At 74.5% G+C, this 56,698-nt stretch carries 53 protein-coding genes and 1 pseudogene (2 of these 54 only partly in view); 38 read left to right on the top strand and 16 right to left on the bottom strand.

What is annotated here, in order from left to right; translation table 11 throughout:
• A protein-coding gene (gene gltB, locus KPL60_RS12405; protein ID WP_374228667.1) for a glutamate synthase large subunit crosses the window boundary here: on the bottom strand, positions 1-1,906 show its 5' end (the start). Its footprint begins 2,579 nt before the window's first position; only the first 1,906 of its 4,485 coding nucleotides appear in the window; its start codon is at positions 1,904-1,906; its stop codon lies beyond the left edge, outside the window.
• A 587-nt stretch (positions 1,907-2,493) separates the two neighbouring features.
• Here gltB and KPL60_RS35100 point away from each other — a divergent pair.
• Positions 2,494-3,297, top strand: a pseudogene (locus tag KPL60_RS35100) ((2Fe-2S)-binding protein); the annotation flags it as partial.
• Positions 3,298-3,347: 50 nt separating this feature from the next.
• Here the strand turns inward: KPL60_RS35100 and KPL60_RS35095 are convergent.
• From KPL60_RS35095 to KPL60_RS12385, 3 genes are read right to left on the bottom strand one after another with little or no spacing between them, the layout of a single operon-like run.
• Positions 3,348-3,710, bottom strand: coding sequence for an Asp23/Gls24 family envelope stress response protein (locus KPL60_RS35095; RefSeq protein ID WP_226366074.1), 363 nt, complete (start codon positions 3,708-3,710; stop codon positions 3,348-3,350).
• The gene (locus KPL60_RS12390) at positions 3,707-4,279 is read right to left on the bottom strand and encodes an Asp23/Gls24 family envelope stress response protein (protein WP_226365900.1); all 573 of its coding nucleotides are present in this window, start codon (positions 4,277-4,279) and stop codon (positions 3,707-3,709) included. The genes KPL60_RS35095 and KPL60_RS12390 overlap by 4 nt, the downstream gene beginning before the upstream one ends.
• Positions 4,270-4,908, bottom strand: coding sequence for an RNA polymerase sigma factor (locus KPL60_RS12385; protein ID WP_226365899.1), 639 nt, complete (start codon positions 4,906-4,908; stop codon positions 4,270-4,272). The genes KPL60_RS12390 and KPL60_RS12385 overlap by 10 nt, the downstream gene beginning before the upstream one ends.
• Positions 4,909-5,025: 117 nt before the next feature.
• Here KPL60_RS12385 and KPL60_RS12380 point away from each other — a divergent pair, with 117 nt between their 5' ends.
• From KPL60_RS12380 to KPL60_RS12340, 9 genes are all read left to right on the top strand, one after another.
• The gene (locus KPL60_RS12380; protein ID WP_062401261.1) at positions 5,026-5,199 is read left to right on the top strand and encodes a CsbD family protein; all 174 of its coding nucleotides are present in this window, start codon (positions 5,026-5,028) and stop codon (positions 5,197-5,199) included.
• Positions 5,200-5,272: 73 nt separating this feature from the next.
• A complete protein-coding gene (locus KPL60_RS12375; RefSeq protein WP_226355870.1) occupies positions 5,273-5,590 on the top strand; it encodes a hypothetical protein in 318 nt (105 codons plus the stop codon).
• A 211-nt stretch (positions 5,591-5,801) separates the two neighbouring features.
• Complete coding sequence (gene tig / locus KPL60_RS12370) at positions 5,802-7,247, top strand: trigger factor (protein ID WP_226355871.1); 1,446 nt, start codon at positions 5,802-5,804, stop codon at positions 7,245-7,247.
• A 296-nt stretch (positions 7,248-7,543) separates the two neighbouring features.
• Positions 7,544-8,140: an ATP-dependent Clp protease proteolytic subunit gene (locus KPL60_RS12365; RefSeq protein ID WP_062404398.1), complete on the top strand. Its 597-nt coding sequence runs from the start codon at positions 7,544-7,546 to the stop codon at positions 8,138-8,140.
• Positions 8,141-8,169: 29 nt separating this feature from the next.
• On the top strand, positions 8,170-8,832 hold the full coding sequence (locus KPL60_RS12360; RefSeq protein WP_226356687.1) for an ATP-dependent Clp protease proteolytic subunit: 663 nt from the start codon (positions 8,170-8,172) through the stop codon (positions 8,830-8,832).
• A 170-nt stretch (positions 8,833-9,002) separates the two neighbouring features.
• Positions 9,003-10,292, top strand: a complete 1,290-nt coding sequence (gene clpX, locus KPL60_RS12355; RefSeq protein WP_020625701.1) for an ATP-dependent Clp protease ATP-binding subunit ClpX — start codon at positions 9,003-9,005, stop codon at positions 10,290-10,292.
• A 135-nt stretch (positions 10,293-10,427) separates the two neighbouring features.
• Positions 10,428-11,810: an OFA family MFS transporter gene (locus KPL60_RS12350; RefSeq protein ID WP_226365898.1), complete on the top strand. Its 1,383-nt coding sequence runs from the start codon at positions 10,428-10,430 to the stop codon at positions 11,808-11,810.
• Positions 11,807-11,953 (top strand): hypothetical protein, encoded by a 147-nt coding sequence (locus KPL60_RS12345; protein ID WP_162557699.1) that lies wholly within the window; start codon positions 11,807-11,809, stop codon positions 11,951-11,953. The genes KPL60_RS12350 and KPL60_RS12345 overlap by 4 nt, the downstream gene beginning before the upstream one ends.
• Before the next feature lie 66 nt (positions 11,954-12,019).
• Positions 12,020-13,564 carry an alkaline phosphatase gene (locus KPL60_RS12340; protein WP_226365897.1) on the top strand — a complete coding sequence of 515 codons (1,545 nt, stop codon included), beginning with the start codon at positions 12,020-12,022 and terminating at the stop codon, positions 13,562-13,564.
• A 483-nt stretch (positions 13,565-14,047) separates the two neighbouring features.
• On the opposite strand, the gene KPL60_RS12335 is transcribed toward KPL60_RS12340, so the two are convergent.
• Positions 14,048-14,470, bottom strand: coding sequence for a PPOX class F420-dependent oxidoreductase (locus KPL60_RS12335; RefSeq protein WP_226365896.1), 423 nt, complete (start codon positions 14,468-14,470; stop codon positions 14,048-14,050).
• 81 nt (positions 14,471-14,551) lie between these two features.
• On the opposite strand from KPL60_RS12335, the gene KPL60_RS12330 reads away from it, so the two are divergent.
• The 11 genes from KPL60_RS12330 to KPL60_RS12280 all read left to right on the top strand — a co-directional run bounded on the left by KPL60_RS12330 (position 14,552) and on the right by KPL60_RS12280 (position 26,578).
• Positions 14,552-15,067 (top strand): hypothetical protein, encoded by a 516-nt coding sequence (locus KPL60_RS12330; RefSeq protein ID WP_226365895.1) that lies wholly within the window; start codon positions 14,552-14,554, stop codon positions 15,065-15,067.
• Between the two features lie 179 nt (positions 15,068-15,246).
• On the top strand, positions 15,247-17,883 hold the full coding sequence (locus KPL60_RS12325; protein ID WP_226365894.1) for a valine--tRNA ligase: 2,637 nt from the start codon (positions 15,247-15,249) through the stop codon (positions 17,881-17,883).
• A 7-nt stretch (positions 17,884-17,890) separates the two neighbouring features.
• Positions 17,891-19,528, top strand: a complete 1,638-nt coding sequence (locus tag KPL60_RS12320; protein ID WP_374203839.1) for a folylpolyglutamate synthase/dihydrofolate synthase family protein — start codon at positions 17,891-17,893, stop codon at positions 19,526-19,528.
• The gene (locus KPL60_RS12315; protein ID WP_307799092.1) at positions 19,525-19,935 is read left to right on the top strand and encodes a DUF4233 domain-containing protein; all 411 of its coding nucleotides are present in this window, start codon (positions 19,525-19,527) and stop codon (positions 19,933-19,935) included. The genes KPL60_RS12320 and KPL60_RS12315 overlap by 4 nt, the downstream gene beginning before the upstream one ends.
• Before the next feature lie 41 nt (positions 19,936-19,976).
• Positions 19,977-20,177, top strand: a complete 201-nt coding sequence (locus tag KPL60_RS12310) for a ribbon-helix-helix protein, CopG family (RefSeq protein ID WP_226366073.1) — start codon at positions 19,977-19,979, stop codon at positions 20,175-20,177.
• Positions 20,174-20,566, top strand: coding sequence for a type II toxin-antitoxin system death-on-curing family toxin (locus tag KPL60_RS12305; RefSeq protein WP_226355878.1), 393 nt, complete (start codon positions 20,174-20,176; stop codon positions 20,564-20,566). Before KPL60_RS12310 ends, KPL60_RS12305 begins: the two co-directional genes overlap by 4 nt.
• Before the next feature lie 45 nt (positions 20,567-20,611).
• Positions 20,612-21,022, top strand: a complete 411-nt coding sequence (ndk, locus tag KPL60_RS12300) for a nucleoside-diphosphate kinase (RefSeq protein ID WP_062404405.1) — start codon at positions 20,612-20,614, stop codon at positions 21,020-21,022.
• Complete coding sequence (locus tag KPL60_RS33720) at positions 21,019-21,543, top strand: GNAT family N-acetyltransferase (RefSeq protein ID WP_226365893.1); 525 nt, start codon at positions 21,019-21,021, stop codon at positions 21,541-21,543. Before ndk ends, KPL60_RS33720 begins: the two co-directional genes overlap by 4 nt.
• A 77-nt stretch (positions 21,544-21,620) precedes the next feature.
• Complete coding sequence (locus KPL60_RS12290; RefSeq protein WP_226365892.1) at positions 21,621-22,397, top strand: hypothetical protein; 777 nt, start codon at positions 21,621-21,623, stop codon at positions 22,395-22,397.
• A gap of 90 nt (positions 22,398-22,487) precedes the next feature.
• Positions 22,488-23,366, top strand: a complete 879-nt coding sequence (dapA, locus tag KPL60_RS12285; RefSeq protein ID WP_062401273.1) for a 4-hydroxy-tetrahydrodipicolinate synthase — start codon at positions 22,488-22,490, stop codon at positions 23,364-23,366.
• Positions 23,363-26,578 carry a carboxyl transferase domain-containing protein gene (locus KPL60_RS12280; protein WP_255655858.1) on the top strand — a complete coding sequence of 1,072 codons (3,216 nt, stop codon included), beginning with the start codon at positions 23,363-23,365 and terminating at the stop codon, positions 26,576-26,578. Before dapA ends, KPL60_RS12280 begins: the two co-directional genes overlap by 4 nt.
• A gap of 12 nt (positions 26,579-26,590) precedes the next feature.
• Here KPL60_RS12280 and KPL60_RS12275 read toward each other — a convergent pair whose 3' ends face one another.
• Positions 26,591-27,397, bottom strand: coding sequence for a MerR family transcriptional regulator (locus KPL60_RS12275; RefSeq protein WP_226365890.1), 807 nt, complete (start codon positions 27,395-27,397; stop codon positions 26,591-26,593).
• A gap of 87 nt (positions 27,398-27,484) precedes the next feature.
• Here KPL60_RS12275 and KPL60_RS12270 point away from each other — a divergent pair, with 87 nt between their 5' ends.
• From KPL60_RS12270 to KPL60_RS12260, 3 genes are read left to right on the top strand one after another with little or no spacing between them, the layout of a single operon-like run.
• On the top strand, positions 27,485-28,543 hold the full coding sequence (locus KPL60_RS12270) for a ferredoxin reductase (RefSeq protein WP_226365889.1): 1,059 nt from the start codon (positions 27,485-27,487) through the stop codon (positions 28,541-28,543).
• 29 nt (positions 28,544-28,572) lie between these two features.
• Entirely contained in the window at positions 28,573-29,754 is a 1,182-nt protein-coding gene (locus KPL60_RS12265) for an acyl-CoA desaturase (protein WP_224403115.1), read from the top strand.
• Between the two features lie 48 nt (positions 29,755-29,802).
• On the top strand, positions 29,803-30,234 hold the full coding sequence (locus KPL60_RS12260; RefSeq protein WP_226365888.1) for a hypothetical protein: 432 nt from the start codon (positions 29,803-29,805) through the stop codon (positions 30,232-30,234).
• A 13-nt stretch (positions 30,235-30,247) separates the two neighbouring features.
• On the opposite strand, the gene KPL60_RS12255 is transcribed toward KPL60_RS12260, so the two are convergent.
• Positions 30,248-30,628: a nuclear transport factor 2 family protein gene (locus KPL60_RS12255; RefSeq protein ID WP_073578067.1), complete on the bottom strand. Its 381-nt coding sequence runs from the start codon at positions 30,626-30,628 to the stop codon at positions 30,248-30,250.
• Positions 30,629-30,769: 141 nt separating this feature from the next.
• Between KPL60_RS12255 and KPL60_RS12250 the strand changes: the two genes are divergently transcribed.
• Entirely contained in the window at positions 30,770-31,576 is an 807-nt protein-coding gene (locus tag KPL60_RS12250; RefSeq protein WP_308016734.1) for a helix-turn-helix domain-containing protein, read from the top strand.
• Between the two features lie 7 nt (positions 31,577-31,583).
• Here KPL60_RS12250 and KPL60_RS12245 read toward each other — a convergent pair whose 3' ends face one another.
• Together KPL60_RS12245 and KPL60_RS12240 are read right to left on the bottom strand one after the other, a co-directional pair.
• Positions 31,584-32,759 (bottom strand): acyl-CoA dehydrogenase family protein, encoded by a 1,176-nt coding sequence (locus KPL60_RS12245; RefSeq protein WP_226365887.1) that lies wholly within the window; start codon positions 32,757-32,759, stop codon positions 31,584-31,586.
• A gap of 90 nt (positions 32,760-32,849) precedes the next feature.
• Complete coding sequence (locus KPL60_RS12240; protein ID WP_226365886.1) at positions 32,850-33,725, bottom strand: alpha/beta fold hydrolase; 876 nt, start codon at positions 33,723-33,725, stop codon at positions 32,850-32,852.
• 66 nt (positions 33,726-33,791) lie between these two features.
• Between KPL60_RS12240 and KPL60_RS12235 the strand changes: the two genes are divergently transcribed.
• The 9 genes from KPL60_RS12235 to KPL60_RS12195 all read left to right on the top strand — a co-directional run bounded on the left by KPL60_RS12235 (position 33,792) and on the right by KPL60_RS12195 (position 45,493).
• Positions 33,792-35,765: a TIGR03960 family B12-binding radical SAM protein gene (locus KPL60_RS12235; RefSeq protein WP_226365885.1), complete on the top strand. Its 1,974-nt coding sequence runs from the start codon at positions 33,792-33,794 to the stop codon at positions 35,763-35,765.
• Positions 35,758-36,306, top strand: a complete 549-nt coding sequence (locus tag KPL60_RS12230) for a GNAT family N-acetyltransferase (protein ID WP_226365884.1) — start codon at positions 35,758-35,760, stop codon at positions 36,304-36,306. Before KPL60_RS12235 ends, KPL60_RS12230 begins: the two co-directional genes overlap by 8 nt.
• 45 nt (positions 36,307-36,351) lie before the next feature.
• On the top strand, positions 36,352-37,170 hold the full coding sequence (locus KPL60_RS12225; protein WP_226365883.1) for a TIGR03936 family radical SAM-associated protein: 819 nt from the start codon (positions 36,352-36,354) through the stop codon (positions 37,168-37,170).
• Between the two features lie 168 nt (positions 37,171-37,338).
• Positions 37,339-40,731: a translation initiation factor IF-2 N-terminal domain-containing protein gene (locus KPL60_RS12220; RefSeq protein WP_226365882.1), complete on the top strand. Its 3,393-nt coding sequence runs from the start codon at positions 37,339-37,341 to the stop codon at positions 40,729-40,731.
• 181 nt (positions 40,732-40,912) lie between these two features.
• Positions 40,913-41,218, top strand: coding sequence for a 50S ribosomal protein L21 (rplU, locus tag KPL60_RS12215; protein WP_020624746.1), 306 nt, complete (start codon positions 40,913-40,915; stop codon positions 41,216-41,218).
• A 12-nt stretch (positions 41,219-41,230) separates the two neighbouring features.
• On the top strand, positions 41,231-41,488 hold the full coding sequence (gene rpmA / locus KPL60_RS12210; RefSeq protein WP_020624745.1) for a 50S ribosomal protein L27: 258 nt from the start codon (positions 41,231-41,233) through the stop codon (positions 41,486-41,488).
• 121 nt (positions 41,489-41,609) lie between these two features.
• Positions 41,610-43,109: a GTPase ObgE gene (gene obgE, locus KPL60_RS12205; protein ID WP_226365881.1), complete on the top strand. Its 1,500-nt coding sequence runs from the start codon at positions 41,610-41,612 to the stop codon at positions 43,107-43,109.
• A 7-nt stretch (positions 43,110-43,116) separates the two neighbouring features.
• Complete coding sequence (proB, locus tag KPL60_RS12200) at positions 43,117-44,229, top strand: glutamate 5-kinase (protein ID WP_226355895.1); 1,113 nt, start codon at positions 43,117-43,119, stop codon at positions 44,227-44,229.
• A 25-nt stretch (positions 44,230-44,254) separates the two neighbouring features.
• Positions 44,255-45,493 carry a methyltransferase domain-containing protein gene (locus KPL60_RS12195; protein ID WP_226355896.1) on the top strand — a complete coding sequence of 413 codons (1,239 nt, stop codon included), beginning with the start codon at positions 44,255-44,257 and terminating at the stop codon, positions 45,491-45,493.
• 178 nt (positions 45,494-45,671) lie between these two features.
• Here the strand turns inward: KPL60_RS12195 and KPL60_RS12190 are convergent, their stop codons facing one another.
• The 6 genes from KPL60_RS12190 to KPL60_RS12165 all read right to left on the bottom strand — a co-directional run bounded on the left by KPL60_RS12190 (position 45,672) and on the right by KPL60_RS12165 (position 52,742).
• Positions 45,672-46,055, bottom strand: a complete 384-nt coding sequence (locus tag KPL60_RS12190) for a hypothetical protein (protein ID WP_226365880.1) — start codon at positions 46,053-46,055, stop codon at positions 45,672-45,674.
• A gap of 3 nt (positions 46,056-46,058) precedes the next feature.
• Positions 46,059-46,595: a DUF4333 domain-containing protein gene (locus KPL60_RS12185; protein ID WP_226365879.1), complete on the bottom strand. Its 537-nt coding sequence runs from the start codon at positions 46,593-46,595 to the stop codon at positions 46,059-46,061.
• Between the two features lie 134 nt (positions 46,596-46,729).
• Positions 46,730-49,561 (bottom strand): BTAD domain-containing putative transcriptional regulator, encoded by a 2,832-nt coding sequence (locus KPL60_RS12180; RefSeq protein WP_226365878.1) that lies wholly within the window; start codon positions 49,559-49,561, stop codon positions 46,730-46,732.
• A 138-nt stretch (positions 49,562-49,699) separates the two neighbouring features.
• On the bottom strand, positions 49,700-50,104 hold the full coding sequence (locus KPL60_RS12175) for a nitroreductase/quinone reductase family protein (RefSeq protein ID WP_226356691.1): 405 nt from the start codon (positions 50,102-50,104) through the stop codon (positions 49,700-49,702).
• A gap of 63 nt (positions 50,105-50,167) precedes the next feature.
• A complete protein-coding gene (locus KPL60_RS12170; RefSeq protein WP_226365877.1) occupies positions 50,168-51,175 on the bottom strand; it encodes an ABC transporter substrate-binding protein in 1,008 nt (335 codons plus the stop codon).
• A gap of 61 nt (positions 51,176-51,236) precedes the next feature.
• Positions 51,237-52,742 (bottom strand): AMP-binding protein, encoded by a 1,506-nt coding sequence (locus KPL60_RS12165; RefSeq protein ID WP_226365876.1) that lies wholly within the window; start codon positions 52,740-52,742, stop codon positions 51,237-51,239.
• Positions 52,743-52,852: 110 nt separating this feature from the next.
• Between KPL60_RS12165 and KPL60_RS12160 the strand changes: the two genes are divergently transcribed.
• Complete coding sequence (locus KPL60_RS12160) at positions 52,853-54,253, top strand: IS1380 family transposase (protein WP_226365313.1); 1,401 nt, start codon at positions 52,853-52,855, stop codon at positions 54,251-54,253.
• Between the two features lie 112 nt (positions 54,254-54,365).
• Here KPL60_RS12160 and KPL60_RS12155 read toward each other — a convergent pair whose 3' ends face one another.
• Positions 54,366-54,530 (bottom strand): hypothetical protein, encoded by a 165-nt coding sequence (locus KPL60_RS12155; protein ID WP_226365875.1) that lies wholly within the window; start codon positions 54,528-54,530, stop codon positions 54,366-54,368.
• Between the two features lie 179 nt (positions 54,531-54,709).
• Between KPL60_RS12155 and KPL60_RS12150 the strand changes: the two genes are divergently transcribed.
• From KPL60_RS12150 to KPL60_RS12140, 3 genes are all read left to right on the top strand, one after another.
• Positions 54,710-55,396 carry a response regulator transcription factor gene (locus tag KPL60_RS12150; protein WP_226355901.1) on the top strand — a complete coding sequence of 229 codons (687 nt, stop codon included), beginning with the start codon at positions 54,710-54,712 and terminating at the stop codon, positions 55,394-55,396.
• Positions 55,397-55,593: 197 nt separating this feature from the next.
• Positions 55,594-56,496 carry an SDR family NAD(P)-dependent oxidoreductase gene (locus KPL60_RS12145; RefSeq protein ID WP_226355902.1) on the top strand — a complete coding sequence of 301 codons (903 nt, stop codon included), beginning with the start codon at positions 55,594-55,596 and terminating at the stop codon, positions 56,494-56,496.
• Positions 56,493-56,698 carry the 5' end (the start) of a MaoC family dehydratase gene (locus KPL60_RS12140; RefSeq protein WP_226355903.1) on the top strand. It continues 259 nt past the right edge of the window, so only the first 206 of its 465 coding nucleotides appear in the window; it begins with the start codon at positions 56,493-56,495; its stop codon lies beyond the right edge, outside the window. Before KPL60_RS12145 ends, KPL60_RS12140 begins: the two co-directional genes overlap by 4 nt.

Genomic DNA, 56,698 nt, shown 5'->3' with positions numbered 1-56,698 from the left:
GGGAACGCTCCCGCACCAGGTGGTGGTGCACGGCGCCGGTGAGCAGCAGCGACGGGATCGGCGCGTGCTCGGCGTCCACCCCGCGCTGGGACAGCACGATCAGGCGGGCCCCGCCCTCGATCGCGCGGGACACCTCCTGCTTGATCTCGGCCAGCCGCGACAGCATGCCCTTGCCGCCGCCGCGGGCGAAGAACGTGCCCCGCACGACGTGCGAGCTGAAGCCCGGGAACTCGCCGTCGTCGTTGATGTGGACGATCTTCGCGAGGTCGTCGTTGGTCAGCACCGGGAACGGCACGACGATCGTGCGGCAGTGCGCGGGCGTCGCGTCGAGCAGGTTCTGCTCCGGCCCGAGCTGGCTGAACAGCGAGGTGACGAGCTCCTCGCGGATCGCGTCCAGCGGCGGGTTGGTGACCTGGGCGAACAGCTGGATGAAGTAGTCGTAGAGCTGACGCGGGCGCTCGGAGATGGCCGCGATCGGCGCGTCGTTGCCCATCGAGCCGATCGGCTCGGCCCCGGTGACCGCCATCGGGCGGAGCAGCAGGTTGAGCTCCTCCTCGGTGTAGCCGAGGGCCTGCTGGCGCAGGTTGAGCGTCTCGTGGGTCGGGGTCTCGCGGGTACGCGTGGGCAGGTCGTCGAGCCGGATCAGACCGGCGTGCAGCCAGTCGGTGTACGGCTGCTCGGCGGCCAGCGCGCCCTTGACCTCGTCGTCGTCGACGATCTTGCCGCGCTCGGTGTCGATGAGGAACATGCGGCCCGGCTCGAGGCGGCCCTTGCGGACGACCTTGTCGGGCGCGACGTCCAGCACGCCGACCTCGGAGGCGAGCACGACCAGGCCGTCCTCGGTGACCCAGTAGCGGGCCGGGCGCAGGCCGTTGCGGTCGAGGACCGCACCGATCTGGGTGCCGTCGGTGAACGCGACCAGGGCCGGTCCGTCCCACGGCTCCATCAGCGTGGAGTGGTACTCGTAGAACGCCCGCCGGGCGGGGTCCATCTCGGTGTTGTGCTCCCAGGCCTCCGGGATCATCATCAGCACCGCGTGCGGCAGGCTGCGCCCGGACAGGTGCAGCAGCTCCAGGACCTCGTCGAAGGTGGCCGAGTCCGACGCGTCCGGGGTGACGATCGGTGTCAGCCGCGACAGGTCGCCGGGCAGGTTCGCGGACTCCAGCAGCGACTCGCGGGCCGCCATCCAGTTCCGGTTGCCGCGCAGGGTGTTGATCTCACCGTTGTGCGCCACGTAGCGGAACGGGTGCGCCAGCGGCCACGCCGGGAACGTGTTCGTGGAGAACCGCGAGTGCACGATCGCCAGCGCGGAGGTCACGCGCTCGTCGTTCAGGTCCGGGTAGAACGCGGCGACCTGCGGCTCGGCGAGCATGCCCTTGTAGATGACGGTGCGCGGCGACAGCGACGGGAAGTAGGTCTCGGTGTCGTGCTCGACCCGCTTCCGGAAGCAGAACGCGCGGCGCTCCAGCTCGATGCCGGCGGGCGCGTTCTCCGGGGCGTCCCCGGTCAGCTCGACACCGCCGACGAACAGCTGGCGGAAGCCGGGCATCGCGTCCCGGGCGATCGAGCCCAGGTCCGCGGCGTCGGGGTCGGTCGGGAGCTCGCGCCACCCGAGGACCGTGAGGTCCTCCTCGGCGGCGAGCGCGTCGATCCGCTCGATCGCCGCGGCGGCCTCGGCCTCGTCACGCGGCAGCATCGCGATGCCGGTGGCGTAGGCGCCCTCCGCGGGCAGGTCGAAGTCGGTGACCTCGCGGTAGAACGCGTCCGGGACCTGGATCAGGATCCCGGCACCGTCACCGGTGTTGTACTCGGCGCCACGCGCACCGCGGTGCTCCAGTCGCAGCAGGGCCTCGATGGCCTTCTGCACGATGGCGTGGCTGCGCTTGCCGGTGACGTCGGCCAACATGGCCACACCGCAGGCGTCGTGCTCGTGATCGGCGGCGTACAGCCCACCGGGCGAGGGGCGACGCGTCTGGTCACTGATCGCGGCCAACTGCTCCTCCTGTCGTCTCGGTGCACCTGGAGCCACCCGCATCGGACGACCCGGACCGGGCAGCTCGCTGCGGTCCGAAAAGGTTTTCAGAATACAGCGCGCAGCCCGAGTGGGACGTGCGACGAGGGCCGTTCAGGTGCACCGTGCCGCCGGGTGGGTGACCGGCGGACGGAATCTTCCTCCGGGCACGCCTAGCGGCCGGGCGCTGACTTCCAGTACCCGGCCATTCCTGCGGCACGGTTCGACCGCACACCCCGGCGAGTGCGGTCTGGCGAGTGCACAGAGTCGCACGTCGCAACCGCGGTGCGCTACTGAGAGCGGCCCACCGGTCCCGTGATGTGGATCGCTGACCATGCGAGCAGGTCAACGTTGCCGTCCCGTGTCCGGACGGTGAGCGAGGCGTGACCATCCGTCGGGAGCGGCCTTCTACTGCATGGGATCGCCGCGGGCGTCCGAACCGTTACGCACCGCAGCCCGGGGCCCGGGGGAGACTGGGGGCGATGAACGCGTCCCCGTCCCACCCCGCCGCCGCCGAGCCGTCGTCGCCATCACCCGGTCGGGTGACGGACGAGCGGGTCGCCGCCGTGCTGACCGACGTCGCCACGATCGGTCCCTGGTTCGCGGTGGCGACGCCCGCCGCGTCCGGCACCGTCCGGTGGGACGGGCTCTACGCCGCGCCCGTCCCCGGCGGCCCGGACCCGCTCGGCCGGCGGATCGACGAGGTCACCACCGCGCTCGGCGGGGACCGGCGGATCGGGGCCTCGGTGGCGGTGATGGGACTCGCGGCGCGGATCGTGTCGATGCCCTTCGCGGCCGTGGCCCTGCACGGTGTGCTCCCGTCGCTGGGGGAGCTGCGCCGCGACCCCGGCGCCGCCGACCCGTGGGCGCCGGGCCTGCCCGCCGGGCCCACCGGCGTCGAGACCCCGGACGTCGCCGACGACCCGGCGGGCGCCGCGGACCTGCTCGCCCGCGAGCTCGCCGCCACCCACCTCGAGCCGCTGTACGCCGCCGTCGCCGCCCGGGCCGCGGTGTCGCCGCGGGTGCTGCGCGGCAACGTGGTGTCCTCGATCGGCGGGGCGGCACGGGTCATGGAGGCCATGCGACGCCCGGACCGGCGCCGCTACCTGGCCCTGCTCGACGCGCTCGCCGACCACCCGGTGCTGCGCGGGCCGCTGCCGTCGGGGGCCACCGGGCGCCTGCTCCGCCTCGACGACACCGACCTGGACACCGAGTGGGCGTTCCGGCGCCGCTCCTGCTGCCTCTACGTCCGCGCCCCCGGCGGCGGGACCTGCGGCGACTGCGTGCTCGTCGGCCGGGCCCGACCCCGGCGGGCCCGCACGCGGGCGGGGGAGGGTCAGACCGGCAGCGCGATGTCGGCGACGGTCACCCGCACCCGGGCGTCGAGACCGCACACCGTCGCGACCTCCTCGGCCACCTCCCGGCGCACCCGCTCGGCCAGCTCGGCGCAGTTCGTGCCGAACCGCACCCCGACCGTCACCCGGATCTCGGCCTCGTGCCCGTGCACCGACGCGACCAGGCCCTGCACCCGCAGCTCCTCGGGCACCGGGTCGCGGGGCAGCCAGTCCGCGGCCAGCCCCAGCAGGGTCTGCGCGACGTCGCCCAGCAGCGCCGCCACCCCCGGCACCCGCCGGACCCGCCGCGCCGCCACCCGCGCGACGGCCAGGTCGGAGACGGACACCGTCGTCGGCCCGCTCATGCCGGCTCCTCCCACAGGTCCTCCACCAGGATGTCCACCCCGGCGATCGGCACGCCGAGCGTGCGGTCCCCGGCCGAGATCATCATCTGCCGGACGCGCGCGGTGACCGAGGCGAGGTCGACCCCGAACCGGGCCGCGACCGTCACCCGCACCCACACCGCGGCCGGGCTGTCCGCGGAACCGTCCGGGTCGCGCAGCTGCTCGATCCGGCACCGGCGGGCCCGCAGCCCGTCCATCGTGTCCACGACGTGGCGCAGCGCCGCCTCCGCGGTCGGCCTGCCCAGCCAGGCGTCCGGCCCGAGGGCGAGCAGCTCGTGCGGGCGCAGGTCCGCGACGACCGCGCCCATCACCTGCTCCAGCACCGACGGCGGCGGCCGCAGCGGCTCGGCCGCCATCCGCGCCACCAGCCCACCGAGCCGGTCGTGGTCCGCGTGGGCGCGCACGCAGTGCGGGCAGGTCAGCTCGTGCTCGTCGAGCACACCCGCCTCCGCGTGGTCCCAGACGTCGGCGGCGTCCCGGCCGCAGGCCAGCGGCTCGACGCGCTCCGCCCCGGTCCTCTCTACCGCCATGCCCGCATCCTCTCCGCCAGTGCCCCGCGCGCCCGGTGGATCCGGCCGCGGACGGCGGTCTCACGCGCCCCGGTGATCTGCGAGATCTCGCTGTAGCCCAGCCCCTCCAGCTCCCGCAGCACCCAGGCCGTGCGCTGGTCCTCCGGCAGCGACGCGACGGCCCGCGACAGTGCCGCCATCTCCGCGTCGACCTCGGCGGCCCGCTCCGGGGTGGGGGAGCGGTCGTCGGCCGGGGCGCCCGGTCCGTCGTCGGCCGGGAGCGGGTCGGTCCGTCGCCGCCGCCGGACCAGTGCGGTGCAGCGGTGGGTGACGATCCGGTACATCCAGGTGGAGAAGGCCGCCTCGCCGCGGAAGGTGCCGATCCGCCGCCAGGCGTCGATGAGCGCGTCCTGCAGGGCGTCCTCGGCGTCGGTGGCGTCGCCGAGCACCCGGACCGCGACCCGGAACAGGGCGTTCTGGTGGCGGCGGGCCAGCTCCTCGAACGCGCCGACGTCGCCGTCCTGGGCCCGGACGACCAGCGTGGTCTCGTCCAGCGCGGCCCGCGACGGCACCCGCACCGGCCGCGCCGACGGCACGTCGGGGACCGGGGCCCCGGCGGCCGGTGGGCCGCTGACCTGCGCGTTCGCCATGAGCGCCCCGTCGGGATTGGAAAGTGGAGGGTGGGGGTAGTCCACCCCGTCAAGGACCGTAGCGACCGGCTCGCACCCCCGCCCGCCGGACACGCGATCAGGAAGCAGGTGAGCCCCATGGGTCTCGGAGACAAGATCAGCAACAAGGCCGAGGAGCTGGGTGGCAAGGCCAAGGAGGCCACCGGCAAGGCCACCGACGACAAGGACCTGCAGGCCGAGGGCAAGGCCGACCAGGCCACCGGCAACCTGAAGCAGGCCGGCGAGAAGCTCAAGGACACCTTCAAGAGCTGACCCGCGCACGACGACGGCGGCGGCACCCCACAGCGGGGTGCCGCCGCCGTCTTCTATGGCTAAGGTCCGCCCCGTGACCGACCCCGCCGCAGGACCCGGCCCGCAGGCCGTCGCGGACGCCGTGCTGGCCCACCCGTCGGTGCTGCGGCTCGACGGCGGCCCGTTCGGCTCGGTCGCGTCGTACCTGCCGGGGCACCGGGTCCAGGGCGTGCGGCTGGCCGACCCGGTGGAGATCGCCGTCGTCCTGCGGCTGGGCAGGCCCTTCGCCGCGGTCGCCGACGAGGTCGCCGACCGGGTCCGTGCCGTCCTCGGCGACGACACCCTGGCCGTCGACGTGACCGTCGCCGACGTCGGTGCGGCCGGCGGCGTCGAGGGCCCCGCCGCGCCGTGACCCGCGCCCGGGCCGTCGCACGGTGACCGGGCTCGCCTAGACTCGCGCGAGCCCCGCCGTCACCGGGCGCGTCCCACGTACCCGGCGGCCGGTGGCACGGGACGCCCGGCGCAGAGCCGGGATCGTCCGGCGCCGGCGGGCGGGGCCACCGACCGGGGGCCGCGCGTGCCGCGGCCCGTTGCAGCACTCGTACCGCCCAAGGAGTTCCACCGTGAAGAGCACCGTCGAGCACCTCAGCCCGACGCGCGTCCGGATCAACGTCGAGGTGCCGTTCGACGAGCTCAAGCCCGACTTCGACCGCGCGTACAAGAAGATCGCCCAGCAGGTCCGCATCCCCGGCTTCCGCCCGGGCAAGGCGCCGGCCCGCATCCTGGAGGCCCGGATCGGCCGTGGCCCCGTCCTGGACGAGGTCGTGAACGCCGCGATCCCGGTCAAGTACCAGGAGGCCGTGGTGACGTCCGAGGACGTCAAGCCGATCGGCCGGCCCGACATCGAGGTCACCGAGATCGCCGACGGCGAGCGCATCGCGTTCACCGCCGAGGTCGACATTCGCCCCGAGATCACCCTCCCCGACCTGGACGGCCTGACCGTCGAGGTCGACGAGACCGAGGTGACCGAGGACGAGGTCACCGAGCAGCTCGACCAGCTGCGCGCCCGGTTCGGCACCCTGGCCGGTGTCGAGCGTCCCGCGCAGTCCGGCGACTACGTCCAGATCGACCTCTCCGCCGCCGTCGACGGCAAGGAGATCGAGGAGGCCACCACCACCGGCTTCTCCTACGAGGTCGGCCAGGGCGGTCTCATCGACGGCATCGACGAGGCCCTCGAGGGCATGTCGGCCGACGAGGAGAAGACCTTCACCTCGAAGCTGGTCGCCGGCGAGCACGCCGACAAGGACGCGGAGATCACCGTCAAGGTGACCACCGTGAAGGAGCGTCACCTCCCCGACGCCGACGACGAGTTCGCCCAGCTGGCCTCGGAGTTCGACACGCTCGACGAGCTGACCGAGAACCTGCGCGAGCGCCTGGGCCGGTCCAAGCGGATGGAGCAGGCCGCGCAGGCCCGCGACCGTCTCCTGGACAAGCTCGTCGAGGACACCGAGGTGCCGCTGCCGGAGTCGGTCGTCGCCGCCGAGGTCGAGACCCGCACCCACGACGCGGTGCACGCCTTCGACCACGACGAGGACAAGTTCGGCGAGTTCCTCTCCTCGCAGGACAAGACCCGCGAGCAGTTCGACACCGAGACGCGCGAGGAGGCCGAGAAGGCCGTCCGCTACCGCCTCGTGCTCGATACCCTGGCCGACCGCGAGGAGATCTCGGTCGGGGACCAGGAGCTCACCGAGCGGATCGTCTACCAGGCCCAGCAGTACGGCATGGCCCCGGAGCAGTTCGTCCAGCAGATCCAGCAGGCCGGCCAGCTCGGCGTGATCTACCAGGACGTCCGCCGCTCCAAGGCGCTCATCACCGCGGTGCGCGCGGCGACCGTCACCCTGCCGGGCGGCGAGGCCGTCGACCTGTCCGACCTGCTCGGGCCGGACGAGGACGAGACCACCGTCGAGGAGATCCCCGCGACCGACGTGGACGGTGCCGACGACACCGCCGACGACGCCACGGACACCACCACCGACGAGGCCTCCGACAAGGCCGACGCGAAGGCCTGATCGGCGGCCGTCACCCGGCCTCGCACGACACGTCGTGCGCTGTCGGCGAACATCGGGCGTCGTTCCCTACGCGGGGCATCCGCTCCGCGTAGGGTCGGCCCCGAACCGGTCCCCCACCGGGACCGTGAACGGGTTCGCAAGACCCGACACCGGAGAACCGAGAGCGATCCAGAGGAAGACTCCGGGACCCCCTCCCGCGGCGTCCGCGCCGCGGGGGTGGGCCCGACTTCGGAAAGCAGGGTGAAGTGAGCCAGCAGGACACCGGCCCGTCCGCGGGCCGCGGCACCGGGCCGCAGATGCGGTCCGGCATCAGCGCGATGTCGCTGTCCGACTCCGTGTACGACCGCCTGCTCCAGCAGCGCATCATCGTGCTCGGTCAGCAGGTGGACGCGGAGATCTCGAACCGCATCGCGGCGCAGATGCTGCTGCTCGCGGCCGAGGACCCGGACAAGGACATCGAGCTCTACATCAACTCGCCCGGTGGCTCGGTCACCGACGGCATGGCCATCTTCGACACGATGAACCTGATCCCGTGCGACGTGGCGACCACGGCGATGGGCATGGCCGCGTCGATGGGGCAGTTCCTTCTGTCGGCGGGCACCCCGGGCAAGCGCTCGGCGCTGCCGCACGCGCGGATCATGATGCACCAGCCGTCCGCGGGCGTCGGCGGCACCGAAGCCGACATCACCATCCAGGCCGAGCAGTTCCGCCGCACCAAGCGGGAGATGGCGGAGCTGATCGCCCAGCACACCGGTCAGTCGGTCGAGACCATCGAGCGCGACTCCGACCGGGACCGCTGGTTCTCCGCGCCGGAGGCCAAGGACTACGGCTTCGTCGACCACGTCGTGACGCACGCCGGGCGGATCGGCGAGCAGAACGGGAGCGACAAGTGAGCACCTTCGACCCGCGCCACCCGGAGTCGATGACCGACCTGCGCGGCCCCGGCGGCTGGGCGCCGGACCCGGCCCGCTCCCGGTACGTGCTCCCGTCGTACGTGGAGCGCACCAGCTACGGGGTCAAGGAGTCGAACCCGTACAACAAGCTCTTCGAGGAGCGCATCATCTTCCTCGGTGAGCAGATCAACGACACTTCGGCGAACGACACCATGGCGCAGCTGCTGGTGCTCGAGTCGCTCGACCCGGACCGCGAGATCTCGCTGTACATCAACTCGCCGGGCGGGTCGTTCACGTCGCTGATGGCGATCTACGACACGATGCAGTTCATCCGCCCCGACATCCAGACCGTCTGCCTCGGGCAGGCGGCGTCGGCCGCGGCCGTGCTGCTGTGCGCGGGCACCCCCGGCCGTCGTATGGCGGTCGAGAACGCCCGCATCCTGATCCACCAGCCGGCCACCCAGGGCGTGTACGGCCAGGTGTCGGACCTGGAGATCCAGGCGGCGGAGATCTCCCGCATCCGCAAGCGGATGGAGGAGGTCATCGCGCGGCACTCGAACCGTTCCGCGGAGCAGGTGCGCGAGGACATCGACCGGGACAAGATCCTGACGGCCGAGGAGGCCAAGGAGTACGGCCTGGTCGACGAGATCGTGCAGAGCCGCAAGCTGTCCGGTACCGCCGGCGGCAAGTGACACCCGGGTCACCGGCGGCCGGTTCCGGCCGCCGGTGACCGCCCGGCGACCCGCCGGGGAACCGGACACCGCTTCCGGTCCCCGTGCGGGCCGCGGGCAGGTACCGTCAACCCGCACGGGGCGACGGGCGCGACGCGAGAACGCCGGACCAGGACTGGGGATCGACACCTATGGCACGCATCGGCGACGGCGGGGACCTGCTCAAGTGCTCGTTCTGCGGGAAGAGCCAGAAGCAGGTCAAGAAGCTCATCGCCGGCCCCGGCGTCTACATCTGCGACGAGTGCATCGATCTCTGCAACGAGATCATCGAGGAGGAGCTGGCCGAGGCCGGTGAGGTCAAGCTCGACGAGCTGCCCAAGCCCACCGAGATCCACGAGTTCCTCGACCAGTACGTCGTCGGTCAGGCCACCACCAAGCGCACGCTGTCGGTGGCGGTCTACAACCACTACAAGCGCATCCAGGCCGGCGAGCGCAGCCGTGCCGCGGGCGGCGACGCCTCCGACGGCATCGAGATCGCCAAGTCGAACATCCTGATGCTCGGCCCCACCGGGTGCGGCAAGACCTACCTGGCGCAGACGCTGGCCAAGATGCTCAACGTCCCGTTCGCCATCGCCGACGCGACCGCTCTCACCGAGGCCGGCTACGTGGGCGAGGACGTCGAGAACATCCTGCTCAAGCTCATCCAGGCCGCCGACTACGACGTGAAGCGCGCCGAGACCGGCATCATCTACATCGACGAGGTCGACAAGATCGCGCGGAAGTCGGAGAACCCGTCGATCACCCGCGACGTGTCCGGCGAGGGCGTGCAGCAGGCGCTGCTGAAGATCCTCGAGGGCACCACCGCGAGCGTCCCGCCGCAGGGCGGCCGCAAGCACCCGCACCAGGAGTTCATCCAGATCGACACGACGAACGTCCTGTTCATCGTGGCCGGTGCCTTCGCCGGGCTGGAGCGGATCATCGGCGAGCGGGTCGGCCAGTCCGGCATCGGCTTCGGCGCCGACATCCGCTCGAAGAAGGACCTGGACTCCGCGGAGCGCTTCGCCGAGACCCTCCCCGAGGACCTGATCAAGTTCGGCCTGATCCCCGAGTTCATCGGCCGGCTGCCGATCGTCGCCTCGGTGACCTCGCTCGACAAGGACGCCCTGGTCAAGATCCTGACCGAGCCGCGGAACGCCCTGGTGAAGCAGTACCGCAAGCTGTTCGAGATGGACGGGGTGGAGCTGGAGTTCGCCGAGGACGCCCTCGACGCCGTCGCCGACCAGGCGATCCTGCGCGGCACCGGCGCCCGTGGCCTGCGGGCGATCATGGAGGAGGTGCTCCTCCCGGTCATGTACGACATCCCCAGCCGCGACGACGTGGCGAAGGTCGTCGTGACCGCGCAGACGGTGAAGGACAACGTCAACCCGACGATCGTCCCGCGCCAGCCGCAGCGCCGGGAGCGCCGCGACCGCTCGGCCTGAGCCGTCGCGAGAACCGACCCGACGCCGGTCCCACCAGCAGGTGGGACCGGCGTTGTCGTTTCGAGACCCGCTCGGGTTGCTGCACCCTTCCGCACTACTTAGCGTTGCTCCGTCAACATACGACGGAGGGGCGACATGTCCGGATTTCTCACGCGGGAGCGCATCGTTGCTCCACCCGGATGGAGCCGTTGGCTCGTCCCACCGGCAGCGCTGTCCATCCACCTGGCGATCGGCCAGGTCTACGCCTGGAGCGTCTTCAAGACGCCGCTGGCGAACGCACTCGACCTGTCGGGCGTCGCCACGGCGCTGCCCTTCACGCTCGGCATCATCATGCTGGGCCTGTCCTCGGCGCTGTTCGGCACGAAGGTCGACAGCAACGGCCCGCGCTGGGCGATGGTCGTCGCGTCGAGCTGTTTCGTCGCCGGGTTCCTGATCTCGGGTCTCGGCCTCTACGCCGAGCAGTACTGGCTGGTCGTGCTGGGCTACGGCTTCGTCGGCGGCATCGGCCTGGGCATCGGCTACATCTCGCCGGTCTCCACGCTGATCAAGTGGTTCCCGGACCGCCCGGGCCTGTCCACCGGCCTGGCGATCATGGGCTTCGGCGGCGGCGCGCTCATCGCGACCCCGCTCACGAACTCGCTGCTGTCGGCGTTCGGCGGCTCCGGTGACGGGGCCACCTCGGCCGGCATCGGGTCCACGTTCCTCACGATGGGCCTGATCTACCTGGTCTTCATGTCGGTCGGCTGGATCCTCATCCGGGTGCCCGCCGAGGGCTGGACGCCGCCGGGCTGGGACCCGTCGACGGCCAAGAAGAGCGGGATGATCTCGACCGGGAACGTCTCGGCGAACAACGCGATCCGCACGCCGCAGTTCTGGCTGCTGTGGGTCGTGCTGTGCTTCAACGTCACCGCGGGCATCGGCATCCTGGAACGGGCCTCGCCGATCTTCCAGGACTTCTTCGCGGAGAACGGGGCCACGGCCACCCTCGCCGCGGCGGCGGGCGGGTTCGTCGCGATCCTGTCGCTGGCGAACTCGGCCGGGCGCATCGCCTGGTCGTCGCTGTCGGACGTGCTGGGCCGCAAGAACATGTACCGCATCTACCTGGGCGTCGGCGCGCTGCTGTACCTGCTGATCACGCTGATCCCGAACCAGTCGCGGGCGCTGTTCATCGTCGCCGCGGTGCTGATCCTGTCGTTCTACGGCGCCGGGTTCGCCACCGTGCCGGCGTACCTGCGGGACCTGTTCGGCACCTACCAGGTCGGCGCGATCCACGGCCGGCTGCTGACGGCGTGGTCCACCGCGGGCGTCCTCGGCCCGCTGATCGTCAACGCGATCGCCGACGCGCGGATCGAGGCCGGCGTCGAGGGCCCGGCCCGCTACACGACCGCGTTCATCATCATGATCGTGCTGCTGGTCATCGCGTTCGTCTGCAACGAGCTGATCAAGCCGGTCGACGCGAAGCACCACGAGCCGTCCGCACAGGCGGCCCGGACCCCGACCCAGAAGGAGACCGCGTGAGCAGCGTTGCCGAGACCGGCGGGTCGTCGACCTGGGGACCGGTGCAGTGGATCGGGGCCGTCCTGGCCTGGCTGTGGGTCGGCGTCCCGTTCGCCTACGGGCTGTACGAGCTCGTCCTGAAGATCCCCGCCCTGTTCGGCTGAGTCTTCGCCCGCCGTTCACCCGTACGGTCCGGTTCGTGGTCACTCGTCCGGGTTAGAACGGCGGGCGTGGCTCTCTCCCGACGCTCCCTGTTCCGCACCGCGGCCGCCGGCGGTCTCGCCGGCGCCGCGGCCCTCGCCCTGCCGGGGACGGGTGCGGCCGCACCCGCCCTGGTGCGCTCCGGCCGGCCGGTCCTGACCCACGGCGTCGCCGCCGGTGACGTCCGGCCCGGCTCCGGGCTCGTCTGGACCCGCGCCGACCGGCCGTCGCGGATGGTCGTGGAGGTCGCGGGCTCGCCGGACTTCCGGCGGGCGCTGCGGATCCCCGGCCCGGTGCTGACCCCGGACACCGACCTCACCGGGAAGCTGCGGGTCCCGGCGACGCGGGGACGGGTGCACTACCGCGTCGTCGCCGAGCCGCTCGACGGCGGTCCCGCGAGCGCGCCGCTGACCGGCTCCTTCCGGGCGGTCCCCGGGCGCGGCGAGCCGGTGCGGATCCAGTGGTCCGGCGACGTCGTCGGGCAGGGCTGGGGCATCGACCGCGCCACCGGCGGCATGCGGATCTTCTCCGCGATGGCCGACCGCCACCCCGACCTGTTCCTGCACTCCGGCGACACCGTCTACGCCGACGGCCCGCTCACCGAGACCGTCACGCTGCCCGACGGCCGGGTGTGGCGCAACGAGATGACGCCCGAGAAGGCGAAGGTCGCCGAGACCCTGACCGAGTTCCGCGGCCAGTTCGCCTACAACCTGCGCGACGACAACCTGCGCCGGTTCGCGGCCTCGGTCGGTCAGATCGTGCAGTGGGACGACCACGAGGTCACCAACAACTGGTACCCGGGGGAGATCCTCACCGGTGAGGTGGGGGAGAAGTACACCGAGAAGCGGGTGGACGTGCTCGCGGCCCGCGGGTTCCGCGCGTTCCACGAGTGGCAGCCGGTCGACCCGCGCCTCGCCGTCGACGGACGGGTGTACCGGCGGGTGCCGTTCGGCCCGCACGTCGAGGTGTTCGTGCTGGACATGCGCACCTACCGCAGCGCGAACTCCGCCAACACCGGCCGCGGCGAGCGGATCCTGGGGGAGGCCCAGGCCCGCTGGCTCGTCGACGCGCTCGCGTCCTCCCGGGCGACCTGGAAGATCGTCGCCTCGGACATGCCGATCGGGGTGCTGGTACCCGACGGCGACACCGCCTGGGAGGCCGTCGCCAACGGGGTGCCGGGGCCGCCGAGCGGGCGTGAGTCCGAGATCGCCGGGGTGCTCGCCGGGATCCGCCGGCGGAAGGTCCGCAACGTGGTGTGGGTGACCGCGGACGTGCACTACACCGCCGCCCACCACTACGCCCCCGAGCGCGCCGCGTTCACCGACTTCGACCCGTTCTGGGAGTTCGTCTCCGGCCCGCTGCACGCCGGTGCCTTCGGGCCGAACGAGCTCGACCCGACCTTCGGTCCGCGGGCGGAGTTCGTGCGCGGACCGTCCCGGCAGGGCGCGAGCCCGCTGGAGGGGTTCCAGCACTTCGGGGAGCTCGACGTCGCCCCCGACGGGACGACCCTGGAGGTCCACCTGCGCGACCAGGCCGGCGCTTCCCTTTGGACCACCACCCTGCGCCGGACCTGACGACCGCGTCCGCACTCCCCGCGTGGCCGACAGCTGTGCGGCGCCACCGGGGGGTGCCCGCGGGAGGTGACCGGTGTCGTCGCCCGAACCCGCCACGTGGGACGCGGCCTCCTCGGCCTCGGGCCTCCGCGGCCCCCGGCTTCCGCGGCCCCCGGCTTCCGCGGCCCCCGGCTTCCGCGGGCCCAGAGGCCTCTGGCTTCCGCGGCCCCGGCCTCCTCGGCCTCGGCGGCGTCCGGTTTCCGCGGCGTCCGGCCTCCGCGACCGGAGCGGCCGTGGCGGTCACCGGCGGCCCGCCGCACCCGGGCGGAGGTCGTCGCACCCTCCGCGGCGGGTGCGCCGACCCCCATAGGGGTGCGACAACTCCTCCGGCCACGTCCACACCCCTTGGCGGGCGCCCACACCTGTTGCGACGGGTGTGGACGCCTGCCAGGGGGTGTGGATCCCGGCGGGTGCACGCGCGGGTCCCGGGGACGGAGCCGGGGGTCAGGCGGTCGCGTCGAGCTGGGCGATGACCTTGGTGGGGCGGATCCGGACGACCAGCTCGCCGGGGACGCCGTTGCGCCGGCCGAACTCCTCCGCACGGTCGGCACCCATGTAGCGGCCACCGAGCGCGGTCGCGGTGCGCAGCAGCTCGTCGGGATCCTGGCTGGTCTCGGCGACGCCCTGGACCTGCACGAACCCGTACGGGGGCTCGGGCAGGTCGGCGGTGAGCACGACGCGCGGGTCGCGGGCGATCGCCCGGCCCTTCGCGGTCGCGGCGCCGGTGTTGAACACGATCGCGTCGTCCTCGACGAGGAACCAGACCGGCGCGACGAGCGGGCGCCCGTCCTGCGCGGTCCAGCCGAGCATGCCGGTGCGGGTGCCGTGGGAGAGGAACGCGACGACCTCGTGGCTCAGAGCGGTCATGGAACCGAGCCTAGGGCGCCGCGACCGGCGCCGGGGCGCGCCACGGTGACCGCGGGGCCCGCCGCGGGGGAGGGTGTCGTCATGGACGACCTCCCACCCGGCACCCTGCTCGGCCGTCAGGTCGACGGCGTCACCTGCGGACCGTCGGTGCTGGTCGTGACCGCGGTGCTGACCGGATCCGGGTGGCCCGGCGCCGTGGCCGACCGGTTCGCCGAGGCCCAGCGCACCGCGCACCGGCAGGCCAACCGGCTCTGGCCACGCGCCCTCGGCACCACGCCGTGGGGCATGCGGGCCTGGCTGCACCGGCACGCGCCCGCCGCGGGGCGCTACCGCATCCGCCCGGCGACCGCGGGTGCGCTGGCCGGGGTGCGCGACGCCGGGGTCCCGGTCCCGCTGCTGGTCGGGTCCGGGTGGCTGCCGCGACACTGGGTGCTGGTCCTGCCCCCGTCCGACGACGGCCGGTGGCGCGTCTACGAGCCCGGCTCCGGCCGGGTGCGGGCCGTCGACCCGGAGCTGTTCGGGCAGGGGGACCCGGCCGCCGTCACCCGGCTGCTGGGGTGGCCGCGACCGTGGGCGGTGCTGCTGCCCGCCCGGTGATCGCCGGGAGTGGAGCGCCGGGGCGAGTCGGCCGCACCCGCGGCTCCGCCCCCGGCGATCACCGGGCGGTGGGCCGTGCGGGGGGTGCCCGTCCGGCGGGCGGCGACCCGTGTCCCGGTCGCGGGCACGAGGGTGCGGGGGCCGGAAATGCTGTCGGTGTCGACTCGTAGACTTGACATGTGACCGAGACCCTGCCAGCGCGTACCGCCGACCTGCCCGCCAAGTGGACCCCGGGCGAGGTAGAGGGCGACATGTACCGCCGCTGGGTCGACGCCGGGTACTTCCGGGCCGACCCGTCGTCGGACGCCGACCCGTTCTGCATCGTCATCCCGCCGCCGAACGTCACCGGCAGCCTGCACCTGGGCCACGCGATGGACCACACGCTGATCGACGTCCTGACCCGGCGCGCCCGGATGCAGGGGCGCGACGCGCTGTGGCTGCCCGGCATGGACCACGCCGGGATCGCGACCCAGTCGGTCGTCGAGCGGCGGATGGCCGCCGCGGGCGAGCCCGACCGGCACGCGATCGGCCGCGCGGCGTTCGTCGAGAAGGTCTGGGAGTGGAAGGCCGAGTCCGGCGGCTCGATCCTGGGGCAGATGGAGCGCCTCGGGGACGGCGTCGACTGGTCCCGCGAGCGCTTCACCCTCGACGAGGGGCTGTCGCGCGCCGTCGCCACCGTCTTCAAGAAGATGTTCGACGACGGGTTGATCTACCGGGCCGAGCGCCTGGTCAACTGGTCCCCGGCGCTGCGCTCGGCGATCTCGGACATCGAGGTCGACCACATCGAGACCGAGGGTGAGCTCGTCTCGATGCGCTACGGCGACGGGGACGCCTCGGTCGTCGTCGCGACCACCCGGGTCGAGACGATGCTGGGCGACACCGCGGTCGCCGTCCACCCCGACGACGAGCGCTACGCCGCACTGGTCGGCACCGAGATCGAGATGCCGATCACCGGGCGGATGATCCCGGTCGTCGCCGACGACTACGTCGACCCCGAGTTCGGCTCCGGCGCCGTCAAGATCACCCCGGCGCACGACCCGAACGACTTCGAGGTCGGCCGCCGGCACGACCTGCCGATGCCGACGATCATGGACGAGGCCGGCACCATCGCCGGGACCGGCACCCGGTTCGACGGCATGGACCGGTTCGAGGCGCGCGAGGCCATCCGCGAGGAGCTGCGCGCCCAGGGCCGGATCGTCGCCGAGAAGCGCCCCTACCTGCACTCGGTCGGGCACGACTCGCGCACCGGGGTCCCGATCGAGCCGCGGCTGAGCCTGCAGTGGTTCGTCAAGGTCGAGCCGCTGGCCCGGTCCGCGGGCGACGCCGTCCGCTCCGGCGAGACCGTCCTGCACCCGAAGGAGCAGGCCAAGCGGTACTTCGACTGGGTCGACAACATGCACGACTGGACCATCAGCCGTCAGCTGTGGTGGGGGCACCGCATCCCGGTCTGGTACGGCCCGGACGGCGAGGTCGTCTGCGTCGGACCGGACGAGCAGCCGCCGTCGGGCGAGGGCTGGCGCCAGGACCCCGACGTCCTCGACACCTGGTTCTCCTCCGGGCTGTGGCCGTTCTCCACGCTCGGCTGGCCGGACGAGACCCCGGACCTGGAGCGCTACTACCCGAACTCGGTCCTGGTCACCGGCTACGACATCCTGTTCTTCTGGGTCGTCCGGATGATGATGTTCGGGACCTACGTGATGGGGAAGGCCCCGTTCCGCGACGTCTACCTGCACGGGCTCATCCGCGACGAGCACGGCAAGAAGATGTCGAAGTCCAAGGGCAACGTCATCGACCCGCTGGCGCTGATCGACTCCTACGGCGCGGACGCGCTGCGGTTCACCATCGCCCGCGGCTCCAACCCCGGCACCGACATGTCGCTGTCGGAGGAGTGGGTCGCCGGGTCCCGGAACTTCACCACGAAGCTCTGGAACATCACCCGGTTCGCCCTGGCCAAGGGCGCCGACGCCAGCCTGCCGCTGCCCGCGGACGCCGACCGGACCGACGCCGACCGCTGGATCCTGGGTCGGCTCGCCGAGGTCCGCGCGCAGACCGACGAGCTGCTCGACGGCTACCAGTTCGCGAAGGCGACCGAGGGGCTCTACCACTTCGCGTGGGACGAGCTGGCCGACTGGTACGTCGAGCTGTGCAAGACCCAGCTCGACGACCCGGCGACCGAGCCGGGCACCCGGGCGGTCCTCGGGCACGTCCTCGACGCGCTGCTGCGGATGCTGCACCCGATCGCGCCGTTCGTCACCGAGGCGCTGTGGACCGCGCTGACCGGCGGCGAGACCGTCGTGACCGCGGCCTGGCCCACGGCCGAGGGCACCGGCGCGCCGGTCGACGCGGCCGCCACGGCCCGGGTCACCGACGCGCAGAAGGTCATCACCGAGGTCCGCCGGTTCCGCACCGAGCAGGGGCTGCCCGACCGCAAGGCCGTCGCCGCCCGCCTCACCGGCCTCGGCGACGCCGGGCTGGCCGCGCACGAGCGCGCGCTGCGCTTCCTCAACCGCCTCGACCCGGCCGGTGACGACTTCGCCGCCACCGCGAGCTTCGAGGTCGCCACCTCCGGCGGTCCGGTCACCGTCGAGCTGGACACCTCGGGGGCGATCGACGTCGCCGCCGAGCGGGCCCGGCTCGGCAAGGACCTCGCCGTCGCCGAGAAGGAGCGCGACCAGGCGGACAAGAAGCTGACCAACCCGAAGTTCACCGAGAAGGCACCGGCCGAGGTCGTCGACGGGATCCGTGCCCGGCACGCGACCGCCGTCGCCGACATCGACCGCATCACCGCGCGGCTCGCCGCGCTCCCGGAGGGCTGATCCCGCCGTGGCGAAGGAGTACGACGAGTTCGACGACTTCACCGAGGCCGACTCGCCGACCTACGGCGGCGACCGGTGGGCCGAGGGCGGGTTCGGCGACTCGCCCGACGGTGAGCCGTCCGGCGGCGACGCCGAGCAGGAGCAGGACGACGAGCCCGGTGGCGAGGACCGCTCCGACGCCCCCGAGGCGTCGGCTGCGGCGCCGGAGGACACCCAGGAGGCCCTGATCGCGGCCGTCCTGGACGAGATCCGCGGCGGGGGAGACCCCGACGTCGTCCCGGCCCAGTCCACGGTGACCGGCTACGCCGAGTTCCTCGCCGTCGACGCGGCGCTGGACCGGCGCTGGCCCGAGTCGGTGATGGAGCCGTCGCTGGAGCGGATGCAGGCCCTGTGCGACGCCCTCGGCGACCCGCAGCGCGGCTACCCGGTCGTGCACCTGACCGGCACCAACGGCAAGACCTCCACCTCCCGGATGGTCGACGCGCTGCTCACCGAGATCGGGCTGCGGACCGGGCGCTACACCAGCCCGCACCTGCAGCGCGCCACCGAGCGGATCAACCTCGACAACCGGCCCGTCACCCCCGAGCGCTACGTCGCGGCCTACCGCGAGGTGGAGCCGCTGGTCGAGCTCGTCGACGCCAAGCGCGGCGACGGGCCCGCGCTCAGCAAGTTCGAGGTGCTCACCGGGATGGCCTTCGCCGCCTTCTCCGACGCCCCGGTCGAGGCCGCGGTGATCGAGGTCGGCCTCGGCGGGCGCTGGGACGCCACCAACGTCGCCGACGCGCACGTCGCCGTCGTCCTGCCGGTGGGGCTCGACCATGCCGAGTACCTCGGCGACGACATCACCGACATCGCCCGCGAGAAGGCCGGGATCATCAAGGAGGGTTCCGTCGCCGTCCTCGCCGCGCAGGACCGGAAGGTCGCCGAGATCCTGCTGGCCCGCTGCGCCGAGGTCGACGCGCAGGTCGCGCGGGAGGGCGCGGAGTTCGGCGTCGTCTCCCGCGAGATCGCCGTCGGCGGGCAGCGCCTGGAGCTGCAGGGCCTGTCCGGCCGCTACGACGAGATCTTCCTGCCGCTGCACGGCGAGCACCAGGCGTCGAACGCGGCGGTCGCACTGGCCGCGGCCGAGGCGCTCGTCGGCGCCGGCACCGCGCAGCCCCTCGACCCCGACGCGGTCCGCGCCGCGTTCGCCTCGGTCCGCTCACCCGGGCGGCTCGAGCCCGTCGAGGGCGGGCCGGACCGGCCGACCGTGCTGCTCGACGCCGCGCACAACCCGGCCGGGGCGACGGCACTGGCCGCCGCGCTGGGCACCGAGTTCCGCTTCACCCGGCTGGTCGGCGTGATCGGGGTGCTGGAGGGCAAGGACGCCCGCGGCATCCTGGAGGCGCTCCAGCCCGCGCTGCACGAGGTCGTCGTCACCACCAACTCCTCGCCGCGCGCCATGGACCCCGACGCGCTCGGTGCGCTCGCGGCCGAGGTGTTCGGCTCCGAGCGGGTCAGCGTCGAACCGTCGCTGGCCGAGGCCGTCGAGCAGGCGCGTGAGATCGCCGAGGAGGCGGGCGGGTCCGGGGTCGGCGTCGTCGTCACCGGGTCGGTCGTCACCGTCGGCGAGGCGCGGTCGCTGTTCGGGAAGGAACCGGAGTGAGTGACGTGCCGGGTGTGCCCGAGGGTGTGCGGCCGCCGCCCACCGACCCCATGAAGGGCGCCCGCGGCGTGTTCGCCGCGACGCTGATCCTGGAGGCGATCGTCGTCCTCCTGGCGCTGCTGGTGCTCCCGCGCTTCGGCACCGGGTCGACCGCGCTCGGCTTCGGGGTGGTGGCGGGCATCGCCGTCGCCATGATCCTGGCGTCCGGGGTGCAGCGGCGGCCGTGGGGGCTCACCGCGGCGCTGGTGCTGCAGGGGGCGCTGCTCGTCGCGGCGCTGGTGTTCCTGTCGTCGCTGGTCGTGGTCGCGGTGGTGTTCATCCTCGTGTGGGCGGTCCTGGTCTGGATGCGGCGCGAGGTGGCCCGGCGGATGGCGGCGGGGACGCTGCCGTCGCAGCAGCAGGACTGAGTCCGGCGGTATCACTTCCGGCATCGTCCTCGGTCGTGGCCATGACCCTCCGCCTGACCGATGACGAGTCCGACGCCCTCCGCGCCCGGGCGGAGGCGGAGGGACGCTCCATGCAGGAGGTCGCGCGGTCCGCGGTCCGGGAGTACGTCGCCCGCCACGACCACGACGCCGACGTCGACGTCGCAGCCGCATGGGTCACCACGAACTTCCGGGAGGCCCTCGACCGGCTCGGGCGGGCGTGACCCGGTACCTCTCCCTGGTCGACGTCCTGCGGTTCGCCCCGGACGCACTCGGCCAGGAGCCGGTGGTCCGCGACTTCGGTCTGCTCGAGTCCGCGCCGGCCCGGCCGGCGACCGTGCTGTTCGGCCGAGACGCCTATCCGACCGTCCACCTCAAGGCGGCCGCGCTGCTCCAGAGCATCTGCGGCAACCACGCCCTGGTGGACGGCGACAAGCGGCTGGCCTGGGCGACGACGGCGGTGTTCCTGGTACTGAACGGGCATCCGCCGCGGGTCGACCAGGACGCCGTGTTCACGTCGGTGGTCTCGGTGTCCGAGGGCAGTCTGCATGACCTTCCTGGGATCGCCGCCGCGCTGGCGGAGCTCACCGACGAGCCGGAGCCGCCGTCCTGACGGTGGGTGCCGGACCCCCACCGGGTCGTCGCTACCCTGTCGCGCGTGACTGAACGCACTCTCGTCCTGGTCAAGCCCGACGGCGTCGCGCGCAAGCTCGTCGGTGAGGTCGTCTCGCGCATCGAGCGCAAGGGCCTCGGTCTGGTGGCCCTCGACCTGCGCACGGTGGACCGTGAGCTGGCCGCCCAGCACTACGCCGAGCACGACGGCAAGCCCTTCTTCGAGGAGCTGCTGTCGTTCATCACCTCCGGCCCGGTCCTGGCCGCGGTCGTCGAGGGCCCCCGCGCCATCGCCGCCTGGCGGCAGATCGCCGGCGGCACCGACCCGGTGGAGAAGGCCACCCCCGGCAGCATCCGTGGCGACCTCGCCCTGGAGACCGGTTCCAACCTGGTGCACGGCTCGGACTCCCCGGAGTCGGCCGACCGGGAGATCAAGCTCTGGTTCCCGAACCTGTGACCGCAGGCGTCCCGGCCGTCCGCCGGGTCGTCGACCCCCACCCCGGCGCCGCCGCCGCGCTCGGTGACCTCTGGATCGCCGTGACCGAGGCCGGCGGCGCCGTGGACTTCGTGCCCGGCGCCGACCCGGACGAGGTCCGCGCACTGGCGGTCGAGACCGTCGACGCCGCCCGGTCCGGCGCGTCCCGGATGTTCGTGCTGGGGGAGGAGACCGCCCCGCTGGGCACGGTCTTCCTGGTCCCGAACACCGGCATCGCCGCGCACCGCGCCGACGTGCAGCGCCTCATGGTCCGCCCGGCCCTGCAGGGACGTGGTCTCGGCACGGTCCTGCTCGACGCCGCCGTCGCCCACGCCCGGGAGACGGGCCTGGCGATGCTGACCCTCGGCGCCCGCGGCGGCACCCCGCTGCCCGCGTTCTACGCCGCCCGCGGCTTCGTCGAGTACGGCAGGTTGCCCGGCGGGGTGCTGCTCTCCCCGGAGGACGCGCGCGACGTCCACCTGTTCTACCTGCCGCTCGGCTGACCCCCGGCCCGCGGGAAGATCGATTCCCCCCGACGGCCGGATGGCAGAGGCCGTCCCCGCGGTCCACCATGTGGGCCATGACCGTGCTCACCCCGCGCCCGACGACCGCGGACCTAATCCGTGGAGTCGTCGTGGCGGTCCTGGCGATCCTGCAGGTGCTCGTGTCGGCGTTCGGGGGGTCGGGGATCGGCGCCGTCGCGCGCGACTACGACACCCCGCTGCTGGCCGCGGGCTGGGCGTTCTCGATCTGGGGTCTGATCTACCTGGGCGTGCTGGTCTACGCCGGCTACGCCCTGCTGCCCGGCCAGCGCGGCCGCGAGGTGCACCGCCGCGTCGGCTGGTGGGTCGCGGCGACCGCGGTGCTCAACCCGCTGTGGATCGCGGCCTTCTCGAACCGGTGGGTGGTCACCGCCGAGGTGCTGCTGGTCCTGCTCGTCGTCGCGCTCGGTGTCGTCTACGGACGGCTGTCCCGCAGCGTCGCCGACGGCTGGGCGGAACGGCTGGCGATGCGGCTGCCGCTGGCGATCTACCTCGGCTGGTCCTCGGCCGCGCTGGTGCTGGGCCTGATGGCGGCCGGCGTCGCGGTCGGGCTGCCATCCGACGGGGTGCTCCCGCAGGTCGCGGCCATCCTGCTGCTCGTGATCCTCACCGCGGTCGTGCTGTCGGTCATCGGCTCCACCGCCGGGTTCGCGGGCTTCGCCGGAGCGCTGTGCTGGGCGCTGATCGGCATCGTGGCAGGCGACCGGCCGATCGCCGTCACCGTCGTCGCGACGGTCGCGGCCGGGGCGATCGCGGTGCAGGCGGTGCGCCGGATCACGCGGTCGGTCCAGCCCGCCCGGCTGGCCCTGGGCTGAGCCGGCGGCTGAGAGGAAACCCGCACCGGGACGTCGGTCCCGCTTGCTACGGTCGCACCGGCAGGAGCAGCGGTACCAGGGAGGCCCGGCATGATCACCGGAAGCATCGTCGCGATCGTGACCCCGATGCACGACAGCGGCGAGGTCGACCACACGGCCCTCGGCGAGCTCGTCGAGCGGCAGGTCGACGCGGGCACCGCGGCGATCGTCTCGGTCGGCACGACCGGCGAGTCGTCCACGCTGTCGGTGCTCGAGCACACCGAGGTCATGCGGCGCACCATCGAGGTCGCGAACGGCCGGGTCCCGGTCATCGCCGGCACCGGGGCGAACTCCACCGACGAGGCGATCCACCTGACCCGCGCCGCGCGGGCGGCCGGCGCCGACGGCGCGCTGCTCGTGACGCCGTACTACAACAAGCCCCCGCAGGAGGGCCTCTACCAGCACTTCAAGCGGATCGCCGAGACCGTCGACATCCCGCAGTACCTCTACAACGTCCCGGGCCGCACGGCCTGCGACATGCTGCCGTCGACGGTGGCCCGGCTGGCCGAGATCCCGAACATCGTCGGGCTCAAGGAGGCCAAGGGCGACCTGGACCGGGTCCGCGAGCTCGTCGCGCTGGGCCTGGACGACTTCGCGCTGTACTCCGGTGACGACGGCACCGCCCGCGCGTCGATGCTCGCCGGGTTCCACGGCGACATCTCGGTGACCGCGAACGTCGCCCCCGAGACGATGGCCCGGATGTGCAAGGCCGCCGTCGCCGGTGACGCCGAGACCGCCTCCGCGCTCGACGCCGACCTCGCGGGCCTGCACGCGGCGCTGTTCTCCGAACCGAACCCGATCCCGGTGAAGTGGGCCCTGGCGGAGCTGGGTCTCATGCCCGGCGGAATCAGGCTGCCGCTGGTGCCGCTGGACGAGTGGCACCACGAGGACGTCCGCGCCGCGCTGCGGGCCGCGGGCCTGCTGTCCTGAGCCCCGCGCTCCCCGGGGCGCTGCTCGTCGCCAACCGCGCCGAGATCGCGGTCCGGATCATGGAGACGGCGTCGGCGCTGGGCGTGCGCACGGTCGCCGTGCACGCGGCCGACGACGCCGCCTGCGCGCACGTCGCCCGCGCCGACGCCGCCGTCGCGCTGCCCGGCACCGGCGCCGCCGCCTACCTCGACGTCGACGCGCTGGTGCGGGCCGCCGTCGACGGCGGGGCCGGTGCGCTGCACCCCGGCTACGGGTTCGCCTCCGAGAGCCCGGCGCTGGCCCGGGCCTGCGCGGACGCCGGCGTGGTGTTCGTCGGGCCGTCGCCGCAGACGCTGGAGCTGTTCGGGGACAAGGCCGCCGCCCGCGACCACGCGGGGGCGCTCGGCGTACCGGTGCTGGAGGCCGTCGAACCCGCCGACGGCGCCGCGCTGCTGTCCCGCCTCGGCCCCGGCGGCGCCGTCATGGTCAAGGCCCGCTCCGGCGGCGGCGGGCGCGGGATGCGCCCGGTCACCGACCCGGCCGACCTCGACGACGCCGTGCGCCGCTGCTCGTCCGAGGCGCTCGCCGCGTTCGGCGACGGCGCGGTGCAGGTCGAACGCCTCCTGCCGGCCGCCCGGCACGTCGAGGTGCAGGTCCTCGGTGACGGCACCGGCGCCGTCGTGCTGGGGGACCGGGACTGCTCCGCGCAGCGCCGCCGGCAGAAGCTCGTCGAGATCGCGCCCGCCCCCGCCGTGCCCGCCCCGGTGCGCGCGCGGCTGCACGAGGCCGCGCTGCGCCTGTGCGACGGCTACCGCGGCCTCGCCACCGTCGAGTTCCTGCTCGCCGGGCAGGACATCGCGTTCCTGGAGGTCAACCCGCGGATCCAGGTCGAGCACACCGTCACCGAGGAGACCACCGGCCTCGACCTCGTCGAGCTGGGGCTGCGGGTCGCCTACGGCGCCCGGCTCGCCGACCTCGGCCTCGCCGCCCCGCCCGCTCCGCGCGGGACCGCGGTGCAGGCCCGGGTGACGACCGAGACCGTCGGGCCGGACGGGGCCCTCGTCCCGGCCGCCGGGACCCTGACCCGCTTCCAGCCGCCCGCCGGGCGCGGGGTCCGCGTCGACACCCACGGCTACGCCGGGTACCGGGTCGGGCCGCGCTACGACCCGCTGCTGGCCAAGGTCGTCGCCCGCGGGGCGACGCCGGAGGCCGCTGCCGCCGCCGCCCGGCGTGCCCTCGCCGGGTTCGACGTGGCCGGCGTCGCGGTCACCCTGGGGCTGCTGCAGGCCGTCCTCGCCCGCCCCGAGCTGGTCGACGGGACACTGGACACCACCTTCGTCGACCGGCACCTGGTCGAGCTGGCCGCGGCGCCCCGCGAGACCGTGCTGCCCGCGACCGGTGCGCCCGAGACCGGCGCGCCCGCGGCGGGTGACGCCGCGGGTAACGGATCGGCGCCGGGCCCGGCGGTCGAGGTCCCCGCGGACCGGACCGCCGTGCGCGCGTCCCGGCCCGGCGTCGTCGTGGCGCTGCCCGTCCCGGCCGGGCAGGTCGTCGCCGCGGGTGGCGAGGTCGTCGTCCTCGAGTCGATGAAGATGGAGCACCCGGTCACCGCGGAGCGGCCGGCCCGGGTCGAGACGGTCGTCGTCGCCGTCGGGGACGCGGTCGAGGCGGGGGAACTGCTGGCCGTCCTCGCCGACGCCGACGCCGCGGAGGCGCCCGGCCGGGCCCAGGACGTCGACCCCGACCGGATCCGGCCCGACCTGGCCGAGGTCCGCGACCGCCGCCACGGCGGGCTCGACGCCGGCCGGCCCGCCGCCGTCGCACGCCGGCGGTCGGCGGGGCGGCGCACCGCCCGGGAGAACGTCGCCGACCTGCTCGACCCCGACAGCCTCGTCGAGTACGGCGCGCTGACCCTGGCGGCGCAGCGGGCCCGGCGCAGCACCGCCGAGCTCGTCGCCCGCACCCCAGCCGACGGGATCGTCACCGGCACCGGGACCGTCGGCGGACGCCCGGTCGCCGTGCTGGCCTACGACTACACCGTGCTCGCCGGCACCCAGGGTGTGCTCAACCACCGCAAGACCGACCGGCTCCTCGAGCTCGCCGAGCGCGACCGGCTGCCGGTCGTCGTGTTCGCCGAGGGCGGCGGTGGACGGCCGGGGGACACCGACACCTCCGCCGTCACCCAGCTCGACGTGCCGACCTTCCGGCTGTTCGCCCGCCTGCGCGACCGGGTCCCGACCGTCGCGGTCGTCGCCGGCTACTGCTTCGCCGGCAACGCGGCCCTGGCCGGGGCCTGCGAGCTGATCGTCGCGACCGAGGGCAGCAGCCTCGGCATGGGCGGCCCGGCGATGATCGAGGGCGGCGGGCTCGGCGTCGTCGCACCCGGTGACGTCGGCCCGATGCCGATGCAGTGGGCGAACGGCGTGGTCGACCTGCTGGTGCCCGACGACCGGGCCGCGGCCGCCGCGGCCCGCCGGTACCTGCTGCACGTCGCCGGGGACCCGGTGCCCGGCGGGCACGCCGACCAGCGGCTGCTGCGCCACCTCGTCCCGGAGAACCGGCTGCGCGCCTACGACGTCCGCCGCGTCGTCGACACCCTGTGCGACACCGGCTCCGTCGTCGAGCTGCGCGGCGGGTTCGGCGCGGGGATGGTCACCGCACTGGCCCGGCTCGACGGCCGCGCCGTCGGCGTGATCGCCAACGACCCGGAGCACCTCGGCGGCGCGATCGACGGCGACGCCGCGGACAAGGCCGCCGCGTTCCTGGCGCTGTGCCAGGCCCGCGGGCTGCCGGTCGTGTCGCTGTGCGACACCCCGGGGTTCATGGTCGGCCCGGACGCCGAGCGCACCGCGACCCTCCGCCGGTTCGGGGCGATGTTCGTCGCCGGGGCACGGCTGACGGTGCCGGTGGTGACGGTCGTGCTGCGCAAGGGCTACGGCCTCGGCGCGATGGCGATGGCCGGCGGTGACCTGCACGCGCCGGTGCTCACCGTGGCCTGGCCGACCGGCGAGTTCGGCGGGATGGGGCTGGAGGGCGCGGTCCGCCTCGGCTTCCGCGACGAGCTGGCCGCGATCACCGACGAGACCGCGCGGCGGGCCCGCTACGACGAGCTCGTCGCCGGGTACTACGAGCGCGGCAAGGCGCTCGGCGTGGCGACGGTGTTCGAGATCGACGACGTCATCGACCCCGCCGACACCCGGGCCGTGGTCTCCCGCGCGCTGCGCGGGCGCTGACCGGCCCGGTGGTCAGGACGGCGCCCCGTCCGCGGACGGCTCCGCGGCGTCGGGGGCGACCGTGGGGCCCGCGCTCGTGGTCTTCACGTTGCGCACGATGTCGCGGCCGAAGGTGACGTCGACCCGCTCGGCCACGGCCAGCTCCAGCACGGCGATCATGACCTCACCGGAGATGCGGCGCATCCGCTCGATCGTCTCGTAGACGCGCGGCCACTGGTCGTCGGGACGGCCCTCGGCGTCGAAGGGCTGCCAGATCTCGCCGAGGAACAGGTCGACGTAGAGCCGGGCGACGGCGTCGGCGTGCTTGCGCAGCTGCTCCACGACGTCGAGCGAGCGGGTGATCGGGATGCCGAGACCGGTCAGCTCGGCGGCGGCGTTCATCAGCCGCGGGCTGATCTCCTCGTAGGTGTCGTCGCCCAGCTCGCGCAGCAGGCCCATCTTGACCCCGCGCTTGGCGACGCCGACGTCGGTGCTCTCGTACCGTTCGGCGAGCTCGGCGAGGTGCACGATCTGCCGGTCCTCGGGCGCGAACAGCGCGCGGACGGTCCGGATGAACTGCACGACCTGCTCGGTGGAGCCACCGGTGGTGTCGAGCAGCTTCTTGATCGTGTCGAGCTTGACGCCCTCGTCCTGCAGGTCCTGGATCAGCTCCAGACGCGCCGCGTGACCGGGTCCGTAGTAGCCCGTCCGGGCCTTGACCTGCGGCGGGGGCAGCAGCCCCCGGGACTGGTAGGCGCGGATGTTGCGCACCGTGACACCGCTGGACCGCGCCAGCTCGTCGATGGTGCGCCAGTCCGCCGACTCCGGGTCCTCGACCATGACACGGAGGATAACAGGCAGGCATGTGACACAGGATCCAGGCAGACTCGGTTGCTATGTGACATCGAACCGTGCACAGTTGATGTCATGTTCCGATCCGCTCCTGGCACGACCACGCGCCGCCGGGGCCTGCTGGCCGCCGCGAGCGCCCTCACGACCCCGCTGCTGCCCGAGGACTTCCTGACGCTGGTCGACCCGCTCTGGTCGACCACGTCGCTGCGCGGCCGGGTGGTCGCCCGTCGCCGCGAGACCGGCCGTGCGGTCTCGGTGACCATCGAGCCCGGGCGCGCCTGGGCCGGGCACCGCGCCGGCCAGTACGTCGGCATCGGCGTCGAGGTCGACGGCGTCCGGCTCACCCGGAGCTACTCGCTGACCTCCCCTGAGGGCGCGGAGCACCTCACCGTGACCGTGCAGGAGGTCGACGGCGGCGCCGTGTCGCCGACCCTGGTCCGCGACCTGCCGATTGGCACGATCGTCGAGCTCGACCAGGCGGCGGGCGGTTTCGTCCTGCCCGACCCGCTCCCGGAGAAGCTGCTGTTCGTCACCGCGGGCAGCGGCATCACCCCGGTGATGGGCATGCTGCGCACGCTCGACCGCGCCGGGACGATGCCCGACGTCGTGCTCGTGCACGGCGCCCGCACGCCGGAGGACACGATCTTCCGCGCCGAGCTGGCCGGCCTCGCCGCGCGGCACCCGTCGCTGCGGGTCGTGCTGCGCCACAGCGCCGTCTCCGGGCGGCTCGACCCCGCGACCCTCGACGCCGCCGTCGTCGACCGGGCCGACCGGGCCGTGTACGCCTGCGGCCCCGACGGCCTGCTCGACGCCCTGGAGGATGCCTGGGACGGCGTCACCGCCGAGCGCTTCACCCCGCCGGCCCGCGCCACCGAGGGCACCGGCGGCACCGTCGACCTCGGCGGCGACGACGTCGTCGTCGAGTCCGGCCAGAGCCTCCTCGAGGCGGGGGAGGCCGCCGGGAAGCTCATGCCCAGCGGCTGCCGGATGGGCATCTGCTTCGGCTGCGTGCTGCCGCTGCGCGAGGGCCGGGTGCGCGACCTGCGCACCGGCGAGGCGCACGGCGAGCCCGGCGACCTGGTCCAGACCTGCATCAACTCCGCGTGCGGGCCCGCCCGCATCGACCTTCCCTGACACACCCGCTCCGACCGAAGGAGGTCCTCATGACCGCCGTCCTGGAGAACCCCACGCACGCCGAGCCCGGCCCCGAGGAGACCGGCCGCGAGCAGCACCCGCAGCGCCCGGTGCTGGAGCTCGTGCCGTCGTCGCGCCGCGAGGACGTGGCCGCGACCACCGACCTGACCGCCGAGCAGATCGAGGAGCTCGGCCGTCGCCTCGACGCGATCCGTGACCGGGTCCTCGCCGAGCGCGGCGCCTCGGACGCCGAGTACATCCGCGGCGTCATCCGCAAGCAGCGGGCGCTGGAGATCGGCGGCCGCGCGCTGCTGTTCGCCGGTGTCCTGCCCCCGGCCTGGATCGCCGGGACCGCCATGCTCTCGATCGCCAAGATCCTCGAGAACATGGAGATCGGGCACAACGTCATGCACGGCCAGTGGGACTGGATGCGTGACCCGAAGATCCACTCGTCGACCTGGGAGTGGGACAACGTCTCGTCCTCGGCGGAGTGGAAGCACTCGCACAACTACATGCACCACACCTACACCAACGTCGTCGGCAAGGACCGCGACGTGGGCTACGGGATCCTGCGGCTGTCCGAGGAACAGCGGTGGACGCCGTACTACCTGGGCAACCCGCTGTACAACCTCCTGCTCAGCCTGTTCTTCGAGTACGGCGTCGCGCTGCACGACCTCGAGGTCGAGAAGGTCGTGGCGGGGGAGAAGCCGCTGAGCCGGGTGTGGCAGCAGGTCAAGTCGATCGGCCGCAAGACCGGGCGCCAGATCCTGAAGGACTACGTCGCGTTCCCCGCGCTGGCCGGGCCGTTCTTCCTGCCGGTGCTCGCGGGCAACCTCACCGCGAACCTGGTGCGCAACGTCTGGTCGCACGCGGTCATCTTCTGCGGGCACTTCCCGACCGGCGCGGTGCAGTTCACCGAGGAGCAGCTGGAGGACGAGAGCCGCGGCGAGTGGTACGTCCGTCAGCTGCTGGGCTCGGCCAACCTCGAGGGCGGCCGGTTCTTCCATCTGATGACCGGCCAGCTGTCCTTCCAGATCGAGCACCACCTGTTCCCCGACCTGCCCAGCAACCGCTACGCCGAGATCGCGCCCGAGGTGCGGGAGCTGTGCCGGGAGTACGGGCTGGAGTACACGACCGGGCCGCTGTGGAAGCAGTACATGCAGGTCCTGGGCACGATCAACCGACTGGCCCTGCCGAACGGGAAGCGCTGATAGCTTCCGTTCCGTCCGATCCGTCCGGGTCGGCGGAGGGGGGCGGTCGTGCGGCACCTGGTGGGGGTCCTGGTCGGGCTCGTCGGGACGGCGGTGGCGCTGGTCGTCGCCGGTGCGGGGATGGGCACCGCCTACGAGTCGATGATGCGGATGGACCTCGACCGGGTCCCCGCCGGCTCGGGCCTGCTGCTCGTCGGCGGGCTGCTCCTGGGCGCGGTGGTGCTCGCCGCGCGCCTGTCCCCGGGCGCACCGCTGACCGGGGCCGTCCTGCTCCTGGCCGGCTCGGCGTGGACGCTGTTCGACCCGCAGGCGCCGTTCGTGCTGGGCCGGGGGCTCGGCTACCTCCTGAGCCTGCAGTACGGGATGCTCCTGGCCGGGCTGCTGGCCGTGGCCGCGTTCGCCGTCCCGCGGCGGCGGGCCGAACCCGGCCCGCCGCCGTCCTGGGCGCACGGCCCGTCGTCGGGGCCGGTCGTCCACTGACCGGCCCGGCCCGTCACAGGGCGGGGACGACGTCGAGGAAGCCGTGCACCTGCGCGATCCGGCCGTCGCCGTCGGTCACGATGACGTCGAACCCGACCACCGGAGGCTCGGCGCCCGCCGCGAAGACCTCCGGCGGCGCCGCCTGCCAGCGGAACCGCGCCCGGTCGTGGTGCGCGTCGACCTCGCCGTGCAGCCGGAACTCGAACCCGGCCAGCTTCTCCCGGGCCGCGCCCAGGAACCCGGCGACGCCGTCGTGCCCGGTGACGTCGGCGAGCGGGTCGGTGTAGCGGACGTCGGTGGTGAACAGCTCGGCGACGCGGGCCTTCCGCGCCGTCGGGTCGGCCTCGTCGAACGCGGCGACGTAGCGCTCGGCGAGGGCGGTGAAGTCGGTCATCCCTACCTCCTGGGTGGTGCGGTTCGGACCTCACCGAGCCTGCTGCCACCGCCGCCGCGGCGCGATGACCTGCGGGGTAACCGGATCCGCCTACCCCGCAGGTAGTCGTCGCGACGCCCGGGCCCGGCTAGCGTCGGCCCGGTGAACGACACCGACGTCCGTCCGGCCCGCACCGCCGGACCGGGGGAGATGCTGCGGTTCTGGCGGGGCCGCCGCCGGCGCAGCCAGCTCGACCTGGCGCTCGCGGCGGGGGTCTCGGCGCGGCACCTCAGCTTCGTCGAGACCGGCCGTTCGGGCGCGAGCAGGGAGTTGCTGGGCGCGCTCGCCGACGCGCTGGAGATCCCGCTGCGGGAGCGGAACGCGCTGTTCCTGGCCGCCGGCTACGCCCCCGCCTACACCGAACGGTCGCTCGACGACCCGGACCTCGCACCCGTGCGGGAGGCGCTGGCGCGGCTCGTCGCCGCGCACGACCCGTACCCGGCCCTCGTCGTGGACCGCTGGGGCGACGTCCGGCTCGCCAACGCCGCGGCCTCGGCGCTGCTGAGCGGCCTCGACCCGGCCGTGCTCGGGCCGCCGCCGAACGTGCACCGGGTCTGCCTGCACCCCGCCGGGCTCGCGCCGCGCATCCGCAACCTCGCCCAGTGGCGGGGGCACCTGCTGCACCGGCTCGAACGGCAGGTGCGGATGACCGCGGACCGGCGGCTCGTCGCGCTGCTCGCCGAGTGCCGGGACCACCCCGCACCCGAGGAGACCGCGCTGCCGTCGCCGGGCTCGGACGTGCTGCTGCCGCTGGTCCTCGACACCGACGACGGCACGCTGAGGTTCCACTCGGTGGTCTCGACCTTCGGCGCACCGCACGACGTCACCCTCGCCGAGCTGGCGCTGGAGACCTTCCTGCCCGCCGACGACGCCACGCGCGCCGCCCTCACCGCCCGCGCCGGCCGGTGAGCCCCGCTCAGCCCGCGACGCCCGGGGACAGCGACAGCACCGGCACCGTCCCGTTCAGTGCGAAGGCCCCGACCACCTGCTGCTTGTAGACGATCGGGTTGTGCACGGCGAGGGTGCGCGCGTTGCGCCAGTGCCGGTCCAGCGCCCGGTCGACGTCGACGGTGGACGCGCCGCCGACCTCGAACAGCTCCGAGGTCGCGTCCAGCACCAGCTGCGGCACCGTCGACTGGGCCCGGTACACGTCGAGCTCGGCGGCCGGGCCGTGGCCGGGCTCGGACAACGCCCGCTCCAGCGAGGCGGCCGCGGCGTCGACGACGGCGGCGACGGTGAACGCGGCCGCGTCGACCTTCCCGACGACCTGCTGCACCAGCGGGTCGTCCCTGGGCAGGTCGGCGTTGCCGTAGGGCCAGTTGCGGCGCCGGTCGCGGACGTAGGCGGCGGCGTCGTCGGCGGCGCGGCGGGCGATCCCGGCCAGCGCCGCCAGCTGCACCAGCTGCAGGAACCCCTGCCGGACCGGCTGGTGGGCATCGGTCGGCGCGGGCCGCACCTGGGCCGGGTCGACCTCGACCGCGGTGAACCGGGTCGTGCCGCTGGCGGTCAGCTTCTGCCCGAACCCGCGCCAGTCGTCGACCCGCTCGACACCGGGCGCGGAGGTCTCCACCAGCACGCTCACCCGGCTGCCGTCCTCGTCGAGCGCGACGACGTCGACGAGGTCGGCGTAGAGCGTGCCGGTGCAGTAGAACTTCTCGCCCTCGAGCAGCAGCCTGTCCCCGTCGCGGCGCAGCACCGTGGTGGAGGAGTTGCGCACGACGCCGCCGCGCTCGGAGATGGCGTTGCCGACGAGCCGGCCGGCCGCGACCTGCTCCAGCCGACCGCGCAGCACCGGGTCGTCGGCGGCACCGGCCGACCACAGCTCGGCGAACAGCAGGTGCGTCCGCAGCGCCTGCGGGATGTTCGAGTCCGCCGCGCCCAGCTCGACGAGCAGCGCGAACAGCTGGCGCAGCGAGGCCCCCGCGCCGCCGGCCTCCACCGGCAGCCGGACCGCGCCGAACCCGGCGTCGCGCAGGGCGGCGATCTCCTCGACGGGCAGCCTGCGGCTCAGCTCGCGCTCCACCGCGCCGGCGGCGATCTTCTCGAACAGCGGGCGGAACCGGGCGTGCAGCTCGGCGTCGGTCACGGGCACGGGGGTCTCCTGGGAGTTCGGGGACGCGCGTGGGGAGCAGGTCGGCGCCAGCGTAGGTGCCCGGCCCGCCGGTCCGCCGTGACCCGTGCCTCAGCGGGTGTGGGCCCGGGCGGCGGTCCGCACGATCCCCTCGACGAGCTCCGGCCAGACCCACCGCGGCAGGTCGTGGCCCATCCCCGGTACCTCCACCAGCTCGGCGCCGGGGACGGCCGCGGCGGTCGCACGGCCCCCGTCGGGGCGGATGACCCGGTCCTCACACCCCTGCAGCACCAGCGCCGGGCAGGTCAGCGCCCGCAGGTCCGCGGTGCGGTCCCGCTCGGCGACGATCGCCGCCAGCTGCCTGCCGGCCCCGCTGCCGTCGCCGGTCTCGCGGGCCCGCGCCCGCCGGAACGTGACGCGGACGTCCTCGTCGTCCACGGCGGTCCGGTCGTGGGAGCCGATCCGGCGGAACGACCGGACCATGCCCTCGACCGGGTCCGCGGGCGGCGGGCGCAGGAACTCCGGCAGCATCCGCGGCGCGGTCCGCCCGGTGCCGTCGCCGGGGCGGCCCATCACCGAGGTCAGCGACCGGACCAGGCCGGGGTGGCGGATCGCGGTCTCCTGGGCGACCGAGGCCCCCAGCGAGGCGCCGACCACGTGCGCCCCGGACGGCGCGACCCGGGCGATCAGCCCGCCGGTGTCGTCGGCCATGTCGGCCAGGGTGTAGACCGGCCGGGCCCGGCGGGTCAGGAACCCCCACGCCGAGATCCCGGGGCCGGACAGGTGCGTCGAGCGGCCGACGTCGCGGTTGTCGAACCGCACCACCCGGAACCCGCGGCCGGCCAGGGCGGTGCAGAGGTCCTCGCGCCACCAGTCCAGCGACAGACCCAGGCCCATCACCAGGACCACCACCGGGTCGGCCGGGTCGCCGACGGACTGGTGGCACAGCCGGACCGCGCCGACGTCGGTGTACTGCTCGGGTTCCACACCCCGCGTTCGGTCGGACGCGACCCGCCGGTTCGTCCCGAACGGACGTGGCTACCCTGGTGCAGCGTGGCACCCACCTCCGTATTCCCCGCCCTGGAGCCGATCCTGCCCCGCGTCGCCAAGCCGGTGCAGTACGTCGGCGGTGAGGGGAACTCGCAGGTCAAGCCGTGGGACTCCGCGGCCGTCCGCTGGGCACTGCTCTATCCGGACGCCTACGAGGTCGGCCTGCCCAACCAGGGCGTCCAGATCCTGTACGAGGTCCTCAACGAGCGCGCCGACGCACTGGCCGAGCGCTGCTATGCGGTCTGGCCCGATCTCGAGGCCCTGATGCGCGAGTCGGGGGTGCCGTCGTTCACCGTCGACGCCCACCACGCGGTCGGTGACTTCGACGTCCTCGGCGTCTCGTTCTCCACCGAGCTCGGATACACCAACCTGCTCACCACGCTCGACCTGGCGGGGATCCCGCTGCACGCCCGGGACCGCGACGAGAGCCACCCGGTCGTCGTCGCCGGTGGGCACGCGGCGTTCAACCCGGAGCCGGTCGCGGACTTCGTCGACGTCGCCGCGCTCGGTGACGGCGAGGAGGTCGTCGGCGACATCACCGACGTCGTGCGGGACTGGAAGGAGCAGGGACGCCCGGGCGGGCGCCGGGAGCTGCTGCTGCGGCTGTCGTCGACGCCGGGCTGCTACGTGCCGTCCCTCTACGACGTGACCTACGCCGACGACGGTCACATCGCCGCCGTCACCCCGGCCGACGAGCGGGTCCCCGCGAGCGTGCAGAAGCGCACCACGATCGAGCTGGACGACTGGCCGTACCCGAAGAAGCCGCTGGTCCCGCTGGCCGAGACCGTGCACGAGCGGGCCAGCGTCGAGATCTTCCGCGGCTGCACCCGCGGCTGCCGGTTCTGCCAGGCCGGGATGATCACCCGCCCGGTGCGGGAGCGGTCGCTGCAGGGCGTCGGCGAGATGGTCGACGCCGCGGTGCGGGCCTCGGGCTTCGACGAGGTCGGTCTGCTGTCGCTGTCGAGCGCCGACCACTCCGAGATCGCCGAGATCACCAAGGGCCTCGCCGACCGCTACGAGGGCACCAACACCTCGCTGTCGCTGCCGAGCACCCGGGTCGACGCGTTCAACATCGACCTGGCCAACGAGATCTCCCGCAACGGCCGTCGCTCGGGGCTGACCTTCGCCCCCGAGGGCGGTTCCGAGCGCATCCGCCGCGTGATCAACAAGATGGTCTCCGAGGACGACCTCATCCGGACCTGCGCCGAGGCGTTCTCCCAGGGCTGGCGGCAGGTCAAGCTGTACTTCATGTGCGGGCTGCCCACCGAGACCGACGAGGACGTCCTGGAGATCGCCGGGATGGCCTACCGGGTGATCGAGGCCGGGCGGAGGGCGTCGGGGCGCAACGACGTCCGCTGCACCATCTCCATCGGCGGGTTCGTCCCGAAGCCGCACACCCCGTTCCAGTGGGCCGCGCAGTGCCACCCCGAGGTCGTCGACTCCCGGCTGCGCAAGCTGCGCGAGGCGGTCAACGCCGACCGGAAGATCGGCCGCAACATCGGCATGCGCTACCACGACGGCGAGCCCTCGCTGATCGAGGGACTGCTCGCCCGTGGCGACCGCCGGGTCGGCGCCGTCATCGAGAAGGTCTGGCGCGACGGCGGCCGGTTCGACGGCTGGTCCGAGCACTTCTCCTACCGCCGCTGGGTCGACTCCGCCGCCGAGGCCCTGGAGCCGCAGGGGGTGTCGCTGGACTGGTTCACCACCCGCGAGCGCGACGCCGACGAGATCCTGCCCTGGGACCACCTCGACTCCGGCCTGGAGCGCGACTGGCTCTGGGAGGACTGGCAGGACGCGCTCGACGGCCGTGAGCAGGACGACTGCCGCTGGACGCCGTGCTTCGATTGCGGCGTCTGCCCGTCCACCGGCACCGACATCGAGGTCGGCCCCAGCGGGACCACCCTGCTGCCGCTGACCGTGGTCAACCCGACGGCCTCGGCCGCGGGGTCGCTCGGGGGCGCACGCCCGGGTGACTGAGAACGGACTGTCCTCGATCCCGGACCCGGCATTCGCCGACGCCGACGGGTTCTCCTGGGAGTACGGCGGCAGACATCTGCGGGTCCGGGTCGCCGACGAGCGCGACGTCGCCGCGCTCGCCCGGCTGCGCCGCCTCTGGCTGGAGGAGCGCGCCGGGCGGCCGGTCGAGGACCCGTCGTTCGCCGAGTCGTTCGCCGCCTGGTGGCGGGTCGAGCAGCCGCGCCGGGCCTTCTGGGTGGCCGAGGCGGGCAGCGACCGCGCCGGGTGGACACCGGTCGGGTCGATCAACGTGCTGGAGACCGTGCAGATGCCCCGCCCCGGGGGCCGCGGCACGCGCACCGGGCAGGTCGGGAACGCCTTCGTCCTCGCCGCGTTCACCGAGGCGGGCGTGCCGCGGGTGCTGCTCGCGGCGGTCGTCGCGCACGCCAGGGCCCGTGGGTACCGGCGGCTGATGCTGGCCCCGACCGCGGGCAGCGCCGCGTTCTACCGGCGTGCCGGGTTCCGGCCCGCCGGCGACGCGCTGCTGGTGCTGGAGCAGTAGACGGTCCCGGTCGGGGCGGCCGGGCGGCCTCCTAGACTCCGGGGCATGGCGCGCGTGAAGGCAGGAGCGGCAGCGAACCCGGCACCCCCGACGGTGCAGCGGGTCCGCCTGCGCTTCGCCAAGCGCGGCCGGCTGCGGTTCCTCTCGCACCGCGACGTGGCCCGCAGCTTCGAACGCGCGGTCCGCCGGGCCGGTGTCCCGGTCTCGCACTCGCACGGCTTCAGCCCGCACCCGCGGCTGTCCTGGGTCGGCGCCGCCCCGACCGGGGCGGCCAGCGAGGCCGAGTACGTCGAGATGGGGCTGACCCGCGAGGTCGACCCGGAGCTGGTCCGGGAGGCGATGGACCGGGCGCTGCCCGACGGGCTCGACGTCGTCGCGGCGGCGGTCGCGACGCCGCCCGCGCTGGCCGACCGGATCGACGCCGCCCGCTGGCGGCTCGAGATCCGCGGGCTCGACCCCGCCGAGGTGCGGTCCGCGGTCGAGCGGTTCCTCGCCGAGACCTCGGTCGTGGTGACCCGGGTGACCCCGTCCGGGCGCAAGGAGATCGACGTGCGCGCCGCCGTCGTGACTCTGTCGGTCGAACCGCAGGTGAACGGCACACCGGCCGATCATGACCCGTCCGGGGCGGCGGGTTCCCCGGCGTCGGTCACCGACTGTGCGATACTGACGGCGGTCGTACGGCTGACGACACCGACCGTCCGACCCGATGACGTACTGGGCGCGCTCACCGTCGTCGCAGACCTGGCGCCGCCGGTACCGGTGACGGCCACCCGGTTGGCGCAGGGCCTGCTCGACGACGGGGGCGACCTGGTGGATCCGCTCGGTGCGGTCCGGGCGACCCGGGCCCGGCCGGACGGTTCCTGACACGGACGGCACTTCCCGCCTCCGGTCCGGCGTCGAGCACCATCCCCGAAGACCGGGGAGCGACACCAGATGTGCCGTACCGCGCAACCCGCGCGAGCTGCGGAACGTACGCGCAAGGTCCCTGAGCGGCCGCCTCCGACGTGAGGCGCCCGGGGGCGAAGGAGCTGAATGTCCGTGAACGACGCGCCCGCCGGTAGCACCGGCGGGCTCTCCGAGCTGCCGGAGAAGATGCGGGTCCATGCCCTGGCCAAGCTGCTGGGCACGGCGAGCCGCGATGTCCTGGCGACCCTGGTCGGTCTGGGCCAGGAGGTCCGCAGCGCCCAGTCCAGCGTCACCCGTGCGACGGCCGAGCAGGTCGTCGCGGCGCTGCGCCCGGTCACGGACGCCGCCGGGGCCACCTCCCCGGAGCCCGCCGACGGGGCCGAGCCCGCCGCGGCGGAGCCCGCTCCCGCGGCCGACACGCCGGACGCCGCCCTCGCCGAGGCCGCGGCCGTACTCGACATCGGCTCCGCCGACGCCGGGGACGCGACCACCGAGGTCCCGGCGAACCCGTTCGACACCGGTTCCGGTGCCGCCCGGGGCGGTTCCGCGCCCGCGCTGGCGCCGGTCTTCGCCGTCCCGATGTTCCAGGCCCCCACGGCCCAGGGCGCCGCGCAGACCGCCCCGGCGGCCGCCGAGCCCGCCGGTGAGGACGCGGCCGAGCAGTCCGGTGGCGAGGACGGCACCGACGGCGGCCCCCGCCGCGGCCGCAAGAGCCGCCGTCGCAAGGACCGCGACACCGACACCACCGCGGCCCCGGCCGCGGACACCGGGGCCACCACCCCGGCCGCCGACGACACCGACGCCGACGGGACCACCGACGCCGACGACCGGGGCGACGGCTCCGACGACGACGGCGAGGACGAGAACGGCAACCGCCGTCGTCGCCGCCGGGGCCGTCGTGGCCGCGGCCGCGGCAAGGGCGGCGAGGACTCCGGCGAGGACGGCGACGACGCGGAGGACTCCGACGAGTCCGGTTCCGAGGACTCCGGCTCCACCGGTTCCGACTCCTCGGACGACTCCGACGACGATTCCGACGACGACTCCGACGAGCAGTCCTCGGGCGGCTCGCGCCGCCGGCGGCGCCGTCGTCGTCGCGGGGGGTCCGACGTCGAGGACCGTTCCGAGGACGACCCGCCCAACACCGTCACCCGGGTCCGCGAGGCCCGCAGCGAGTCCCGCCAGGACTCCGGGTCGTCCTCCGACGACCAGGTCCAGGGCGTGCGCGGCTCCACCCGGCTCGAGGCCAAGCGCCAGCGCCGGCGGGACGGTCGCGACGCGGGCCGCCGCCGTCCGCCGATCCTGTCCGAGTCGGAGTTCCTGGCCCGGCGTGAGTCGGTCGACCGCCAGATGGTGATCCGCCAGCGCTCCGACCGCACCGAGATCGGCGTGCTCGAGGACGACATCCTCGTCGAGCACTTCATCACCGGCGGCAACTCCGGCAGCTCGATGGTCGGCAACGTCTACCTCGGCCGCGTGCAGAACGTGCTGCCCTCGATGGAGGCGGCCTTCGTCGACATCGGGCGCGGCCGCAACGCCGTGCTCTACGCCGGTGAGGTCGACTGGGACGCCGCCGGCCTCAACGGCAAGGCGCGCAAGATCGAGCAGGCGCTCTCCTCGGGCGACCAGGTGCTGGTGCAGGTCACCAAGGACCCGGTCGGCCACAAGGGTGCCCGGCTGACCACACAGATCTCCCTCGCCGGCCGCTTCCTGGTCTACGTGCCCTCCGGCGGTGCCGCGGGGATCTCCCGCAAGCTGCCCGACACCGAGCGCAAGCGCCTCAAGGAGATGCTGAAGGAGATCGTCCCGGCCGACGCCGGTGTGATCATCCGGACCGCCTCCGAGGGGGTCTCGCACGAGGCCCTCGAGCGTGACGTCCGCCGCCTGCAGGCGCAGTGGGAGGTCGTCAAGGAGAAGGCGAACAAGACCGGCCCGGGCGCGCCCAAGGCCCCGACGCTCCTCTACGAGGAGCCGGACATGCTGGTCAAGGTCGTCCGCGACCAGTTCAACGAGGACTTCTCGAAGCTGATCGTGTCCGGCGCCGACGCCTGGGACACCGTGTCCGGCTACGTCGGGCACGTCGCGCCCGAGCTCACCGACCGGATGCACCGCCACACCGGCCCGTCCGACGTCTTCACCGAGTACCGGATCGACGAGCAGCTGCTCAAGGCGCTGGACCGCAAGGTCTGGCTGCCCTCGGGCGGCACCCTGGTGATCGACCGGACCGAGGCGATGACCGTCGTCGACGTCAACACCGGCAAGTTCACCGGCTCCGGCGGCAACCTCGAGGAGACCGTCACCCGCAACAACCTGGAGGCGGCCGAGGAGGTCGTCCGCCAGCTGCGGCTGCGTGACATCGGCGGGATCATCGTCGTCGACTTCATCGACATGGTGCTCGAGGCGAACCGGGACCTGGTCCTGCGCCGCCTCACCGAGTGCCTCGCCCGGGACCGCACCCGGCACCAGGTCGCCGAGGTGACCTCGCTCGGCCTGGTCCAGATGACCCGCAAGCGGGTCGGCGGCGGGCTGCTGGAGCACTTCTCCACCACCTGTGAGCACTGCCGCGGGCGGGGCGTGATCGTCTCGACCGACACCGGTCCGGACCACCAGCACGGCCGTTCCGGCAACGGCGCGCAGCACGGCAACGGCTCCGGCAACGGGAACGGGAACGGCTCCAGCAACGGCGGCGGCAACGGCAACGGCAACGGCAACGGTGGCGGATCCGGCAACGGGTCCGGCTCCGGGAATGCCGGCAACGGCGACTCCGACGGCGGCGGGCGTCGCCGTCGTCGCCGCGGCGGCAACGGCAACGGCGAGTCCGGCCACGGCGACTCCGGGAACGGGGACGCGGGCCGTCAGGACGCCGACCGCCACGACTCCGACCGCAACGGCTCCGGGCACCGCAACGGTTCCGACCGTGCCGAGGAGCGGGACGGCTCCGGCGACACCGGGCGCGTCGACGCCGCCGCGGGAGTCGCGGCCGTCGCCGCGGGCAGCACCCCGAAGGGCGACGACGGCGCGGCCGCCGGGTCCACCGGGGTCTCCGTGCCGGCCACGGCCGACACCACCGTCACCGACGCCGCACCCGCACCGGCCCCGGCCGATGACGACGACGAGACCGTCGTCGCCGAGCCGCGTGGTGAGCTGACCGGTCCGGCCGCCCCGGTGGTCGCCGAGCCCACCGGTGCCCCGCAGGCCGCGGCACCGGCCCAGGACGTGGCCCCGGAGCCGACGGGGACGATCCCCGCCGCCCCGGAGCCCGACGCACCCGCACCGCGCCGCCGCCGGGTCAGCCGCTCCGCCGGCGCCCCGGTCCGCGGTGGTGAGGCGGTGGTCATCACGACCGCCTCGACGCCGGAGGAGTCCGCTCCGCCGGCGGCCACGGCGGCACCGGCCGACGCGGGAACGGCGGCCGCTCCGGCCGTCGCCGCGCAGCCGGAGCCCGCCGCGGCCGTCACCCGTACCCGCCGTCCGCGCCGGGCGGCCTCCCGCCCGGCGGGTCCGCCCCAGGACGGAGGGTGACGGCGACCCCGGCGGAGAGCACTCCGACGGGGTCGCGTAACCTTGACCGACAGAAGCCACGCCTCTGCACACGACAGTGTTCGGCACGGGGGCCGTGGTGTGCGCGCCGGGGACCGGCGCGAGCTGTGAAAGCCCGAGCGCACCAGGTGCGCCCCCGATGTTCAGGAGTCGTGCGTCAGCGATGTACGCGATCGTCAAGACCGGCGGCAAGCAGTACAAGGTGGCCGTCGACGACGTGGTCACCGTCGAGAAGCTCGACGGTGAGCCCGGCGCCGAGATCATTCTGCCCGCCGTGCTGCTCGTCGACGGCGACCAGGTGACCACCGACGCCAGCGGCCTCACCTCCGCGGTGACGGCCACCGTCGTCGAGCACACCAAGGGTCCGAAGATCCGGATCCACAAGTTCAAGAACAAGACCGGGTACCACAAGCGTCAGGGGCACCGTCAGCCCCTGACGAAGGTCCAGGTCACCGCGATCGGCAAGTAAGGAGCCCGCGTCATGGCACACAAGAAGGGTGCGTCCAGCTCCCGTAACGGTCGCGACTCCAACGCCCAGTACCTGGGTGTGAAGCGCTTCGGCGGCCAGTCGGTCAAGGCCGGCGAGATCCTCATCCGTCAGCGCGGCACCGCCACCCACCCGGGTGTCAACGTCGGGCGCGGCAAGGACGACACGCTGTTCGCCCTCGCCGCCGGGACCGTCGAGTTCGGTTCCAAGCGCGGCCGCAAGACCGTGAACATCGTGCCGGCCGAGGTCTGAGCGACCCGCCAGCACAGCGACGCCGACGGCGGGTCACCCCGGTAACGGGGTGCCCGCCGTTCGTCGTGTCACCACCCACCGCGGCCCCGCCGTGGTACGACACAACGACAGGAGCACCGTCATGTCCCGGTTCGTGGACCGCGTCGTGCTGCACGCGACCGCGGGTGCCGGGGGCAACGGCTGCGCCTCGGTACACCGCGAGAAGTTCAAGCCGCTCGGCGGCCCCGACGGCGGCAACGGCGGCCGGGGCGGCTCGGTCGTGCTCGTCGTCGACGCGGGTGTGCACACGCTGCTCGACTACCACCACCGCCCCCGTGCGGAGGCGAAGAGCGGCACCCAGGGGCAGGGCGCGTTCAAGCAGGGCGCGAACGCCCCGGACCTGGAGCTGCGGGTGCCCGACGGCACCGTCGTGCTCGACGCCCGCGGCGAGGTCGTCGCCGACCTGGTCGGTGTCGGCACCCGGTTCGTCGCCGCCGAGGGCGGACGGGGCGGGCTCGGCAACGCCGCGCTGTCCTCCGCCGCCCGCAAGGCCCCCGGCTTCGCGCTGCTCGGTGAGCCCGGCGACGAGGTCGAGCTGACCCTGGAGCTGCGCAGCCTCGCCGACGTCGGCCTCGTCGGGTTCCCCAGCGCGGGCAAGTCCTCACTGGTGGCGGCGCTGTCCGCGGCCCGCCCGAAGATCGCCGACTACCCGTTCACCACCCTCGTGCCCCAGCTCGGCGTGGTCAGCGCGGGCGACGACACCTTCACCGTCGCCGACGTCCCCGGCCTCATCCCGGGTGCCGCCGACGGCCGCGGCCTCGGCCTGGAGTTCCTGCGCCACATCGAGCGCTGCTCGGTGCTGGTGCACGTCGTGGACTGCGCGACCTTCGAGACCGAGCGCGACCCGGTGTCCGACATCGAGGCGCTGGAGACCGAGCTGGCGCACTACGCCGAGGCCCTCGGCACCAGCGCGCTGGGGGAGCGGATCGACCAGCGCCCGCGCCTGGTCGCGCTCAACAAGATCGACGTCCCGGACGCCGCAGACCTGGTCGACATGGTCCGCGAGGACCTGACCGAGCGCTTCGGCTGGCCGGTGTACGCGATCTCCACCGCGTCCCGGGCCGGGCTGCGGGAGCTGAGCTTCGCGATGGCCGAGCGGGTCGCCGCGGCCCGTGCCGCGCGCCCGGAGGCCGAGCCGAGCCGGATCGTGCTGCGCCCGCGCGCCGTCGACGACACCGGCTTCACCATCACGCCCGACCCGGAGCTCGACGGCGGGTTCGTCGTGCGCGGGGAGCGCCCCGAGCGGTGGATCCGCCAGACCGCGTTCGAGAACGACGAGGCCGTCGGCTACCTCGCCGACCGGCTCGCCCGGCTCGGCGTGGAGGAGGCGCTGGCCAAGGCCGGTGCCGTGCCCGGCTGCCCGGTCACCATCGGCCAGGTCACCTTCGACTGGGAGCCGTCCACCCCGGCCGGCGTCGCCGCCCTGCTCACCGGGCGCGGCACCGACATCCGGCTGGAGGGCAACGACCGGGTCGGCGCCGCCGAGCGCAAGCGCGCCCGGGTCGCGCGCCGGAACCACCTGTCCGACGCCGAGCTCGCCGCGGGCGCCCGCTACTCGTCGGACCACGAGATCGAGGAGTGAGACCCGCGTGAGCACGCGCGCCGCACTGGGTGCGGCGAAGCGGATCGTGGTGAAGGTCGGGTCGTCGTCGCTGACGAGCCTGACCGGTGGTCTCGACCCGGCCCGGCTCGACGCCCTGGTCGACGCCCTGATGGGGCGCCGCGCCGCCGGTGCGCAGGTCGTGCTCGTCTCCTCGGGGGCGATCGCGGCCGGCCTCGCGCCGCTGCAGCTGCGCCGCAGGCCGCGGGACCTGGCGACCCAGCAGGCCGCCGCGTCGGTCGGGCAGCTCCTGCTCGCCCACGCCTACTCGGCGTCGTTCGCCCGGCACGGGCAGGGCATCGGGCAGGTCCTGCTCACCGCCGACGACATGATCCGCCGCTCGAACTACCGCAACGCCCAGCGCACCCTGGAACGGCTGCTGCAGCTCGGGTCGCTGCCGGTGGTCAACGAGAACGACACCGTCGCCACCGCCGAGATCCGGGTGGGCGACAACGACCGGCTCGCCGCGCTCGTCGCACACATCGTCGGCGCCGACGCGCTCGTGCTGCTCTCCGACGTCGACGGCCTCTACGACGGCCACCCGCGCGACCCCGGGACGTCGCTGATCACCGAGGTCGACGACCCGGCCGAGCTCGCCGGGGTCAGCGTCACCCGCCCCGGGTCGGGACTGGGCACCGGCGGCATGGCCACCAAGGTCGAGGCGGCCGCGATGGCGTCGGCGGCCGGGATCCCGGTGCTGCTGACCTCCGCCGACCGGATCGCCGACGCCCTGGCCGCCACCGAGGACGGCCCCAAGGTCGGCACCGTGTTCCGCGCCGCCGGGACCCGGATGGGCGCCCGCCGGTTCTGGCTGCGGCACGCCGCCGACGTCCGCGGGGCCCTCGACCTCGACGACGGCGCCGTCGAGGCCGTCCGCCGCCGTCGCCGCTCGCTGCTGGCCGCCGGGGTGCACGGCGTGTCCGGCGACTTCGACGCCGGCGACGTCGTCGAGCTGCTCGCCCCCGGCGGGCGGGCCATCGCACGCGGTGTCGTCTCCTACGACGCGACCGAGCTGCCGCACATGATCGGCCGCCGGACCCGCGAGCTGCCGCCCGAGCAGCGGCGCGAGCTCGTCCACGCGGACGACCTCGTTCTGCTCTAGACGGCGGCAGGGGCACAATGCCCGCATGTCGGCCGACCGCGCCCGTTCCGCGCTGGTCGCGTCCCTGGTCCGCGACGGCCGGGTGCGCACCCCCGCGGTCCGCGCGGCACTGGAGACGGTGCCGCGCCACCTGTTCCTGCCCGCCCTCGACCCCGGCGGGGCCTACGCCGACGTCGCCGTCCCGATCAAGGTCGACGACGGCGTGACGGTCAGCTCGGTCTCCCAGCCGTCGATGGTCGCGATCATGCTGGAACAGCTGGCGGCCGGGCCGGGGCACCGGGTGCTGGAGATCGGTGCGGGGGCCGGCTGGAACGCGGCGCTGCTGTCGGAGCTGGTCGGTCCGGACGGGGCCGTGACCACCCTCGACATCGACGACGACCTGGTCGCCGGGGCCCGGGCGAACCTGGACGCCGCCGGGTTCGACGGCGTCGACGTCGTCGTCGGGGACGGGGCGCTCGGGTACCCGCCCGCGGCGCCCTACGACCGGATCGAGCTGACCGTCGGCTCCACCGGCGTCCGGCCGGAGTGGGTCGCCCAGCTCGCGCCCGGCGGCCGGCTGCTGCTGCCGCTCACGGTGCGCGGCAGCCAGCTGTCGGTGGCGTTCGCCCACACCGCCCCGGGACGGCTGCACTCGCGGTCGGTGCGCAGCTGCGCGTTCGTCCGGCTGCGCGGGGAGGGCGCCGACCCCGGCGCCGAGGTCGCGCTGCCGGACGGCCGGTGGCGGGTGCAGCCCGCCTGCGGCTCCGACGACGCCGACGTCCCGGACCCGCGGGCGCTGGCCCGCGCGACCACCGGTGCGGGCACCGACCGGCCGGTGGCCGCGGCGGGCACGGTGGCGGACCTGTGGGACGGGCTCGGGCTGTGGTGCGCGGTCGCGGACCCGGGGGTGGTGCGGCTGTTCGGCCCGGCCGAGGGCGGGGCCGCACCGGCGCTGTTCGACCTCGGCGGCGTCCGCGCGACGCTGGGCCTGGTCGCGGGCGACGGGTGCGCGGTGCTGCTGGCGGACCCGGAGGCGACGGTGCGGGCCTGCGGGCCGGACGGTGACCTCGCCGCCGAACGGCTGGCCGGGCTGGTCGCGGGGTGGGTCGACGCGGGCCGCCCGCACGCGGCGGACCTGCGGATCGAGGCGGTCGTCCCGTCGCTCGCCGGTCCCGGTGGCGGGCCGGAGCGCGGGCCCGGCGTGGACCGGGCCGGGCCGGGGGACGTCGTGGTGGACGGTGCGGGTACCCGGCTGACGCTGCGCTGGGGTCCGGCCACGGGCTGACACGCGGGGACACGCGGGGACACGGCCCGGAGCCGGGCCCGGGGCGACACGGTCCCGCACCGCTGCTGCGGCGCGGAGCCCGTGGCCCGGTGCCCCGGCCCACCCGGCGTCCCCGGGCGGCCCGGCGGCGGACCCCGGGCCCGCCAGCGGCCCGCCCGCGGTGACCGGGGCACGGTGCTCACCGGGCCCGGGTCGTCCGCTTCGGACTCGTCGTCTTCGTCGTGGTCCTCGTCGTGGTCCGCGGCGTCGCGGTCGCCCGGGGTGCCGGGGTCCGTGCGGCGGTGGTCCGCGGTGTGCCCGGGGACCGGGCGACGACCGTGCGGTGGTGGTCGTGGTCGTGGTCGTCGTCGTCGAGTGCGGACACCGGCACCCACCGCGGCCCGGCCGGTGACACGACCGCCTCGGGCGCCGGGCAGGCGGCCGGGTCCACCTCGAGGTAGTCGTCGCCGTCGGCCTCCAGGACCCCGCACACCTGCCGTTCCGGTCCGGTCGAGCAGGCGGTCAGCGGGGCCCCGGCGACGACGACCAGTGCGAGCGCGGAGAGCCAGGTCGCGGTGCGCACGGCTCAGACCTGCTCGACGTCGAAGTTGACCAGACCGCCCTGGATCTCGGTCACGGTCGCGCGGACGTCGATCGAGTCCTCGCCGGAGGTGACGCGGCAGCCGACGGCCTGGCCGGTGGTGGGGGCGAGGTCGCCGTCGCAGGTGGTGGTGTCGATCGGGACGCCGGCGTTCTGCGCGACGAGCGAGCCGACGGTGTCCTGCAGCAGCGCCTTCGGCACCGGGCGGGGCTCGGTGGTGATGTCGAAGGAGACGTTGTCCCCGTCGACGGCGGTGACGGTGACGACCGCGCCGACCGGCTGGCCACCGGAGTGGAACTCGCAGGTCTGGCTCGCCCCGACGGTCGCGTCGAGGTCGGTGGCGCAGTCGGCCTTCCCGTTGTCGAGGGAGACGCCCTGCGCGCCCAGCTTGCTGACGATCTGCTGCTCGACGCTGTCCGCCGGGACGGAGGCGAGGCTGCAGGCCGTGGTGCCGAACAGGACGGTGCTCGTCGCCGCGGCGACCAGGCCGAGCCGGGCGAGGCTGCGCAGGGTGGCGTTCATGGTGTCTCCTCGGGTGGTGGCCCCGGCGGCCCGGGCGGCCGGTGGGGCGAACACCACGAACTCTGCGGTGGGCCACTGGCAATCCACTTGCAGCGGCCTTGCAGGGTCCTGCAAGTGGTCCCGGGGAGTGCGGCTCAGGCGCTCCGGCCCACCACCCGGGCGGCCACGGTGCCGCCGTCACCGAGCTCGTCGAGGACCGCGGCGATCGCCGCCCGCCCACCCGCGACGCCCTCGGTGAACGCGGCCGCGTACCGCTCGGCCGACCCGCCGAGCCCGGCCCGGACCAGGGCGACGTTGCGCTCGGAGTCCTGCGGGTCCATCTCCTCGGGCCGGTAGCCGACCTCGCCGCCGACCGCGGACACCGCCCCCAGCAGCCGGGCGCCCCGCACGCCGTCCCCGGACTGTCCCAGCGCGCCCGCGAGGGCGTGCGTCGCGACCAGCCAGGACGTCACGTCGGGCTCGCCACCGAGGAACCGCACGAGCGACTCCGCCTCGTCCAGCGCGGCCGGGTCACCGCGGTCGAGCAGGGTCTTCACCAGGTGCCAGCGCGAGGACCCGTCGGCGAACCCGTGCCCGGCCCGCCGCGCGACGGCCACCGCGGACCGCAGCACGTCCAGCGCCGTCGCCGTGTCCCCGCCGAGCCGCGCGAGGTGCCCGGCGGCCATCAGCGTCTCGGACTCACCGGGGCCGTCCCCGGCGGCGCGCGAGACCGCGAGCGCCTCGCCCAGCAGGGCCTGCGCGGCCGCCGGGTCGGTCGCCGCCGCCAGGTAGGCGCGGAACGCGAGCCCGCGGGCGACCTTCGTCGGGTGCCGGGCCGGGTCCATCCGCTCCAGCCCGGCCGCGACGTCGGCGGCCGCACCGGCCGGGTCACCGGCCAGGTAGCGCAGGGGACCGGAGGCGAAGTGCGCCAGCCCGACGGCCTCCGGGTCGGCGTCCGGCCCCGCCGCGGCCAGCGCCGCGGTGACCCACCCGATGCCCTCGGCGACCCGGCCGAAGCGGTACCAGTACCAGCCCAGCGCCCCGGCCAGGCGCAGCGCGTCGTCGACCGCGGCGGCACCGCCGTCGGCCAGCGCGGCACCGAAGGCGGCCCGCACGTTCGGCTGCTCGGCGCGGACCCGCCCGAACCAGCGGGCCGCTTCGTGGCCGAGCCACGCGGCGTCGGCCTCGGTGACGACGTCGAGGACCCAGCGCCGGTGCGCGGTGCGGGCGGCGGTGCGCGCGGCGTCGTCGAGCAGGGTGTCGCCGAAGGCCCGCAGGGTCTCCAGCAGCGCGAACCGGCGCGGGCCCGGCGCACCGGTGTCGACGCCGACCAGGGACTTCGCGACGAGCGTGGCCAGCCCGTCGCGGACCGGCACCCCGGCGACGGCGGCGGCCGCGGTCGCGTCGAACCCGCCGGTGAACACCGACAGCGCCCCGAACAGCCGCCGGTCGGCCGGGCCGAGGTCGTCGACCGACAGCGCGATGGTGTGCTCCAGGCTCCGGTGCCGGGCGGGGGTGCCCCGGCCGGCCCCCACGAGCAGGGAGAACCGGTCGTCGAGGGCGTCGGCGATCTCCCCGACCGACAGGGTGCGGCTGCGGGCGGCCGCCAGCTCGACGGCCAGCGGGAGCCCGTCGAGCCGGGCGCAGACCTCGGCGACGCGGTCCCGGTCGTCGCCGGTGGGGGCCGCGCCGGGTGCCGCGGCCGCCGCCCGGTCCAGGAACAGCTGCTCGGCCGCGGCGGGGGACAGCGGCGCGAGCTCCAGCAGCTGCTCACCGGGCAGGTCGACGGGCTCGCGGCTGGTCGCGACCACCCGCACGCCGGGGCACGCGGGCAGCAGCGTGGTGAGCAGCTCGGCGACGGCGTCGAGGACGTGCTCGCAGTTGTCGAGCACCAGCAGGCCGGGGGTGCCGGCCAGGGCGGCTGCGAGCTGGTCGGCGCCCTGCGCGGTGAGCACCCCGGTGGCCTCGGCGACGACCGGGGCGAGCAGCGCGCCGGAGGTCCCCGGGGCGAGGTCGGCGAGCTCGGCCCACCACACCGGACCGCCCGCGTCGGCGGCGACGGCCAGCGCGACGCGGGTCTTGCCCACCCCGCCGGGGCCGACGACGGTGACGAGCCGGTGGGCGTCGAGGGCGTCGCGGAGCCGGACGAGGTCGTCGTCGCGGCCGAGCAGCGCGGTCGACGGCACCGGCAGCGGCCTGCGGGTGGTCCCGGCGGCGGGCGCCGGGGCGTCGGCGGCGGGGGCCCGGTGCAGCAGTTCCGGGTCGTGGGCGAGCACCGCCCGCTCGGTCGCGGCGAGGCCGGGCCCGGGGTCGACGCCGAGCTCCTCGGCGAGCAGGTCCCGCGCGGTCCGCAGGACGGCGAGGGCGTCGGCCTGGCGCCCGGCGCGGTAGAGCGCGCGTGCCCGCAGCTCCCACGCGCGCTCGCGCAGCGGGTACTCGGTGGTGAGTGCGGCCAGGTCGTCGAGCAGCGTCACGTCCTCGCCGGTGGCGAGCGCGGCGGCGGCCCGGTCCTCGCGGATCCCGGCGCGCAGCTCGGTCAGCGCGGCCACCTCGGCGGCCAGGAAGGCGCGGTCGGCGAGGTCGCCGAACGGGGTGCCGTCGCCGGTGGACAGCGCCAGGTCCAGCACGGACACCGCCTCGTGCGGGCGTCGCTCGGCCAGCGCGGTCGCGCCCCGGGCGGCGAGCTCGCGCATCGCCCACACGTCGACCTGCTCGGGCCGGACGGCCAGGGCGTAGCCGCCGCTGCCGCGGACCAGCACCGTCGCGGCCCCGCGGGCCGAGCGGCCGGGCTCCAGGACACCGCGCAGCCGGGCGACGTAGGTGTGCAGCGCCTGCTTCGCGGCCGGAGCGGGTTCTCCGTCCCAGACGGCGTCGATGAGCAGGTCCTCGGTGGCCGGACGCCCGGCGGCGACGACGAGTGCGGCGAGCAGGGCCCGCGGGCGCGGCCCGCCGAGCGGCAGGTCGTCGCCGTCACGGCGCGCCCGCACACCTCCGAGGACCGAGAGCTGCAGTGGGGACGCCTGTGGGGGGACCGCCTCCGCAGGCACGGCAGGACCGGACATACCCCGACCCTACGAAGATGATCCGGATCTCCGGAATCATCTGCCCTGATGATGCGTGGCCGGTCAGCCGCGCGGCTCCAGGTGGACCAGCGGGATCTCCCGGGTGGTGCTGCGCTGGTAGCCGGCGTAGTTGCGGTACTTCCCGGCGATCTGCGGCCAGAGCGTCGCGCGGTCGGCCGGGTCGGCGATCCGGGCACGCATGGGCACGCGTGGCCCGCCCTGCACGGCGACCTCGACGTCCGGGTCCGCACGCAGGTTGAGGAACCAGGCGGGGTGGCGGTCGTCGCCGCCCCGGGAGGCGACGACGACGTAGCTCCCGTCACCGTGGACCGGTGCCGTGAGCATCACCGTGCGCGGCTCGCCGGAGCGCCGGCCGCGGGTGGTCAGCTCGACGACGGGCATCCCCATCGCCGAGTGGCCGACCTTCCCACCGGTCAGCCGGATCAGCAGACGGTGGCCCGCGTTCATGGCCTTGAGGGCGATGTCGGGTGGGTTCACGCCTCCGAGCCTACCGGCGGGTAGCCGGGCTCGTCAGCTCGTCGCGACCTTCTCCAGCGCGGGCCGCAGCCCGTCGAGCAGCCAGCCCACCGACACCACGTTCGGCGCCTGCAGGGCGATGGCCTGGTCCAGCGTCACCGGTGTGTAGGTGCCCTGCCGCACCGCGCGCACCCGGCGCACCAGCTCGTCGCCCTCGAACCGCGCGCGGTCGCCCGCCCCGGCGAAGGTCATCAGGAGCAGGTCGGCCTCGGACAGCCTGCCGACCTCCTCGTAGGACACCCCGACCGTGCCCGGGGCCAGCGCGTCGCTCGCCGGCGCGTCCCGGAACGACGCCGGCACCTCCAGCCCCAGCGACCGCAGGAACACCGTCGACTGGTTCTGCGCGCCGACCACCATCGGCAGGATCTCCCCGCGCGCCTGCCCGTAGAGGTAGGTCCTCCCGGCGAGCCCGGGCAGCCGGTCACGGGTCTCGGCGATCCGACGGTCCGCCTCGGCGACCAGCGTCTCGACGGCGTCCCCGCGGCCCAGCGCCCGGCCGATCTGGCGGGCGTCGTCCTGCATGGAGGCGGTGTACAGGCCCTCGGCGTAGGTGACGGTCGGCGCGATCCGCGACAGCGCCTCGTAGCCCGCCCGGTCGGTGATCTGGAACGCCGAGACCCCGAGGACCAGGTCCGGCCGGAACGCCGCGATCTGCTCCAGCGGCAGCGTGCCGTCGGGCTCGATCGCGAGCACCTCGGGCGGGAGGGGGTCGAGGTAGGGGAGGACGGGACCGCTGTCGCCGGAGCTGCGGACCGCGCCGACGACCGGTGCGCCGACGGCCTGGGCGACGGCCAGGTCGTTCATGCCCAGCGCGACGACCCGCTGCGGGGGTGCGGGCACCGTCGTCTCGCCGAAGGCGTGCCGGACGGTCACCGGGAACGCGGCCCCGTCGGTCGGCGTCGCCGGGGCGGTGCCGGTGCTGCCGGGGGACGCGCCGCAGCCGGTCAGGACCAGGGCCGCACCGAGCAGCGTCGCGAGCAGCGTGGATCCACGGGGCCTCATCGTTCTCCTCAGGTAAGGTGAGGCTCACCTTGTATCAGAGAACGGGCACGGCGAGGAAGTCTCACCCGGCGGACGGGACCGCCCCGGCCAGCTCCCTGGCCCGGGCGATCTCGATCTTGCCGGTCGGGGTGCGGGGCAGCGCGTCGACGACGACCACGGCGCGCGGCACCTTGTAGCCGGCCAGCACCGCGCGGACCCGCTCGCGCAGCCGTCCGGGCAGCTCCGGACCCGCGCCGGGGGAGGCGACGACCGCGGTCACCCGCTCGCCCCACACCGGGTCGGGGACCCCGACGACCACGCAGTCGGCCACCGCCGGGTCGGCGAGCAGCACGTCCTCGACCTCCTGCGGGTGCACCTTCTCGCCACCGGTGTTGATCACCCCGGCGCCGCGGCCGAGGAACCGGATGACACCGTCCGGGGTCAGCTCGGCCAGGTCGCCCGGCACGGCGTAGCGCACCCCGTCGACGAACCGGAACGTCGCGGCGGTGCGCTCTGCGTCGCCGTGGTAGCCCAGCGGCAGCGGGCCGCGGTAGGCGAGCACCCCGGTCCCGGGCTCGCCGGGGGCGAGCACCCGGCCGTCGTCGGCGATCAGCCGGGTGGCGGGCACCGGCCGGAACCGGGCCGGCAGGTCGTCGACCGAGCGGGTCACCGCGAACGCGAACGGGCCGCCCTCGCTGGCCGCGATCGCGTCGGTGACGGTGAGCGCGGTGCGTGCGTGCAGCGCCCGCTTGGCGCGGTCCCCGAGCGCGGTCCCCGAGCTCAGCACCACCCGCAGCGACGACAGGTCGTGCGGGCTGCCCGCCCCCTCGGCCCGGACCAGCTCGTCGACCAGCGGGACGGCGACCGCGTTGCCCGCCACCACGATCGTCCCCACCCGCTCCGCGGCGACGGTCTCCCAGACGTGGCGCGGGTCGAGCCGCCCGGGCCGGGTGAGCACCGCCCGGCCGCCGACGAGCAGCGCACCGAGGGTGTTGAACAGCCCGGTGCCGTGCATCAGCGGCACCACCGGCAGCGTCACCGGTGAGCGGCCGCCGGTCCGGGCGGACACCGCGAGCTCCACGGCGTCGTCGAGGTCGGCAGGCGGGGCGTCGCGGCCGAGCGGCCCGAAGACCGCGACGGCGATGCTGTGCAGCAGGTCGACCTGCCGCCACACGACGCCCTTCGGCCGTCCGGTGGTGCCGCCGGTGTACATGAACAGCCGGTCCGTTCCCGGCCGCGGGGCGTGCGGGCGGGGTGGGGTGGCGCGGCGGATCGTCGCCAGGTCGGCCGCGTCCGGACCGGGGTCGTCGGCGGGCGCGTCGCCGTCGCGGACCAGCAGCCGCAGCGAGGACAGGTGCGCCGCGGCGTGCGCGACGTTCGGGGCGAGCGGTCCGCTGAACACGATCGCGGCGGCGCCCGCGTCGTCGAGCAGGGAGGTCAGCTCGGCCGCGGTGTAGCGGTAGTTGGCGTTCACCGGGACCGCGCCGAGCTTGAACGCCGCGAACACGGTCTCCAGGTACGCCGAGCCGTTGTACAGGTAGCAGGCGACCGTGTCCCCGGCCCGGACGCCCGCTGACCCTGGATCCACCGCAGGTATGCGCCGGTAGGGGCGGGTCGTGACACACGAATGCCCTTCTGAGCTGGGAAGATGTGCTTACCACGGCAACATCGATCCCTGCAGAGAAGGGCATCCGCTGGATGCGACTATCCCACGCCTGCCGCGCGATCAGCGTGCGCTTCGATGATCCGAATCTCGTGTCGTGTGTCGGGCTGGTCCCGGTCATGGCGCTGGCCGCCAGGTGCGGGCTGCGGTCCCTGCTGGCCGAGACGTTGACCCTGACCGGGACGGGCGCCGCGAACGCGGCCGCGAAGATCACCGCGCTGATCGGCGGGATGGTCGCCGGGGCGGACTCGATCACCGACATGGACATGCTGCGCCACGGCGGCATGGGCCGGGTGTTCGACCAGGTGCGGGCTCCATCGACGCTGGGGACGTTCCTGCGCCGGTTCACCTTCGGTCACGTCCGCCAACTCGACGCCGTCGCCGCGCGCCTGCTGGCTCGGCTCGCCGCGGCGACCCCGCTGCTGAGGAGCGCCGATCAGGTCGCCTACCTCGATCTGGATGACACGGTGCGCCGCACCTACGGGTACGCCAAGCAGGGCGCCGGACGCGGCTACACCGGGGTGAAAGGGTTGAACGCGCTGCTCGCGGTGCTGTCCGCCCCGGCCGCGGCGCCGGTGATCGCGGCGACCCGGCTGCGGCGCGGCGCGACGAACTCCGCCCGCGGCGCGCCCCGGCTGCTGGCCGAAGCGCTGGGCACTGCACGCCGGATCGGTGCCGGCAGCGCCCGCCACGCGATGCTGCTGGTCCGCGCGGACTCGGCCTACTACGGCCACGACATCATCAACACCTGCCGCCGCGCCGGAGCCCGGTTCTCGGTCACCGCCCGACTCACCAAGACCGTGACCAGGGCGATCAGCAGCATCGACGACGATGCGTGGACCGCGATCCGCTACCCGAACGCGATCTACGACCAGGACGAGCAACGCTGGATCTCCGACGCCGAGGTCGCCGAAGTGTCGTTCACCGCGTTCACCGGCCGCCGCAAGGCAGACCACGTCACCGCCCGGCTGATCGTGCGCCGCGTGCGGCGTCTCAACCCCCGCACCGTCACGGCCGGGCAGTCGGAGATGTTCGCGGTCTACCGCTACCACGCGGTGTTCACCGACACCCCCGAGCCGATGCTGGCGGCGGAGGCCACCCACCGTGACCACGCCATCATCGAGCAGGTCATCGCCGAACTGAAGAACGGCCCGCTCGCCCACCTGCCCTCCGGGGTGTTCACCGCGAACGCCGCCTGGCTGGTCTGCGCCGCGATCTCCCATAACCTCACCCGCGCCGCCGGTGCCCTGGCCGGCGGCCGGCATGCCCGTGAACGCGCCGCGAGCCTGCGCCGACGACTCATCGTCACCCCCGCCCGGGTCGCGCACTCCGCGCACCAACAGGTAGTCCACCTCCCCCGGGACTGGCCCTGGGAACCCGGCTTGGACGAACTGTTCCGCCGCGCTCTGCACGACCCCCTCCCCGCAGCGTCCTGACCACCCCCCACCAGGGCCGACCGGAGAACACCAGTGGAACAGCCGGACAGTCCGGCGGCTCACCCGCGCCCCGGCACCACTACCAGTCCCAAAAGATCAACAACCTGGCGGCTCAAGATCGACGGTGGATCCAGGCTGACTCCAGCGCGGTCGCCAGCCGCGACGCGCGGTCGTCGAACTCGGCGAAGGTCCAGCGTGCCCCGGGCTCGCACACGGCCGTCGCATCCGGGAGCCGGGCGGCGACGGCCTCCCACACGGTGCCGAAGGCGACGTCCATGCACCGACCGTAGGAACCCGGCCACCCGGCGGGCGATCGGCCGATGACCGTCACCGGGGTGGTCGTCCGGCCGCGGCGGACCGAGACGGATGACGTAGTTCGGGGGACCTCGCGGATCCTGCTGCCATGCTGGAACCCCCGGGCGCCGGAGCCCGGACGGCCGAGCGGAGGCGCTGCGAGTGGACGCACCGACCGAGTCACCGACGACGACCACCCCGGTCAAGGTCCTCGTCGCCGACGACCACGCCGTCGTCCGGCGCGGGATCCGGGCCTACCTGGAGTCCCTCGACGACGTCGAGGTCGTCGGTGAGGCGGGGGACGGGCAGGAGGTGCTGGACCGGCTCGGTGCGATGGCCGTGCACCGGGAGCTGCCCGACGTCGTCCTGATCGACCTGCTGATGCCCCGCCTCGACGGCGCCGCGACGACGGCGCTGGTGGCCGAGCGATTCCCGGGGGTGCGGGTCGTCGTGCTGACCAGCTTCGGCGAGATGGAGCGGGTGCACACCGCGCTCGGCAACGGGGCGTCGGGCTACCTGCTCAAGAGCGCCGAGCCGGGCGAGGTGATCGCCGCGATCCGGGCCGCCGCCCGCGGCGACGTGTTCCTCGACCCGAGCGTCGCCCGGCAGCTGACCAAGGAGATGATCTCGCCGCCGAGCGGGCTCGGCGCGCTGACCCACCGCGAGCGGGACGTGCTGGTCCTCGTCGCCCGGGGCCGGTCCAACCAGGAGATCGCCGACCAGCTGGTGATCAGCGAGCGGACCGCGCGCACCCACGTCAGCAACGTCCTGCGCAAGCTGCAGCTCACCTCCCGCACCCAGGCGGCGCTGGTCGCCGTCCGGCAGGGGCTCGTCCCGCCGCAGGGCTGACCGGGCGGCCACGACGGATGACGTAGGGCGGCCGGGACGGCAGACCGCCGCCGTCGCCCCGCGCGGCCCCTAGCGTCGGACGCCGGGGCGGACCACGCCCGCGGTCGGAGGAGCGCCCGCCGGGCGCCGGTGCCGGGTGCCCGCACGTCGGCTCCCGCGCCGGACGCCCGCACGGCGGGGCAGGCGAGGAGGTACGGATGCTCGACGGCAGGGTCGCCGTGGTGACGGGAGCGGGCCGGGGGCTGGGCCGGGCGTACGCCCGGGCGATGGCGGCGTCGGGCGCCGCGGTGGTGGTGAACGACCTCGACGCCGGCGTCGCGCAGGAGACGGTCGCGCTGATCACCGACGCCGGTGGGCGCGCGGTCGCCGAGCCCGGCGCGGTCGGGACGGCCGAGGTCGCCGACGCGCTGGTCGAACGCGCCGTGGGCGAGTTCGGGCGGCTCGACGCGATGGTGACCAACGCCGGGGCGCTGCGGGACCGGACGCTGCGCAGGACGACCGACGAGGACTTCGACCTCGTCGTCGGCAGCCATCTGCGCGGCACCTTCACCTGCGGCCGGGCGGCGGCCGCCCGGTTCCGCGAGCAGGGCGACGGCGGCCGGCTGATCCTGGTCGGGTCACCCGCCGGGCAGCGGGCCAGCTTCGGCCAGAGCGCGTACTCGGCGTCGAAGGGGGCGATCGTCGCGATGATGCGGACCTGGGCGGTGGAGCACGCGAAGATCGGCGTCACCGCCAACGCGGTCCTGCCGACCGCGCTGACCAGGATGGTCGCGACCATCCCCGGGCTCGGCGAGCTGGTCGAGGCCGTCGACCGGGGCGAGCCGGTGCCGCCGGAGGTGCGGCGCACCGGGCTGGGCACACCGGACGACGCGGCACCGGTCGTCGTGTGGCTGGCGTCGGCGGCGTCCGCGCACGTGACCGGTCAGGCGATCGCCGCGGGCGGCGACCGGATCGCGCTGTGGACCCACCCGGAGGAGGTCGCCGAGCGGTGGCGCGACGGCGGCTGGAGCCCCGAGGCGGTGGCCGCGGAGTTCGCGGACGCGCCGCTGCAGGACTTCACCCAGGCGCTGCCCGCCGCGGCCACCGGCGGTACCCGGTGAGCGCCCCGACGGTCGCGACCGGCGTCGACGGCGTCCGGGCGCTGCCGCGCGGCGAGGTGCTCGGCGAGAGCGGCCCGGTCACGGTGACCCAGCACGACGTCGACCTGTTCGCGCAGGCCACCGGCGACCACCAGTGGATCCACGTCGACCCGCAGCGGGCCGCCGGGACACCGTTCGGCGGCACGATCGCGCACGGCTACCT

The sequence above is a fragment of the Pseudonocardia sp. ICBG162 genome, assembly GCF_020496225.1.
GTDB lineage: Bacteria > Actinomycetota > Actinomycetes > Mycobacteriales > Pseudonocardiaceae > Pseudonocardia > Pseudonocardia alni.
This window is presented reverse-complemented; position numbering and strand designations above follow the sequence as displayed.

Excerpts from the sequence above, each read along its gene's own strand:
- KPL60_RS12270 (WP_226365889.1), top strand. The coding sequence starts at position 27,485 with ATGTTCCGATCCGCTCCTGGCACGACCACGCGCCGCCGGGGCCTGCTG.
- KPL60_RS12220 (WP_226365882.1), top strand. The coding sequence starts at position 37,339 with ATGTCCGTGAACGACGCGCCCGCCGGTAGCACCGGCGGGCTCTCCGAG.
- KPL60_RS12330 (WP_226365895.1), top strand. The coding sequence starts at position 14,552 with ATGGACGACCTCCCACCCGGCACCCTGCTCGGCCGTCAGGTCGACGGC.
- KPL60_RS12385 (WP_226365899.1), bottom strand. The coding sequence starts at position 4,908 with ATGGCGAACGCGCAGGTCAGCGGCCCACCGGCCGCCGGGGCCCCGGTC.
- KPL60_RS12155 (WP_226365875.1), bottom strand. The coding sequence starts at position 54,530 with ATGGACGTCGCCTTCGGCACCGTGTGGGAGGCCGTCGCCGCCCGGCTC.
- KPL60_RS12350 (WP_226365898.1), top strand. The coding sequence starts at position 10,428 with ATGTCCGGATTTCTCACGCGGGAGCGCATCGTTGCTCCACCCGGATGG.
- KPL60_RS12290 (WP_226365892.1), top strand. The coding sequence starts at position 21,621 with ATGACCGTGCTCACCCCGCGCCCGACGACCGCGGACCTAATCCGTGGA.
- KPL60_RS12335 (WP_226365896.1), bottom strand. The coding sequence starts at position 14,470 with ATGACCGCTCTGAGCCACGAGGTCGTCGCGTTCCTCTCCCACGGCACC.
- KPL60_RS12365 (WP_062404398.1), top strand. The coding sequence starts at position 7,544 with ATGCGGTCCGGCATCAGCGCGATGTCGCTGTCCGACTCCGTGTACGAC.
- KPL60_RS12255 (WP_073578067.1), bottom strand. The coding sequence starts at position 30,628 with ATGACCGACTTCACCGCCCTCGCCGAGCGCTACGTCGCCGCGTTCGAC.
- KPL60_RS12195 (WP_226355896.1), top strand. The coding sequence starts at position 44,255 with ATGTCGGCCGACCGCGCCCGTTCCGCGCTGGTCGCGTCCCTGGTCCGC.
- KPL60_RS12380 (WP_062401261.1), top strand. The coding sequence starts at position 5,026 with ATGGGTCTCGGAGACAAGATCAGCAACAAGGCCGAGGAGCTGGGTGGC.
- KPL60_RS12170 (WP_226365877.1), bottom strand. The coding sequence starts at position 51,175 with ATGAGGCCCCGTGGATCCACGCTGCTCGCGACGCTGCTCGGTGCGGCC.
- KPL60_RS35095 (WP_226366074.1), bottom strand. The coding sequence starts at position 3,710 with ATGAGCGGGCCGACGACGGTGTCCGTCTCCGACCTGGCCGTCGCGCGG.
- KPL60_RS12360 (WP_226356687.1), top strand. The coding sequence starts at position 8,170 with ATGACCGACCTGCGCGGCCCCGGCGGCTGGGCGCCGGACCCGGCCCGC.
- rpmA (WP_020624745.1), top strand. The coding sequence starts at position 41,231 with ATGGCACACAAGAAGGGTGCGTCCAGCTCCCGTAACGGTCGCGACTCC.
- KPL60_RS12310 (WP_226366073.1), top strand. The coding sequence starts at position 19,977 with ATGACCCTCCGCCTGACCGATGACGAGTCCGACGCCCTCCGCGCCCGG.
- KPL60_RS12265 (WP_224403115.1), top strand. The coding sequence starts at position 28,573 with ATGACCGCCGTCCTGGAGAACCCCACGCACGCCGAGCCCGGCCCCGAG.
- KPL60_RS12185 (WP_226365879.1), bottom strand. The coding sequence starts at position 46,595 with ATGAACGCCACCCTGCGCAGCCTCGCCCGGCTCGGCCTGGTCGCCGCG.
- KPL60_RS12225 (WP_226365883.1), top strand. The coding sequence starts at position 36,352 with ATGGCGCGCGTGAAGGCAGGAGCGGCAGCGAACCCGGCACCCCCGACG.
- KPL60_RS12160 (WP_226365313.1), top strand. The coding sequence starts at position 52,853 with ATGCGACTATCCCACGCCTGCCGCGCGATCAGCGTGCGCTTCGATGAT.
- KPL60_RS12175 (WP_226356691.1), bottom strand. The coding sequence starts at position 50,104 with ATGAACGCGGGCCACCGTCTGCTGATCCGGCTGACCGGTGGGAAGGTC.
- clpX (WP_020625701.1), top strand. The coding sequence starts at position 9,003 with ATGGCACGCATCGGCGACGGCGGGGACCTGCTCAAGTGCTCGTTCTGC.
- KPL60_RS12145 (WP_226355902.1), top strand. The coding sequence starts at position 55,594 with ATGCTCGACGGCAGGGTCGCCGTGGTGACGGGAGCGGGCCGGGGGCTG.
- rplU (WP_020624746.1), top strand. The coding sequence starts at position 40,913 with ATGTACGCGATCGTCAAGACCGGCGGCAAGCAGTACAAGGTGGCCGTC.
- dapA (WP_062401273.1), top strand. The coding sequence starts at position 22,488 with ATGATCACCGGAAGCATCGTCGCGATCGTGACCCCGATGCACGACAGC.
- KPL60_RS12275 (WP_226365890.1), bottom strand. The coding sequence starts at position 27,397 with ATGGTCGAGGACCCGGAGTCGGCGGACTGGCGCACCATCGACGAGCTG.
- obgE (WP_226365881.1), top strand. The coding sequence starts at position 41,610 with ATGTCCCGGTTCGTGGACCGCGTCGTGCTGCACGCGACCGCGGGTGCC.
- KPL60_RS12390 (WP_226365900.1), bottom strand. The coding sequence starts at position 4,279 with ATGGCGGTAGAGAGGACCGGGGCGGAGCGCGTCGAGCCGCTGGCCTGC.